A 53,014-nucleotide genomic window follows, 5' to 3' on the forward strand; every position below is an offset into this window, starting at 1 on the left:
TCACGCCGCGCGTCAACCACACCGACGCGATGTTCGCGCAGGTGGACGCGGTGCTGCTCCGCGAGGGCCTCGCCCAGGCGGGCGAGACCGTGGTCGTCGTCTCCGGATCGCCCCCCGGGCGCGCCGGCACGACGAACGACATGCGGGTGCACATCGTCGGCTCGTCCAGCTCGGCCGACAGGGCCGAGAACTGGGACCACTGAGTCCAGCACCCCCGGAGGGCCCGGTCGCGAGAGCGGCCGGGCCCTCCGGCGTTCCCCGGCGGTCCGCGTGGCGGGACGCGCCTCCGCGGGCGGATACCGTGGACCCATGCGACTCGGCGTGCTCGACATCGGCTCCAACACGGTCCACCTGCTCCTCGTCGACGCGCACCCCGGCGCCCGCCCGGTGCCCTACCGCTCGCACAAGCGGAGCCTCGCTCTCGTGGCGCACCTCGACGAGGCGGGGGAGATCACCGAGCGGGGCCAGCGCGAGCTGATCGCGTTCGTGACCGAGGCCGCCGAGGTCGCCCGCGAGCACCGCGCGGAGGACCTGCTGGCGTTCGCGACCTCGGCGATCCGCGAGGCCGGCAACGGCGCGGCGGTCCTCGACCGGGTCCGCGCCGAGACGGGAGTGCACCTCCAGGAGCTCGGCGGCGAGGCGGAGGCGTCGGCCACCTTCCTCGCCGTGCGCCGCTGGTTCGGCTGGGGCGCGGGCTCGATCCTGGACCTCGACATCGGCGGCGGCTCGTTCGAGCTCTCGATGGGCGTGGACGAGGTGCCCGAGCTCGCCGTGTCGGTCCCGCTCGGAGCGGGGCGGGTGACGCGGGACCTGCTGGTCGGCGATCCCGCCTCGGCCACGAGCGTGAAGGCCGCCCGGCGTCACGCCCGCGAGGTGCTCGCGGAGCCCGTCCGCGGCTTCCTCGCCCTGGCGCGCCCCGACCTGGTCGCAGGCACGTCGAAGACCTTCCGCTCGCTGGCGCGGATCACCGGCGCCGCTCCGAGCGCCGCCGGTCCGCTGGTGCGCCGCGAGCTGCACCTGGTCGATCTCCGGCTGTGGTCCGCCCGCCTCGCCGCGATCAGCGCGGCCGACCGCTCAGCGCTGCCCGGCGTCTCCGCTCTGCGGGCTCCGCAGCTGCTCGCGGGCGCTCTCGTCGCGGAGGCGGCCATGGACGCCCTCGGCATCGAGACCCTGGTGATCTGCCCCTGGGCCACCCGCGAGGGGCTGATCATCCGCCGCTTCGAGCTGCTCGACGCGCAGATCCAGCGCGAGGACGTTCAGCTCAGCGCGATGCTGTAGGACAGCGACCGCCGGCCGCCCGGCTCGAGGACGATCTGGCGCGGCTTGTCGACGATGTCGCCGTCCCAGCCCTCGGGGGTCGGGACGCTCCGCCACGGCTCGAGGCAGACGAACGGGGCCCCGACGGGCTTCCACACGCCGACCACGTCGAAGTCCCCGGTGTCGACGACGATCGCGCGGGCGGCGCCGTCGGCCTCGAGCCGGAGGGTCCGCCGGCGCGGCTCGTCGAAGATCATCACGCCCTCCTCGAAGTGCGCGTCGTCCACTGTCAGGACCCCGTCCTCGAGCGGCGCCGGGTGGCGCGCCTCGAGCAGCAGGTTCTCCGGAGCGCGGCGGTACCCTTCCGGCTCGGGCTGCGCGAAGCGGATGCGGTGCTCGCCGCGGCCCTCGGGCAGCGGCAGCGCGAAGGCCGGGTGGTTCCCGAGCGAGAAGCCCAGCGGAGAGGGACCCCTGTTCTCGACGGTCTGGGTGATCCGGAGCGAGGCGCCGGTCACGGCGTAGGCGATGAGGAGCGTCCAGTCGAAGGGGAACACCGCGCGCGTGGCGTCGTCGCTCCGGAGCCGGAACACCGCCTCGTCCGCCGAGACGCCCGCGAGCTCGAAGACCCGGTCCCGCGCGAAGCCGTGCTGCCCCATCCGGTGGTCCGCGCCGTCGTGGTGCAGCGTGTCGCCGGGGAGGCGCCCGATGATCGGGAACAGGACGGGAGCGTGCCGGCGCCACTCCGGGCCTGCCTGCCACAGGTACTCGCGGCCCTCGTCGTCGCGGAGGGACGTCATCTCGGCCCCGGCGGTCGTCAGGGCGAGGCGCAGGCTCTCGCTGCCGAGGGTGAGGACGGTGGGCGCGGGGGAGTCGCTGCTGGTCATCCTCCGATTCTGCCCGTCACGCGGTGCGGGCGGGGGTGTCGGCGGCGCGTGGCAGCATGGGGCGGTGCCTCCCGAGTCGACCCCCTCCTCCTGGCGCGCCCGCGTCGGCGAGCTCAGCGGACCCCCCGAGGCCGAGTCGCCGACCGTCCTCACTCCGATCGGGCTGCAGTTCGAGCTGCGCCGGCTGGTGCGCCGGGCCGACGATCCGTGGCGGGCGCCGGCGAGCGAGCGCGTCACGGCGAAGACCTACGATCCCGACGAGCGCCGCGACCACCGTCTGGCCACCCGCCCCGCCGTCCGTGGGCGCGGGGGCGCCTGGAACCGCACCACCCTCACCTGGAAGTCGCTGAACTTCCAGACCCACCGGCTCTCGCTCGACCCCGCTCACCAGCGCTGGTTCGCCGAGTTCGCGGCTCTGCACCGCGCCACGCGCACCGTCCACCTCGGGCAGGACCCCGACTGGATCCACCTCGACGACTACGAGAGCCCACTGCTCTGGCGGCTGCTCGAGCAGGCGCAGGCCGCCGGGATCCCGCTGCTCGCCCCGGAGAAGGGCGCGGTCCGTCTCGCCGGTCCCGCGCATGTGGCGGTGACGGTCTCGGCGGAGGAGGGAGCGCTCCGGCTGCGGCCCGTCCTGCGGATCGACGGCGCGGAGCACGCGCCCGAGTCGGCGCGTCCGGTCGCCCGGCACGGCGTCTACGTGGTCGAGGGCGGCGATCCGTCCTCGCTCCTGCTCGCGCCCGCGTCCCTGCCCTTCGACGACGAGGAGCTGCGGCTCCTCGATCACCCCGAGGAGACGGAGGTCCCGGCGGAGGACGTGCCCGAGTTCGTCGGCGAGCACCTCCCCGCCCTCCGCGGCCGCGTCGCGGTGCGCGAGGAGGGCGTCGACCTCGTCCTGGACGATCCGGAGCCCCCGCGCCTGGTCTGCACGGTCTCGTTCGAGCCGCGGCGCGCCGTCAGGGTGGGCTGGCACTGGCGCCGCTCGCCCGATCGCGCGGGCGAGCTCGACGGCACGGCCGACGCGGCTCTCGAGCGCGCGGTGCTCCGCCGGGTGCGCTCGGTGCTCGGCGAGGCCGGGTCCGCTCTCGTGCCGGAGCCGGGGACGAGCGCGGTCCTGCGCGGGGCCGAGGCGGCGGTGTTCGTGGTGGAGCAGCTCCCGCAGCTGGAGGGGATCGGCGGGGTCCGGATCGAGCGCGAGGGCGCGGCCCCGGACTACCGCCTGCTGACCGGACCGCTCACGCTCACCATCACCGCGGTCGACACCGAGAGCGCCGACTGGTTCGACCTCGGCGTCGTCGTGAGCATCGGCGACGCGACCGTGCCGTTCCTGCCCCTCTTCCGCGCTCTGGCCGCGGGCGGCGACCGCATCCGCCTGGTCGACCACTCCTACCTCTCGCTCGCGCACCCCGGCCTCGACCGGCTCCGGGAGCTGCTGACCCGGGCGGACGAGCTCGAGGAGTGGGAGACGGGACCGCGGCTCGGCCGGCACCAGGCCGGGCTGTGGAACGAGCTGGAGGAGCTCGCCGACGAGAGCGTCCCCTCCGACGCGTGGCGCGCCGTGCTCGACTCCGCGCTGGCCGCCGGGTCGCCGGAGGACGTGGAGCCGCCGGAGGGCCTGACCGCCCGGCTGCGTCCGTACCAGCGGGCGGGCTACGCCTGGCTCGTGCACCGCCTCCGTCACGGGCTCGGCGGGATCCTGGCCGACGACATGGGCCTCGGCAAGACCCTGCAGGCGCTGGCCATGATGCTCGACGCGGTCGAGGAGGCGGGCCGCGCCGGGATCCGCCGCGCGCCGTTCCTCCTGGTCGCCCCCACCTCGGTCGTGCCGGGCTGGCGCTCGGAGGCCGAGCGCTTCGCGCCCGCCCTGCGCGTCCACGTCGTCGCGAGCTCGCGGGAGGGCGCGCTCGACGCGATCCCGGCCGACGCAGACGTGGTCCTCACCAGCTACGCGGTCCTGCGCCTCGGCGGCGAGCGCTGGGCGTCGAGGACGTGGTCGGCGCTGATCCTCGACGAGGCCCAGTTCGTCAAGAACCCCGCCTCGCAGACGCACCGGGCCGCCCGCGGGGTCGGCGCGCCCGTCACGCTCGCGCTCACCGGCACACCGCTGGAGAACTCGCTCGACGAGCTCTGGGCGGTCCTCGCACTGGTGGCGCCCGGGCTCCTGCCGCCGTTGCGCCGCTTCCGCGAGGAGTACACCCGGCCGATCCTGCACGCGGAGGCGCCCGTCGGCATCGCCTCGCCCGATCTGTCCGAGGGACGGACCGTCAGCCACACCGAGGGCGCGCGCCGCCGCCTCGAGAGACTGCGCCGGCGACTGCGTCCGTTCCTGCTCCGCCGCACCAAGGAGGCGGTGGCGCCGGAGCTCCCCGAGAAGCAGGAGCAGACGATCGAGGTCGCGCTGACGCCCGCCCACAGGGTGCTCTACGACGGCTACCTCCAGCGCGAGCGGCGGAAGCTCCTGGGTCTGGTCGACGACCTCGACCGGCAGCGCTTCACGGTGTTCCGATCGCTCACCCTCCTGCGCCTGCTCGCGCTCGACGCGTCCCTGGTCGACCCGGCCTACCGGCACGTCCCGTCCGCGAAGCTCGACGTGCTCGTCGAGCAGCTCGACGACGTGATCGCGGAAGGCCGTCGGGCCCTCGTCTTCAGCACCTTCACCTCGTACCTGGAGCGGGCGGGGGAGCGGCTGCGTCGGCGCGGCATCCCGTTCGTGCAGCTCGACGGCTCCACGCGGGACCGCGCGGGAGTGATCGAGGAGTTCCGCTCGGGAGCCGCGCCCGTCTTCCTGATCAGCCTGAAGGCGGGCGGCACCGGGCTCACCCTCACCGAGGCCGACCACGTCTTCATCCTCGACCCGTGGTGGAACCCGGCGGCCGAGGCGCAGGCCGTCGACCGCGCGCACCGCATCGGCCAGGAGCGGCGGGTGAACGTGTACCGGCTGGTGGCGACGGACACGATCGAGGAGAAGATCGTGCGCCTCCAGGAGCGCAAGGGCCGCCTCAGCACGGCGGTGCTCGACGAGGGCGAGCTCTTCGCCCGGGCGCTGTCGGCCGACGACGTCCGCGAACTGCTGGCCGAGTGACCACGGCCCCACGAAGGGTGACAGAACGGCCAGCCGCGGCCCAGGATCCGAGCGCACACTGAGCGGATGAGACGCCGACGCCCCCGCCCCCGCGCCGACTGGATCGTCGCCCTCGAGAAGGGCGACGACGCCGGGCTCTTCGGACCGGGCAGCGCGGTCTGGGCGGTCAACGGCGGCCTGCCCACGATGATCGCCGGAGTGCGGGCTCTGCTCATGCAGACCCTCCACGCCGGAGCGATGGCCGGTGTGCACGACCACTCCCGCTACCGCGAGGACCCGATGGGCCGCCTCGACAACACGGTCCGCTGGGTCCTGACCACCAGCTTCGGCGACACCGCCGCGGCGAGCGGAGCGGCGCGCTGGGTGACCGGCGTGCACGAGCGGATCGTCGGCTCCTACGAGGACGCCGGCGGGCGTGAGCGCTCCTACTCGGCGCAGGACCCCCGCCTGCTGCTCTGGGTGCACGACGCCTTCACCGACGCGTTCCTCGGCGCCCACGAGATCTGGGGCGGACGGATCCCCGGCGGCCCCGACGCCTACGTGCGCGAGTGGGCCGCCTCCGGCCGGCTGCTCGGAGTGCAGGATCCGCCCGAGAGCGTCGCGGAGCTCCGCGCGCAGCTCGCCGGATTCGCGGGCGAGCTCAAGCCCGACGCACGCGTGCACGAGGCGGTCGGCTTCCTCCGCGACATCCGGCTGCCGGGCGAGGCGGGCGTGGTCTACCCGCTGCTGTTCGCCGGCGCGGTCGCCTCGCTCAGCCCCGAGGTGCGGAGGCTCCTGGGCCTCCGGCGCCCGTGGTGGCCCGCGATCACGGCGAACCGCCTGCTGTTCGTGTTCCTGGGCCGGTATCTCGGCCGGGTCTCGCCGAGCGAGCAGGCCGCGATCGACCGCATCGCCGGCCTCGACCAGGTGCGCACCGGCGCCTGACGCTCTTCCCGTACACCTGTCCGGGAAGTGGTAGACTGACACCGATGACTCCCGCCCGCCTCGCCTCCGTGCCCGCGGCGGAGTCCCCCTCGGCGCTCGGCTCCGCCGATCCGCGAGCCCGGCGCACCCGCCGCCGCGTGTTCGACGCGGTCGAGCGGCTCGTCATGCAGAGCGACGGCGAGAGGGCCGAGGGCATCGCGGTGAGCGACATCGTGCGCGAGGCCGGGATCAGCCGCAGCTCGTTCTACGCCCACTTCGACGACGCGGCGGGAGTCGCCTCCGCGCTGCTCCGCCAGGACCTCGTGGTCGCCGACGTCGCCGAGGGCGATCCCGCCGACCGCTCCGGAGCCGACGCCCTGCAGCGCGGCTACTCGCGGCTCGTCGAGCGGCTGGTCGACCGCCACGCCTTCCATGCCCGGCTCCGCGCGCGGGCCTCCGCCCGGGTCGCCTCCGACGACGCCGTGCTCGACACGGCGCTCGCCCTGCACCGCGAGGTGCTCGCCCGGGTCGACGTCCCCGCAGCGGTCGACCCCGAGCTCACCGCGGTCTTCGCGGCCGGCGGCGTCCTCTCCGTGGTCGGCGCCTGGCTCGCCGGCTCCCTCGACGGCACCGACGAGGAGCTGGTCGAGCACCTCGTCGCGCTGCTCCCGGCCTGGCTCGCCGCGGCGCCGCTGCGCCCCCTGGACTCCTCACTCCCACCACGCCCCACGACGAAAGGCACGACATGATGACATTCGAGGTCGGCGAGACCCTGGTCTACCCGCACCACGGAGCGGTGACGATCACCGGGCTCGAGAAGCGCTCGGTCAAGGGCGTCGAGAAGACGTTCATGACGATGAACGTGCACACCAGCGAGCTCACCATCACCCTCCCCGTCGAGAACGCCGAGCTCGTCGGCGTCCGCGAGATCATCGACGACGCCGGAGTCCAGGCGGTCTACGACGTCCTGCGCAGCGACGTCGCGGAGGAGGCCAGCAACTGGTCCCGCCGCTTCAAGGCCAACCAGGAGAAGATGGCCAGCGGCAGCGTGTACCGCGTCAGCGAGGTCGTCCGCGACCTGTGGCGCCGCGAGCAGGCGGGCGGCGTCTCGGCCGGCGAGAAGCGGATGCTCCTCAAGGCGCGTCAGATCCTCGTGTCGGAGCTCTCGCTCGCCCTGAAGGGCACCGACGAGGAGGCCTCGGCCAAGCTCGACGAGGTCCTCGCCTCGGCGATCTGACCCCGCGTCGCGGCGGGTCGGCTCACTCGGGCCGGCACGCCGCGATGATCCTCGCGGCGACCTCGTCCTGCGAGGCGGAGCCGTCGATCCGCACCAGGAGCTCGCGCTCGTCGTAGACCTCCGCCAGAGGAGCCGTCTCGCGCTCGTAGACCTCGATCCGGTTCCGCACCACCTCGGGGTCGTCGTCGGCGCGGTCCTGCTCCTGCGCCCGCACGTGCAGCCGTTCGAGCACCACGTCTGCGTCGGCCGTCAGCAGCACGACGCACGAGAGCGGCGTGCCCCGCTCCTCGAGGAGCTCCGCCAGCGCGTCCACCTGGGCGAGCGTGCGCGGGTAGCCGTCGAGGATGAACCCGTCCCGGGCGTCCTCCTCGGCGATGCGCTCGGCGACCAGGGCGTTCGTCAGCTCGTCCGGCACGTACTCGCCGGCCTCCACGAGCGCCCGCAGACGCCGTCCGAGGTCGGTGCCGTCGGCGACGTGCGCGCGGAACAGATCGCCGGTGGAGATCGCCGGCACCCCCAGCTCGCGCGACAGCACGGCCGCCTGGGTGCCCTTGCCCACGCCGGGCGGGCCCATCATGATGACGCGCATCGCTCGTCCTCCTCGGTGTCGTCAGGCGATGCTAGCGGTGCGGAGCGGGGTGGCCGGTGCACACCGCGCCCGTAGGCTGGCGGGACGAGCCGAGGAGGAGCGATGCCCGCAGCACCCGGGGCCGAGCAGGCCGCCGCCGATCTGGCCGCGCTCCTGCGCGAGGTCTCCGCAGAGCTCGACGCCCGCGGCATCGCCGACCAGGCCGTCGCCGAGCTGCGGACGCCGCGCGCGATCCTCGGCTTCCACCGCAAGCCGGTGATGGCGCCGGTGACCCGCGCGTGGCGCCTCGGCGTGCTCCTCCTCGGACGCGAGGGAGAGCTCCTCGCGACGGGCTCTGTCACGCGTGCCGTCGCTCCGCTGCACGCCAACAACCAGTCCGAGTCGCAGGAGGCGCGCCGCGAGATCCGGCGCGCCGCCTTCGACGGTCCGTTCCAGGAGGGCGAGATCGTCAACTACGGCTGCCGGCGCCTCGCACTGGACGCCGCAGCGCTCGAGTCGGGCCAGGAGCCGCTGGCACTGCACGGCTCCGAGGTGCTCGTGCGCTGGGCGCCCGGTCTGGGAGAGCAGGGACTGATGCCGCTGCGCCGGTACCTGGCCGACCGCCTCGACCTCCTCGAGGCCGACTAGCGCCGGGTCACTCCTCCTCGGCCACCGGGTGGAACCACGGCGGGTAGACGGCGACGCGGGGAGAGGCGTCGATGCCCTCGAAGAGAGCCTTGACGCGGTTGCGGGCGGCGACCGACGCCACGCCGACCGTCGCGACGCCCTCGAGCGGGAAGCGCTCGGGCACGAGCGCCTCGGCGCTGCGCAGGGCCGGCTCGTCGACCAGGAGGCGCGCGAAGGTGCGCACGAGCGCGTCGCCCTCGGTGAAGCGCGTGAGGACGTGGGAGGCGTCGCCGTCGCTCAGGACCGGGGCGGAGGCGAGCGAGCCCACCAGGACGACGTACTGCGAAGCGGTGGTCTCGTGGGCGCTCGGCGACCAGTGCGGAGCGACCCGCTCGCCGCGCAGGTCGGCCCAGAGGGCGGCGTCGGGGGAGAGGAAGAAGGGCACGAAGCCGGCGACGCTGACGCCGTCCTTCACCTGCACGGCACGGCGGTGCTCGCGGGTGGTCTCGGCGCTGACGTCGATCGCGGGGCGCTCCTGGAGCTGCTGGTCCGCCAGGATCGCGCCGGCGGCGACGATCGCCTCGAGGTTGTCGAGGTGGGTGACGTGGTAGATCCGCTGCGCGGCGATGTCGACCTTCGGCAGGGGCTTCTCGCGCGCCGTGCCGCGGGCGGCGGCACGGGCGGTGGCCGCACGGGAGGTCCCGGGCACGCGCGCGGGGGCGCGGGTGGCACGGCCGACCTGCTCGGGGAGCTTCTTCGGGGTGCAGACGTCGCAGAGCGCGATGTCGAGGCCGTGGATGCATTCGGTGGGCACTCTGGATTCCTTCTGCGCGCGGGCTCGGGGTTCCGCCGCAGGGACGACGTTACGCGACCGGGGCCCCCGCGCGTCCCGGCGGCGGGGATCTGCGGAGCCGCGGCGTCCGCCCGGGCATCCTCTGGGAGGCGCCGGAGCACCGCTCCCCGCCGCGTAGCGTGAGCGGGATGAAGCGCGTGCCGCCCGCCGAGGGCCAGGAATCCGTCTGGGACTACCCGCGACCCCCGAGGGTCGAGACCACCACCGAGCACGTGGTCGTGCGGCTGGGCGGCGTCGTCGTCGCCGAGTCCCGCGACGCTCTCCGCGTCCTCGAGACGAGCCACCCTCCCGTCTACTACCTCCCCGTGTCCTCGTTCGCGCCCGGGGCGCTCGAGCCCGCGCCCGGCCGCAGCATCTGCGAGTTCAAGGGCGCGGCCTCCTACCTGACCGTGCGCGGGGGAGGAGGAGCGGTCGCGGAGGCGGCGGGCTGGACGTACCCCGAGCCGATGGCCGGCTTCGAGGCCCTCGTCGACACCGTCGCCCTCTACCCCGGCCGGATGGACTCCTGCACGGTCGACGGCGAGGCGGTCCAGCCGCAGCCGGGCGACTTCTACGGCGGCTGGATCACCTCGCGCGTGGTCGGTCCGTTCAAGGGCTCGCCGGGCACGATGTTCTGGTGAATCAGACGGGGGAGGGCGGACCGAGCGGATCCTGGACGAGGACCGCTCGTGCGGCGTCGATCCCCGAGGCCTCCAGCGTCCATTCCGGCCGCACCAGGGTCTCCGGTGTGACGCGGAACCGCAGCTCCTCGACCGGCGCACCGTCCGGACCGACGATCCGGTGCGTCCCGTTCGGCCGGTAGCCGAGGGCCTCCGAGACCCGGATCGAGCGGGTGTTCCAGGCGAGAGCGGCGCTCTCGGCGACCTCGGCTCCGAGGTGGTCGAAGGCGAGGAGGAGCACGGCGGCGCGCATCTCCCGCCCGAGGCCGCGGCCCTGCGCCGAGCGGGTGAGCCACGAGCCCGAGGTCAGGGTGCGGGTGGCGGCGAAGGACTCGGCGACCACGTCCTGGCAGCCGACGACCCGGCCGTCCTCGACCACGGCGAACGCGACGCGCCACGACTCCCGCGTCGTCTGCGCGCGCTGCGACCAGTGGAAGCGGGCGAGCTCGCCGGGCAGGCGCTCCGCCGGCGCCTCGGCCCAGGGGGAGGGGAACGGCGAGCGGCCGCTCTCGTGCACGCCCGCGAGGGCCGCGTCGGCGAGAGGGCCGAGGTCGGCGTCGCGGACCGGATGCAGCTCGAGCCGCGGCGTGCGCAGCTCCAGCGAGAACAGGGGCCAGGGGTCGGTGCTCATCCGACGACGCTAGCGAGCGGAGGCGCGCACCGCGCGACCAGGCGGGTACCGGTGGTGGGACTCGAACCCACAAGCCCTCTCGGACAGAGCATTTTGAGTGCCCCGCGTCTGCCATTCCGCCACACCGGCTCATCACCAGCCCGTCGAGAATACCGTAGGCTCATCGGCGTGACTGACCAGGAACCCTCGTCGACCGCACCCCGTCGGGTCGTCGTCGCCGAAGACGAATCCCTCATCCGCCTCGACATCGTGGAGATCCTCCGCGACAACGGCTTCGAGGTCGTCGGCGAGGCCGGCGACGGCGAGACCGCTGTGGCCCTCGCCACCGAGCTGCGCCCCGATCTCGTCATCATGGACGTCAAGATGCCCCAGCTCGACGGCATCTCGGCGGCCGAGCGCCTCTCGAAGGCGCACATCGCGCCCGTCGTCCTGCTCACCGCCTTCAGCCAGAAGGAGCTCGTCGAGCGCGCCAGCGAGGCCGGAGCGCTCGCCTACGTCGTGAAGCCCTTCACGCCCAACGACCTGCTGCCCGCGATCGAGATCGCCCTCTCGCGGTACGCCCAGATCCTCACCCTCGAGGCCGAGGTCGCCGACATGGTCGAGCGCTTCGAGACCCGCAAGCTCGTCGACCGCGCCAAGGGCCTGCTCAACGAGAAGATGGGACTCACCGAGCCCGAGGCGTTCCGCTGGATCCAGAAGGCCTCCATGGACCGCCGGCTCACCATGCACGACGTCGCGCAGGCGATCATCGAGCAGCTGAGCACGAAGAAGGCCTAGCGCGAGGCCGGGCCCGAGGGCCCACGGCCTCAGGGCCAGAGGCGGGTGCGCTCCCACGGGGAGCCGCCCGCCTCCGTCGTTCCCGGGCGGTACTCGAGACGGGTGTGATCCTGCTCCGGCGCGGTCGAGCCCTGCCAGAACTCGATGCGCTCGGGCACGACGCGGTAGACGGCCCACTCCCGGTCGAGCGTCGCGGGCGAGCAGCCCACGGCGACGCTGGTCTGGAGCGTGACGAGGCCGAAGTCCTGCGCGCTGCGCATCGGCTCGCTCTGGCGTCCGACGAGCAGGGCGGTGCGAGCGGCCTCGGAGCGGCGGCGGAAGTCGTCGGCCGACTCCTGCGCGGAGGCGCGCTCGACCCGGCCCTCGACCCGGACCTGACGGCCCTGGACCGGCCAGAAGAAGGTCAGCGCGGCGTGCGGGTTCTCCTCCATGGCGCGTCCCTTGGGGCTGGTGGCATGGGTGGAGAACGCCCAGCCCGCCTCGTCGATCTCGCGCAGCACGAGCACGCGCGCCGAGACGGTGCCGTCGTCGGAGGCGGTGGAGAGCGTGGCGCCGTGGGGGAGGAGCTGGCCCGCGTCCTTCGCCTCCTCGAGCCACTGCGCGAACAGCTCGAGAGGATCGGCCGGAGCCGCCTCCGCATCGAACGAGGGCAGGTCGGAGGGCATGGACGGGAGGCTCTTGAGGAGATGGCGAAGGCTCATCCGCTCAGTGTCGCCCTTCGGGCACCACCGGGCACAGTCGCGCGCCGTCGCTTGACAGTGCCGCTCGCCGCGGTGCCGGGCCTCCGAGCGGCGCGGCCGACCGGTCGATCCCCGGTCGCGCGCAGGCGCGGGCGGTCCCGACGGCGATCGCGGTCCTCGCCCTCCGCTCCCGCGAGGGGGACCCGTCCGCTCCCCGTCAGCGGGCGTCTCGGATGATGTTGGTGATCCGCACGGTGGAGAGGCGGCGCCCCTCCTGGTCGCGCACGACGATCTCGTGGGTGGTGAGGGTGGAGCCCAGGTGGATCGCGTCGCAGGTGGCGATCACGAAGCCCGAGTGGACCGACCGGCTGTGGCTCGCGTTCAGCTCGATGCCCATCGCCAGGCGGCCCGCGCCGGCGTGCACGTTCGCCGCGATCGAGCCCATCGACTCGGCGAGCACGACGTGCGCGCCGCCGTGCAGGATGCCGACCGGCTGCCGGTTGCCCTCGACGGGCATCGAGGCCACCGAGTGCTGCGGGGTGAGCTCGTGCCAGAGGATCCCCATCCGCTCGGCGAGCTCGCCCATGCCGCGGCCGATCCCGGCGACCAGGTCTAGCGCGGGCGGGCGGATCCAGGCGGTCGTGGTGGGGGTCGGCTCGGTCACGTCGCTCCTCGCGCTGGAGCCTCGGAGCGGCCCTGACCGGCGGGCGCGAGCGGGCCGATCCGGTGTCGGAGGCGCTGTGTAGTCTGGCCCTGTGTCAGATCCGGAACAGCCTACCCTCCTGCTCGTCGACGGCCATTCCCTGGCGTTCCGGGCGTTCTACGCGCTCCCGGTCGACAGCTTCCAGACCCGCGAGGGCCAGCACACCAACGCCATCCACGGCTTCCTCTCGATGCTGATCCTGCTGCTGAAGAACGAGAAGCCGACCCACCTCGGCGTCGCGTTCGACATCTCCCGCTACTCGTTCCGCACCCGCGAGTACCCGGAGTACAAGGGCACCCGCGGCGAGACGCCGCCCGAGTTCAAGGGCCAGGTCCCCCTCCTCGAGGAGGCGCTGCACGCCATGAACATCCGGACCGTCTCGAAGGAGGACTTCGAGGCCGACGACATCCTCGCGACGCTCGCGCGCCAGGGGGCCGAGGCCGGCTTCCGCGTGCTGGTCGTCTCGGGCGATCGCGACACCATACAGCTGGTGACCCCGGACGTCACCCTGCTCTACCCCTCCACCCAGGGCGTCTCGCAGCTCACCCGCTACGACCGCGACAAGGTGTTCGAGAAGTACGGCGTCGAGCCGCACCAGTACCCCGAGATCGCCGCCCTCGTCGGCGAGACGAGCGACAACCTGCCCGGCGTCGACAAGGTCGGCCCCAAGACGGCCGCGAAGTGGGTCAACCAGTACGGAACGGTCGCCGACATCATCGCCCACGCCGACGAGATCAAGGGCGTGGTCGGCGAGAAGCTGCGCGAGCAGAAGGAGAACGCGCTCCGCAACCGCCGCCTCAACCGGCTGGTGACGGACGTCGAGCTCCCCCTCGGCCCGCACGATCTGACGCGCCGCCCGATCGATCCCGACGCGGTCCGCGAGATCTTCAGCCGCCTCGAGTTCAAGACCCTGCAGGAGCGGGTCCTGACGATCGCCGCGGAGGAGGGCGTCGACGGCGCCGCCGCGGCCCTGGCGGGCGACGTGGTCACGACCTCCGCACCCGCCGTCCGCACCCTGGTCGACGAGGAGCTCGCGCACTGGCTCGACCGCGTGTCGGCGAAGGGCACCGCGCCCGTCGCCGTGCAGGTCCTGCTCGGAGCCGGCGGGCTCGAGGGTGTGGGTCTCGCGGTCGAGAAGGAGACGGCGTTCGTCCCGTGGGCCGCCGAGCGACCCGACTACACCGCGCTCGAGCAGTGGCTGGCCGGGCCCGCCCCCAAGTACTTCGCCGACGCGAAGCCCCAGATCAAGGCGCTGCGGAGGGCCGGACTCCCCGTCGCGGGGCTCGCGTTCGACACCCGCGTCGCCTCCTGGCTGGTGCAGCCCACCGGGCACCCGGCCACGCTCGCGGCGCAGGTCGCGCAGCACCTCGACGAGACCATGGCGCAGGGCGACCCGAACCAGCTGGTCCCCACCGTCGAGCCGATGGGGCCCGCCACCGAGGCCTGGTACGCGTACCGGCTCGTCGCTCCGCTGCGCGAGCGGCTGGGCGAGGGGATGCTCTCGGTGCTCGTCGACATCGAGCTGCCGATCGTCCAGGTCCTCGCGACGATGGAGCTCACCGGCGTCGCGATCGACGCCGACGTGCTGGCGCGCCTCCGCGCCGAGCTGACCGTCTCGGCCGCCGACCTCGCGAGCCGCGCGTTCGCGGAGATCGGCCACGAGATGAACCTCGGCTCGCCCAAGCAGCTGCAGCAGGTCCTCTTCGAGGAGCTCGACATGCCGCGCACCCGGGCCACGAAGACGGGCTACACCACCGACGCCTCCGCCCTCGCCGACCTGCAGGAGTCCCACCCGCACCCGTTCCTCGGGCTGCTCCTCGAGCACCGCGACGCGACCAAGCTCAAGCAGATCATCGAGACGCTCGAGAAGTCGGTCACCGCCGACGGCCGGATCCACACCAGCTACGACCAGACCGGCACGGCCACCGGCCGGATCTCCTCCAACGACCCGAACCTGCAGAACATCCCCGTCCGCAGCGAGGTGGGCCGCCGCATCCGCACCGCCTTCGTCCACGGAGCGGACGCGAGCACCCTCCTCACCGCCGACTACTCGCAGATCGAGATGCGGATCATGGCGCACCTCTCCGGGGACGCCGGGCTGATCGAGGCCTTCCACTCCGGCGAGGACCTGCACCGCTTCGTCGGATCGCGGATCTTCGGCGTCGATCCGGGCGACGTCACCTCGGCCATGCGCAACAAGGTCAAGGCGATGTCGTACGGCCTCGCCTACGGCCTGAGCGCCTTCGGCCTGTCGAAGCAGCTGCGCATCTCGAGCGCCGAGGCGAAGCAGCTGATGACCGACTACTTCGTCCGCTTCGGCGCGGTGCGCGACTACCTCCGCAGCGTCGTCGAGCAGGCCCGCGAGACCGGCTACACCGAGACGATCTTCGGTCGCCGGCGTCCCTTCCCCGACCTGCAGAGCGCGAACCGCGTCCTCCGCGACAACGCCGAGCGGGCGGCGCTCAACTCGCCGATCCAGGGCTCGGCCGCCGACATCATGAAGCGCGCGATGATCGGCGTGCAGGCCGACCTCGACGAGCAGGGGCTCGGCTCGCGGATGCTCCTCCAGGTGCACGACGAGCTGATCTTCGACGTCGCCCCCGGCGAGGAGGAGTCGCTCGAGGCGGTCGTCCGCGGCCGGATGGCGGGTGCCGCCGACCTGAGCGTCCCGCTCGAGGTGCAGGTGGGCCACGGATCCGACTGGGACGTCGCCGCGCACTGAGCCGGCCGCAGGGCCTGGCTAGGCTCGGAGGCATGAGCACCGACACCCCCCGCGAGCCCACCGCCGTCGACGCCGTCGCCGAGCGCTGGGTCGACACGCTCGTCGACCTCGACCCCACCCTCGGCACCGCGATCGGACGCAGCGGCGCGAACGGCCGTCTGGGCGACTACTCGCCGGCCGGTCTCGAGCAGGCCCGGGCGGCGACCGCCTCGGCCCTCGCCGAGCTCGAGGCCGCCGACCCCGTGGACGACGTCGACCGCGTCACGGCCGCCGACCTCGGCGCCGAGCTCCGGCTCTCCCTGGAGGGGCACGACGCCGGTCTGCCGCTGCGGGACCTCAACGTGATCGCGTCCCCGGCGCAGGAGCTGCGCGACGCCTTCGACCTGATGCCGACGGACGAGGTCGCCGACTGGGAGGCGGTCGCCGAGCGGCTGCTGGCCGTGCCGGCCGCCCTCGAGGGCTACGCGGAGACCCTGCGCGAGGGGATCCGCACCGGCGTGGTCCCCGCCCGCCGCCAGGTCGAGCTCGTCGCCGAGCAGGCGCGGAAGATCGCCGCTCCCCGCGGGTTCTTCGCCGAGCTGGCCGCGGAGGCCGCTCCCGCCGCCGGATCCCTGCCCGCGTCGCTCGCTCAGCGGCTGGAGGACGGCGCCCGCCGTGCCTCGGCCGCCTACGGGTCGCTCGCGCAGTTCCTCCGGGGCGAGCTCGCCCCCGCCGCGACCGAGCAGGACGCCGTCGGCCGGGAGCTGTACGCGCTGCACTCCCGCCGCTTCCTCGGCGCTGTCGTCGACCTCGACGAGACCTACGAGTGGGGGATCGAGGAGCTGGCCCGCATGACGTCCGAGCAGGAGGCGATCGCGCGCGAGATCCTGCCCGGCGCCTCCGTCGCCGAGGCGATCGCCCACCTCGAGGCGGACCCGGCCCGCACTCTGCACGGCGTCGACGCTCTGCAGGCGTGGATGCAGGAGACCAGCGACCGCTCCGTCCGCGAGCTCGCCGGCACCGCCTTCGACATCCCGGAGGAGGTGCGCCGCCTCGAGTGCAGGATCGCGCCGACCCAGGAGGGCGGCATCTACTACACCGGTCCGAGCGACGACTTCTCGCGCCCAGGGCGGATGTGGTGGTCGGTCCCGGCCGGAGTCACCGAGTTCGCCACCTGGCGGGAGCTGACCACGGTCTACCACGAGGGCGTCCCGGGCCATCACCTGCAGATCGGCCAGGCCGTCCACAACCGCGCCCGCCTCAACACCTGGCGCCGTCAGCTCGCCGGGACCTCCGGCCACGCCGAGGGCTGGGCGCTCTACGCGGAGCGGCTGATGGAGCGCTTCGGCTACCTCGACGACCCGGCCGACCGCCTGGGCATGCTCGACGGCCAGCGGATGCGCGCGGCGCGCGTCGTGCTGGACATCGGCGTGCACCTCCAGAAGCCGATGCCGGGCTCCGGCACCGTCTGGACCGCCGAGTCGGCCCTCGACTTCATGCGGGCCAACGTGAACATGGACGACGCGTTCGTGCGCTTCGAGGTGAACCGGTACCTCGGCTGGCCGGGGCAGGCTCCGTCCTACAAGATCGGGCAGCGGATCTGGGAGCAGCTGCGCGACGAGGCGGAGGCGCGCGAGGGCGCCGCGTTCTCGCTCGCGGCCTTCCACCGGAGGGCGCTCGACCTCGGCGGCGTCGGTCTCGACACCCTCCGCTCCTCCCTCGCCGGCTGACTCCGGAACCCGCGCCTGGACGGGCGCGGCGAGATTGCCGTGCGCCTCCCGGGGCGTCTAAGCTGGGGTGTCACATCTGTGGCGCCGCCGTGCCCGCGGCGCGCGAGGAAGGCCGGTCCTCCGGCCGGCCGAGCGCGGCTCCCGGGCCGGAGGCACATCCCTCACCACCGCAGTGGTCACCACTCCGCCGAGCCGCGAGGCCCGCAGGCGGCCGCCGCCCGAGACCCATCCATCCTGGAGCATCCCTTAATGACAACCGCAACGACCGACAAGGCAACCAAGCAGGTCGCGATCAACGACATCGGGTCTGCTGAAGACTTTCTTGCCGCGGTCGAAAAGACTCTGAAGTTCTTCAACGACGGAGACCTCATCGAAGGCACCGTCGTGAAGATCGACCGCGACGAGGTCCTCCTCGACGTCGGCTACAAGACCGAGGGCGTCATCCCCTCGCGCGAGCTCTCCATCAAGCACGACGTCGACCCCTCCGAGGTCGTCAACGTGGGCGACAGCGTCGAGGCCCTCGTCCTCCAGAAGGAGGACAAGGAGGGTCGCCTGATCCTGTCCAAGAAGCGTGCGCAGTACGAGCGTGCGTGGGGCGACGTCGAGAAGATCAAGGAGTCGGACGGCGTCGTCACCGGCTCGGTCATCGAGGTCGTCAAGGGCGGTCTCATCGTCGACATCGGCCTCCGCGGCTTCCTCCCGGCCTCGCTCATCGAGCTGCGCCGCGTCCGCGACCTCACGCCGTACCTCGGCCAGGAGATCGAGGCGAAGATCCTCGAGCTCGACAAGAACCGCAACAACGTGGTCCTGTCGCGTCGCGCGCTCCTCGAGCAGACCCAGTCCGAGAGCCGCACCACGTTCCTGAACAACCTGCACAAGGGTCAGGTCCGCAAGGGCGTCGTGTCGTCGATCGTCAACTTCGGTGCGTTCGTCGACCTCGGCGGGGTCGACGGTCTCGTCCACGTCTCCGAGCTCTCCTGGAAGCACATCGAGCACGCCTCCGAGGTCGTCGAGGTGGGCCAGGAGGTCACCGTCGAGATCCTCGAGGTCGACCTCGACCGCGAGCGCGTGTCGCTCTCGCTCAAGGCGACCCAGGAGGACCCGTGGCAGGTCTTCGCCCGCACCCACGCGATCGGACAGGTCGCGCCGGGCAAGGTCACGAAGCTGGTCCCGTTCGGTGCCTTCGTCCGCGTCGCGGACGGCATCGAGGGCCTCGTCCACATCTCCGAGCTGTCGGGCAAGCACGTCGAGCTCGCCGAGCAGGTCGTGTCGGTCGGCGAAGAGGTGTTCGTCAAGGTCATCGACATCGACCTCGACCGTCGCCGCATCTCCCTCTCGCTCAAGCAGGCGAACGAGAACGTCGACCCCGAGGGCACCGAGTTCGACCCGGCGCTCTACGGCATGGCCACGGAGTACGACGACCAGGGGAACTACAAGTACCCCGAGGGCTTCGACCCCGAGACCAACGAGTGGCGCGAGGGCTTCGAGTCGCAGCGCGAGGCCTGGGAGCAGGAGTACGCCGCTGCTCAGGCGCGCTGGGAGGCCCACAAGGCCCAGGTGGCCAAGTCGCAGGAGGAGGCGGCCACCGTCTCCGAGGGCGTCTCGGTCGGCGCCGGCTTCACCAGCGAGTCGACCACCGGCGGCACCCTCGCCGACGACGAGTCGCTCGCCGCGCTCCGCGAGAAGCTGTCCTCGAACAACTGATCGCGAGCACATCGCATTGAACGGCCGGTCCCCTCGGGGGCCGGCCGTTCGGCGTTCCGGGCGACGGCGCTGGGTAGGGTGGCCGGGTGCATCTCGTCGCCCTCACCGGAGGCATCGCCTCGGGCAAGTCCACCGTCGCCCGCCGTCTCGCCGAGCACGGAGCGGTGGTGGTCGACGCCGACGTCCTCGCGCGCGAGGTCGTCGAGCCGGGGGAGCCGGCGCTGGCGGCGATCGCCGAGCGCTTCGGCCCGTCCGTGATCCGCGCGGACGGCGCGCTCGACCGCCCGGCGCTCGGCGCGATCGTCTTCTCGGACGCGGCGGCCCGCGCCGACCTCAATGCGATCACCCATCCGGCGGTGACGCTCCGCTCGCAGCGGCTGTTCGCGGAGGCCGCCGAGGCGGACCCGGCCGCGGTGGTCGTCTACGACGTCCCCCTCCTCGCCGAGGGCCGTGGAGCGGGGGAGTTCGACGAGGTGGTCGTCGTGCACGCGCCGCAGCACCTCCGCATCGAGCGTCTCGTCGCCCTCCGGGGACTGACCGAGGAGGAGGCTCGTGCGCGGGTCTCGTCGCAGGCGAGCGACGAGGAGCGCCTCGCCCTCGCCGACGTCGTGATCGACTCCTCCGGCACGCTGGAGGAGACGCTCGCTCGGACCGACGCGCTGTGGGAGCGTCTCGCCCGCTGACGGTCCGTCCCGGCCACCCGCCCTCGTGGCCGAGCGGCCCGGCCGGAGAGCGCACCCCGTTCGCCGCCAGCGCACGCGCCGTCCGGTGTCGGTGGTCGCGGCTACGCTTCGAACCATGGAGCCAACCCGTGCCGTGCACCCGTTCGAGGTCATCAGCGAGTACAAGCCGAGCGGTGACCAGCCCGGCGCGATCGCCGATCTGAGCGCCCGCATCAACGCCGGCGAGACCGATGTCGTCCTGCTGGGCGCCACCGGGACCGGCAAGTCCGCGACCACGGCCTGGCTCGTCGAGGCCGTGCAGCGTCCCACGCTCGTGCTCGCGCACAACAAGACCCTCGCCGCGCAGCTCGCCAACGAGTTCCGCGAGCTGTTCCCCAACAACGCCGTCGAGTACTTCGTCTCGTACTACGACTACTACCAGCCCGAGGCCTACGTCCCGCAGACCGACACCTTCATCGAGAAGGACAGCTCGGTCAACGCCGAGGTCGAGCGGCTGCGCCACTCCACCACGAACTCGCTCCTGAGCCGCCGCGACGTGATCGTGGTGTCGACCGTCTCCTGCATCTACGGCCTCGGCCAGCCCGAGCAGTACCTCGAGGCGATGGTGGCGCTCCAGGTCGGCCAGCGGGTCGACCGGGACCGCCTCATCCGCAAGTTCGTGTCGATGCAGTACGCGCGCAACGACGTCGACTTCGCCCGCGGCACCTTCCGAGTGCGGGGCGACACGATCGAGATCATCCCGATGTACGAGGAGCTCGCGATCCGGATCGAGATGTTCGGCGACGAGATCGAGGCGCTCTACACGCTCCACCCGCTCACCGGCGACATCGTCCGGAAGCTCGACTCCGTGTCGGTCTTCCCCGGCTCGCACTACGTCGCCAGCCAGGACGTCATGCACCGTGCGATCGACACCATCCAGCAGGAGCTCGAGGTGCGCCTGGCCGACCTCGAGAAGCAGAACAAGCTCCTCGAGGCGCAGCGCCTGCGGATGCGCACGACCTTCGATCTCGAGATGATGCAGCAGATCGGATTCTGCTCCGGCATCGAGAACTACTCCCGCCACATCGACGGCCGCGAGTCGGGCGAGGCCCCGCACTGCCTGCTCGACTACTTCCCGGACGACTTCCTCGTCGTGATCGACGAGTCGCACGTGACGGTGCCGCAGATCGGTGCGATGTACGAGGGCGACGCGTCCCGCAAGCGCACGCTGGTCGAGCACGGCTTCCGCCTGCCCTCGGCGATGGACAACCGGCCCCTGAAGTGGGAGGAGTTCAAGTCGCGCGTCGGTCAGACCGTCTACCTCTCGGCGACCCCGGGCCGCTACGAGATGGGCATCGCCGACGGCATCGTCGAGCAGATCATCCGCCCGACCGGCCTGATCGACCCCGAGATCGTCGTCAAGCCGACGAAGGGCCAGATCGACGACCTGCTCGAGGAGATCAAGCGCCGCACCGAGCGCGACGAGCGCGTGCTCGTCACGACGCTGACGAAGCGCATGGCCGAGGAGCTCACCGACTTCCTCACGGAGGCCGGCGTCCGGGTCCGCTACCTGCACTCCGACGTCGACACCCTGAGGCGCGTCGAGCTCCTCTCGGAGCTGCGAGCGGGCGTGTACGACGTCCTGGTCGGCATCAACCTGCTGCGCGAGGGGCTCGACCTGCCCGAGGTCTCGCTCGTGGCGATCCTCGACGCCGACAAGGAGGGCTTCCTCCGCTCGTCCACGTCGCTCATCCAGACGATCGGCCGTGCGGCGCGCAACGTCTCGGGCGAGGTCCACATGTACGCCGACAAGGTGACGGACTCGATGCGGCTCGCGATCGACGAGACCGACCGCCGACGCGAGAAGCAGGTCGCCTACAACCTCGACCACGGCATCGACCCGACGCCGCTGCGGAAGAAGATCGCCGACATCACCGACGCCCTCGCCCGCGAGGGGGCCGACACCGCCAAGCTGCTCGCCGGGCGCGACGCCAAGAAGAAGAGCCCGACGCCGAACCTGCGCCGTCAGGGTCTCGCCGCGAACGGCGGCAACGACCTCGAGGCGATCATCTCCGACCTCAACGGGCAGATGCTCCAGGCGGCGGGCGAGCTCAAGTTCGAGCTCGCGGCCCGGCTGCGGGACGAGGTCCAGGAGCTCAAGCGCGAGCTCCGCCAGATGGAGAAGGCCGGGCACCTGTCCTGATCGGGGGCGCTGATCCGCAAGGGGAGGGGCCCGCGGATCAGCGCCCAGCGAACGCCACGGGCGATGTCGGTGGCTCCGCATACACTTTCGGAGTGTCGATCCTGAACGCCGTTACGGACCCCTCCTCCACCCCCTCTCCCTCCTTCCACCGCTTCGTCTCCTCGCTCGACGAGTCGTCCTCGAAGCTGGTGGTGAGCGGCGCGCGGGTGCACAACCTGCAGAACGTCGACCTCGAGATCCCGCGCGACTCGATGGTGGTGTTCACCGGTCTCTCGGGCTCGGGCAAGTCCTCCCTGGCCTTCGACACGATCTTCGCGGAGGGCCAGCGGCGCTACGTCGAGTCCCTCTCCGCGTACGCCCGCCAGTTCCTCGGGCAGGTGGACCGGCCGGACGTCGACTTCATCGAGGGCCTCAGCCCCGCGGTCTCGATCGACCAGAAGTCGACGAACCGCAACCCGCGCTCGACCGTCGGCACGATCACCGAGATCTTCGACTACATGCGTCTGCTGTGGGCGCGCATCGGCGTCCCGCACTGCCCCATCTGCAGCGAGCGGATCTCCGCGCAGACCGTGCAGCAGATCGCCGACCAGCTGATGGAGCTCGAGACCGGTACCCGCTACCAGATCCTCAGCCCCGTCGTCTCCCAGAAGAAGGGCGAGTTCGTCGACCTCTTCAAGGAGCTGACCGCGGGCGGCTACTCCCGCGCCATGGTGGACGGGAAGCTCGTCCAGCTGAGCGAGCCGCCGGTGCTCAAGAAGCAGTACAAGCACGACATCTCCGTCGTGGTCGACCGGCTCGTGGCCGGCCCCGACATCCTCGGGCGCCTCACCGACTCGCTCGAGACGGCCCTGCGGCTCACCGACGGCATCGTGCAGATCAACTACGTCGACGGCGAGGGCGACGGCGCCTGGACCACCTACTCCGAGAAGCTGTCCTGCCCCAACAACCACCCGATCTCGCTGACCGAGATCGAGCCGCGGACCTTCTCCTTCAACGCGCCGTTCGGCGCCTGCCCGGAGTGCTCGGGCCTCGGCACGCGCATGTCGGTCGACGACGAGCTGCTGCTCGGCGACCCCGACCTGAGCATCGCCGAGGGCGTCATCATCCCCTGGACCACCCAGGGCAAGGGCTTGTTCCAGTACTACGAGAAGCTGCTCGACGGCCTCTCCCGCGACCTCGGCTTCACGCTCACCACCCCGTGGAAGCGCCTCAGCACCGAGGTGCAGCAGGCCGTCCTCCACGGCGACAACTTCGAGGTCAAGGTCAAGTGGAAGAACCGCTACGGCCGCGAGATGAGCTACACCTCGGGCTTCGAGGGCGTCGTGCCCTACATCGAGCGCCAGTTCGTCCAGGCCGAGACCGACGTCCAGCGCACCCGCTGGTCCGAGTTCCTCCGCGAGGTGCCCTGCCCCGTGTGCAAGGGCTCCCGCCTCAAGCCCGAGGTGCTCGCCGTGCTCGTGCACGGGGCGAGCATCGCGGACGTGGCCGACCTCAGCCTCGGCGACGCCCAGGACTTCATGAGCCGGCTCGAGCTGACCGACCGCGAGGCGCACATCGCCGCGCAGGTGCTGCGCGAGATCCGCGCGCGCATCGACTTCCTCATCGAGGTCGGGCTCAACTACCTCAACCTCTCGCGCGCCGCCGCCTCCCTGTCGGGCGGCGAGGCGCAGCGCATCCGCCTGGCGACCCAGATCGGCTCCGGGCTGACCGGCGTGCTCTACGTGCTCGACGAGCCGAGCATCGGCCTCCACCAGCGCGACAACCGCCGCCTGATCGACACCCTCATCAAGCTGCGCGACCTGGGCAACACGCTGATCGTGGTCGAGCACGACGAGGACACCATCCGCACCGCCGACTGGATCGTCGACATCGGCCCGGGCGCCGGGGTCAACGGCGGCAAGGTCGTGCACTCCGGCTCCTACGAGTCGCTGCTCGAGAACACCCACTCGCTCACCGGCGACTACGTCTCGGGCCGCAAGGCGATCGAGGTCCCGAAGAAGCGGCGGAAGATCGACCGCAAGCGGATGATCAAGGTCGTCGGGGCGAACGCCAACAACCTCCGCAAGGTCGACGCGGAGTTCCCGCTCGGCACGTTCGTCGCGGTCACCGGGGTCTCCGGCTCCGGCAAGAGCACCCTCGTGAACGACATCCTCTACCGCGTGCTCGCCAACCAGCTCAACGGCGCCCGCAAGGTGCCGGGCAAGCACACGCGCGTCACCGGCCTCGAGAACCTCGACAAGGTCGTGCACGTCGACCAGAATCCGATCGGCCGCACGCCGCGCTCGAACCCCGCCACCTACACGGGCGTGTTCGACCGCATCCGCAACCTCTTCGCCGAGACCACCGAGGCGAAGGCGCGGGGGTACCTGCCCGGCCGCTTCAGCTTCAACGTCAAGGGCGGCCGCTGCGAGGCCTGCTCGGGCGACGGCACCATCAAGATCGAGATGAACTTCCTGCCCGACGTCTACGTCGCGTGCGAGGTCTGCGGGGGAGCGCGCTACAACCGCGACACCCTGACCGTGCACTACAAGGGCAAGAACATCGCCGAGGTGCTCGACATGCCGATCGCCGAGGCGGCCGACTTCTTCGAGCCGATCACGGCGATCCACCGCTTCCTCCGCACGCTGGTGGAGGTGGGCCTCGGCTACGTCCGCCTCGGGCAGAGCGCGACCACGCTCTCCGGCGGCGAGGCGCAGCGCGTCAAGCTGGCGACCGAGCTCCAGCGCCGCTCCAACGGCCGCAGCGTCTACGTGCTCGACGAGCCGACGACGGGCCTGCACTTCGAGGACGTCCGCAAGCTCCTCCTCGTCCTCAACGGCCTGGTCGACAAGGGCAACACGGTGATCACCATCGAGCACAACCTCGACGTCATCAAGTCGGCCGACTGGCTGATCGACATGGGTCCCGAGGGCGGCGCCGGCGGCGGACAGGTGGTCGCGGTGGGCACCCCCGAGCACGTGGCGAAGGTCGAGGGCAGCCACACCGGCATGTTCCTCGCCGAGATCCTCGGCTGACGCGAGCGAGAGGCATGGCGCAGACAGTCGACTTCCGGCCGAAGCCGGGGGAGATCCCGACCCTCCCGGGCGTGTACCGCTTCACGGACGCCCGGGGGCGGGTGCTCTACGTGGGCAAGGCCAAGAACCTCCGCGCGCGGCTGAGCAACTACTTCGCCCCGCTGCCGAGCCTGCACGAGCGCACCCGGCGGATGGTCACCTCGGCCTCCGGCGTCGAGTGGACCGTCGTCGGCACCGACGTCGAGGCCCTGCAGCTCGAGTTCACCTGGATCAACGAGTTCGATCCACCCTTCAACGTCAAGTTCCGCGACGACAAGTCCTACCCCTACATGGCGGTGACGCTCGGCGACGAGGCCCCGCGGGTGATGGTCACGCGGAACGCCAAGATCAGGAAGGCCCGCTACTTCGGGCCCTACCCCAAGATCTGGGCGATCCACGAGACGATCGACCTGATGATCAAGGCGTTCCCGATCAGGACCTGCAACGACTCCAACTACAAGCGCGCCATGCAGAGCGGCAAGCCCTGCTTCGCGTCGCAGATCGGCCGCTGCGGCGGGCCCTGCTCCCACCGCGTCACCTTCGCCGAGCACCGCGAGATGGTCGACCGCTTCATCGCCTTCATGGGCAGCCACGACCGCCGGATGATCGGCGAGCTCGAGAAGGAGATGCGCGAGGCCGCGGCGGCGATGGAGTACGAGCGCGCGGGGAAGCTGCGCGATCAGGCCGCCGCCCTCGACGCGGTCCTCGCCAAGAGCGCGGTCGTGCTCAAGGACAACGTGGACGTCGACCTCTACGCGATCGTCCACGACGAGCTCGCCGCCTCCGTGCAGCAGTTCCGGGTCCGCGGCGGGCGCATCCGCGGCGAGCGGGGCTGGGTCGTCGACAAGGAGCTCGACATGAGCACGGCGGAGCTCGTCGACACGGCGCTCCAGGCCGCCTACGAGACCGGCGACGTCCCGCCCCGGGAGGTCGTCGTGCCGGAGCTGCCCGAGGACACCGAGGCGCTCGAGGAGTGGCTGAGCGGACTGCGCGGCACGAACGTGCGCCTCCGAGCGGCCCAGCGCGGAGACAAGGCCGCCCTCCTCGAGACGGCGACGCAGAACGCGAAGCACTCGCTGATGCTCTACAAGACCCGCCGCTCCGCCGACTTCACCGCTCGGACGCAGGCTCTGGAGGACATCCGCGACGCCCTCGGCATGAGCGAGGCGCCGCTCCGGATGGAGTGCTACGACGTCTCCCACCTCAGCGGCACCAACATCGTCGCCTCGATGGTGGTCTTCGAGGACGGGCTCGCGCGGAAGGACCAGTACCGTCGGTTCTCCATCGCGGAGTCGACGGACGACACCGAGTCGCTGCACCAGGTGCTCACCCGCCGCCTCGCGTACCTCCGCGAGCCGGTCGAGCCCGCGGCGGTCGACCCCGAGACCGGCGAGGCCAAGCGGCGCAAGTTCTCGTACCCCCCGCAGCTGCTGATCGTCGACGGCGGCCAGCCGCAGGTCGCAGCCGCGCAGCGCGCGCTCGACGAGTCCGGGGTGACCGGCATCACCCTCTGCGGGATCGCCAAGCGCCTCGAGGAGATCTGGCTGCCGGACTCCGACTTCCCCGTCATCCTGCCGCGCAACAGCGATGCGCTCTTCCTCTTCCAGCGCATCCGCGACGAGGCGCACCGCTTCGCGATCACCCACCAGAGGACGCGTCGCAAGCGCGACATCTCGTCGCAGCTGGCCGAGGTGCCCGGGCTCGGAGGGACGCGAGTTCGCGACCTGCTGAAGCACTTCGGATCCGTCGCCCGGCTCCGCGAGGCGGGCGAGGCCGAGATCGCCGAGGTCAAGGGCATCGGCCCGACGCTGGCGGGCGCGATCCACGCGCACCTGCATCCGGACGGGTCCGCCGTCGGGGGCACGCCCTAGGCTGGAGGCCCGCGCTCCGGGGGAGAGCGGCCGGTGCCCGGCACCGAGGACACGAGCAGACACGAGCACGGAGAGCGCATGAGCACGGAGAGCGAGCAGCAGGACGTGCTGATCGTCACGGGGATGTCCGGAGCGGGCCGGTCCACGGCCGCGAACGCGCTGGAGGACCTCGGCTGGTACGTCGTCGACAACCTGCCGCCGCAGATGCTGCGCCCGCTGGTCGACCTGGCGCAGCGTGCGGGGGACACGCTGCCGAAGATCGCGGCGGTCGTCGACGTCCGCGGACGCGACTTCTTCGAGGACCTCGGCGACATCGTCCGCGAGCTGCGCGCCGGGGTCGACCTCCGAGTGGTGTTCCTCGAGGCCACCGACGCCGCGCTCGTCCGTCGCTTCGAGCAGGTGCGCCGTCCGCACCCGCTGCAGGGCCGGGGGACCCTCCTCGACGGCATCTCCGCCGAGCGGACGCGCCTCGCTCAGCTGCGGGAGTCGGCCGACATCGTCATCGACACCTCGGATCTCAACATCCACCAGCTGGCCACCAGCATCACCGAGCGCTTCGCCGAGGCCGGCCGCGCGGGCCTCCAGGTCACGGTGATGAGCTTCGGCTTCAAGTACGGGCTGCCGACGGACGCCGACATGGTGGCCGACGCGCGGTTCCTGCCGAACCCGTACTGGATCCCGGAGCTGCGTCCGCACACGGGTCTCGACGAAGAGGTGAGAGACTACGTGCTGGCCCAGCAGGGCGCCGAGGAGTTCATCGACTCCTACTCCCGGGCCCTGCGCCCCGTGCTCGACGGCTACCAGCGCGAGAACAAGCGCCACGCGACCATCGCGATCGGCTGCACGGGAGGCAAGCACCGCTCCGTCGCGGTCGCGGGCCGTGTCGCGGCCCGTCTGGCCGAGCTGCCGGGCGTCGCCGTCAACGTGGCGCACCGCGACCTCGGCCGAGAATGATCCCCGCGCGCTCAGCCGCGCACCCGACGTAAGGAAGACTCCGTGGCCCTCACCGCAGACGTCAAGGGCGAACTGGTCGCGATCGTCTCGCGCAAGAACACCGTCCGTGCCGCCGAACTGGCGACCATCCTCCGCTTCTCCGGAGGACTGCACATCATCTCCAACCGCCTCGCGGTCGAGGTCGAGCTCGACTCCGCCCCGCTCGCGACCCGCGTGCGCCGCGACCTCGCCGAGCTGTACGGCGTCCGCAGCGAGGGCAGCATCGTCTCGGCCGGCGGATCCCGGAGGACCACGAGCTGGCTGGTGCGCGTCGTCGAGGGCGGGGACACCCTCGCCCGGCAGACCGGCCTCCTCGACCAGCGGGGCCGGCCCGTCCGCGGCCTGCCCAACCGCCTCACGACCGGCTCCCGCGAGGAGCTCGCCGCCCTGTGGCGCGGCGCCTTTCTCGCCCAGGGCTCGCTGACCGACCCGGGCCGCTCCGCGGCGCTCGAGATCATCTGCCCCGGCAACGAGGCGGCCATGGCGATCGTCGGAGCCGCCGGACGCCTGGGAGTCCAGGCCAAGTCCCGCGAGGTGCGCGGCGTCCACCGGGTCGTCATCCGCGACGGCGAGAGCATCAGCGCGATGCTCACCCTGATGGGCGCGACCGCGACCGTCGCGAGCTGGGAGGAGCTGCGCCAGCGCCGCGAGGTGCGGGCGACCGCGAACCGCCTCGTCAACTTCGACGACGCGAACCTCCGCCGCTCCGCCCAGGCCGCCGTCGCGGCGTGCGCCCGCGTCGAGCGCGCGATGGAGATCCTGGGCGACGACATCCCCGAGCACCTCCGCTACGCCGGGCGCCTGCGCCTCGCGCACCGCGACGCGAGCCTCGACGAGCTCGGCCACCACGCCGATCCGCCGATGACGAAGGACGCCGTCGCCGGCCGCATCCGCCGCCTCCTCGCGATGGCCGACAAGCGCGCGTCCGACCTCGACATCCCGGGCACCGACGCGAACCTCCCGGCAGAGCTGCAGGACCTGTAGGCCCGGCCGCACGGCGCGCCCCGCCCGGCGAACGCTGAGTGTCTCCTGGTCGAACAACGCAAGCCCTCCGAACGCGGAGGGGCCCCCTCGCTAGACTGATCGGGTCGCTCAGGACACTCCCGGCCCTCCTCCTCCGCCTCGCGGAGGACGCCGAGACGCCGGCGGGTCGCACGGGAGCGACGACCACGAACAGGAGATCGCACATGGCTGACTACACGCTCGCCGAACTGCCCTACGACTACTCGGCCCTCGAGCCGAACATCAGTGGGCGGATCATGGAGCTCCACCACGACAAGCACCACGCGACGTACGTGGCCGGGGCGAACACCGCCCTCGCCTCGCTGCAGGAGGCTCGCGACAGCGAGAACCTCGCGAACGTGAACAAGCTCCAGAAGGACCTCGCCTTCAACCTCGCCGGTCACGTGAACCACACCGTGTTCTGGAACAACCTCTCGCCGGACGGCGGCGACAAGCCCGTCGGCGAGCTCGCCGCGGCCATCGACGACAACTTCGGGTCGTTCGACAAGTTCCGCGCCCACTTCACCGCCTCGGCCCTCGGCATCCAGGGCTCCGGCTGGTCGATCCTCGCCTGGGACTCGCTCGGCGAGAAGCTCATCATCGAGCAGCTCTACGACCACCAGGGCAACCTCGCCGCGGCGACCGTCCCGGTCCTCCTCCTCGACATGTGGGAGCACGCCTTCTACCTCGACTACGTCAACGTGAAGGCCGACTACGTCAAGGCGTTCTGGAACATCGTGAACTGGGCCGACGTCTCCGCGCGCTTCGAGAAGGCCCGCGAGAAGACTTCGGGCCTGCTGCTACTGTCGTAGCGATCTCGGCGTCCCGGGCCCCGCGTCCGGGACGCCCTGTCGTCGGCTTCCACCCCTCCACTGCACCGTCGAGGTGCCTTTCCTCACCAGGAGATATCTGTGTCCGTCAAGATCGGCATCAACGGCTTCGGCCGTATCGGCCGTAACTTCTTCCGTGCAGCCCTCGCCAAGGGCAGCGACCTCGAGATCGTCGCGGTCAACGACCTCACCGACAACAAGGCCCTCGCGCACCTCCTGAAGTACGACTCCATCACGGGCCGCCTCGACGCGACCGTCGAGCTCGACGGCGACCGCATCGTCGTCAACGGCAAGCCGATCATCGTCCTCGAGGAGCGCGACCCCGCGAACCTCCCCTGGGGCGAGCTGGGAGTCGACGTCGTCATCGAGTCGACCGGCCGCTTCACCAAGTCGGAGGACGCGCGCAAGCACATCACCGCGGGTGCCAAGAAGGTCATCGTCTCCGCTCCCGCCACCGGCAGCGACGTCGCGACCCTGGTCCTCGGCGTGAACGAGAACACCTACGACCCCGCGACGCACGACATCATCTCGAACGCGTCCTGCACCACGAACTGCCTCGCGCCGCTCGCCAAGGTGCTGCTCGACAACTTCGGCATCGAGCGCGGCCTGATGACCACGGTCCACGCGTACACCGCCGACCAGAACCTCCAGGACGGCCCGCACAGCGACCTGCGTCGCGCCCGTGCCGCCGCCGTCAACATCATCCCGACCTCGACCGGTGCCGCCAAGGCGCTCGGCCTGGTCATCCCGGAGCTCGTCGGCAAGCTCGACGGCTACGCCCTCCGCGTCCCGGTCCCGACCGGCTCGATCACCGACCTCACCGTCGAGCTGACCAAGCCCGCCACCGTCGAGGAGATCAACGCGGCGTACAAGGCCGCCTCCGAGGGAGACCTCAAGGGCATCCTCAAGTACACCGAGGACCCGATCGTCTCGAGCGACATCGTGACCGACCCGCACTCGTCGATCTTCGACGCGGGCCTCACGAAGGTCATCGGCAGCCAGGTCAAGGTCGCCTCCTGGTACGACAACGAGTGGGGCTACTCCAACCGCCTCGTCGACGTCACCGAGTTCGTCGCCGGCAAGCTCTAAGGGCTGCGCGCAGTGACGCTCCGCACTCTGGACTCACTGGGCTCCCTCGCAGGCAAGCGCGTCGTCGTCCGCTGCGATCTGAACGTCCCCCTGAAGGACGGAACGATCACGGACGACGGCCGCGTGCGCGCGTCGGTGCCCACGCTCCAGCGTCTGGTCTCCGAGGGCGCCCGAGTCGTGGTCGTGAGCCACCTCGGGCGCCCCGAGGGGAAGCCCGAGGCGAAGTACAGCCTCGCTCCCGTCGCCGCCCGCCTCGGCGAGCTGCTCGACGCTCCGGTGGCCTTCGCCGAGGACACCGTCGGGGAGGCGGCCTCGGCCGCCGTCGACGCCCTCGAGGACGGCCAGGTCGTCGTCCTCGAGAACCTCCGGTTCAACGCCGGCGAGACGAGCAAGGACGAGGCCGAGCGCCGCACCTTCGCCGAGAAGCTGGCCGCCTACGGCGACGCCTTCGTCTCCGACGGGTTCGGCGTCGTGCACCGCAAGCAGGCGAGCGTCTACGAGCTCGCCGAGCTTCTCCCCAGCGCCGCCGGCACGCTGATCGCGGCCGAGCTCGAGGTGCTGGAGCGGCTCACCGAGAAGCCCGAGCGCCCCTACGCGGTCGTCCTCGGCGGCTCGAAGGTCTCGGACAAGCTCGGCGTGATCGAGCACCTGCTCCCGAAGGTCGACTCGATCCTCATCGGCGGCGGAATGCTCTTCACCTTCCTCAAGGCCCAGGGCCACGAGGTCGGCGCCAGCCTGCTGGAGGCCGACCAGGTCGACACCGTGCTCGGCTACCTCGCGACGGCGAAGGAGCTGGGTGTGGAGATCGTCCTGCCGACGGACGTCGTCGTGGCGTCGGAGTTCGGCCCCGACGCCGAGCACCAGGTCGCCTCGGCCGACGCGATCGAGGGCACGCCCTTCGGTGAGAAGGGCCTCGGCCTGGACATCGGACCGGACACCGCCGCGCACTTCGCCGAGATCATCGCGGCGTCCAGGACGGTGTTCTGGAACGGCCCCATGGGCGTCTTCGAGCTCGAGCCGTTCGCGGCGGGCACCAAGACCGTCGCGCAGGCGCTCACCGAGGTCGACGGTCTCAGCGTCGTCGGCGGAGGCGACTCCGCCGCGGCTGTCCGCGCCCTCGGGTTCCGCGACGACCAGTTCGGCCACATCTCGACGGGAGGCGGAGCGAGCCTCGAATTCCTCGAGGGCAAGCGCCTCCCCGGACTGGAGGTCCTCGGATGGTAGACACCGCCGCCCGCACCCCGCTCATCGCCGGCAACTGGAAGATGAACCTGGACCACCTCCAGGCCATCGCCTTCGTGCAGAAGCTGGCGTGGAGCCTCAAGGACGCCGATCACGACTTCGACGGCGTCGAGGTCGCGGTGTTCCCGCCCTTCACGGACCTCCGGCCCGTGCAGATCCTCGTCGACTCGGACAAGCTGCCGCTCAAGTACGGCGCGCAGGACGTCTCGAAGTTCGACAGCGGCGCCTACACCGGTGAGATCTCGGGTCAGTTCCTGAAGCAGCTCGACTGCGACTACGTGATCGTCGGCCACTCGGAGCGTCGCACGCTCCACGGCGAGACGGACGCGGACATCGCCGCCAAGTCGGCCGCGGCCGTCAATCACGGCGTCGCTCCGATCATCTGCGTCGGCGAGACCGCGGAGGACCTCGAGAAGCACGGCCCGTCGGCCGTGCCGGTCGCCCAGCTGAAGGAGGCCCTCACCGGCCTCCCCGCGGACGCCGACCTCGTCGTCGCCTACGAGCCGGTCTGGGCCATCGGCTCCGGACAGGCCGCGACGCCCGAGCAGGCCCAGCAGGTCTGCAAGGCGCTCCGCGGAGTCGTCGCCGACGTCCTCGGCGCCGACACCGCCGCGAAGACCCGCATCCTCTACGGCGGCTCCGTGAAGTCCGGCAACATCGCCGGCTTCATGCGCGAGCCCGACGTCGACGGAGCACTCGTCGGAGGCGCCAGCCTCCAGGTCGACGAGTTCGCGGCGATCGCGCGATTCCGGAACCACGTCGGGGTCTGAGCTGCTGCGACGAGAGGGCGGGCCCATCGGGCCCGCCCTCTCGTCGTCCACGCCGCTCCCTGCGCGGCGTGGCGCGGTCGGCTTCGCGACGGGGCGCGGTTCCGGGAGCGGGATGCGTCCGGCTACGTCGATCCGCTCGGACGCGGATCGCCGGTTCGCCTCGGAGATCCCACACCGGCATCACGCGTTGGCCGGTCCGGTGCCGTCAGCTCCTCGCGGGGTGCCCTCCGAGAGCGTGGCGCGTTCGGCTCGATCGGTCCGCTGGTACGTGGATCACAGGCTCGCGGTCCGGCGACTGAAGAGGTTGTCGAGGGCACCGCGACGAGGCCACCCGCTCCGCCCCTCGACGGACACTCGTATACATCGCCCCGAACACGGGACGACGCATTCCTCGCGGATTCGCAGGCGCCGTTATACTCGTCGGGGCGCGCAACGCGCCAGAACTTCGAAAGGTACCGCGTGGACATCCTCCAGGTCGTGCTCCAGGTCATCCTGGGCATCACGAGCCTCCTGCTCACCATGCTGATCCTGCTCCACAAGGGGCGCGGCGGCGGACTGTCCGACATGTTCGGGGGCGGAGTCACCTCCAACCTCGGCGCGTCGGGCGTCGCCGAGCGCAACCTGAACCGCATCACCGTGATCCTGGGCGTCGTCTGGCTGGCCTGCATCGTGGTGCTCGGACTCATCACCAAGTTCACCACCGGAGCATAGGGGTACTCGCAATGGCATCAGGCGGCAGTGCAATCCGCGGTTCGCGCGTCGGCGCAGGACCCATGGGCGAGCAGGACCGGGGCTTCCACGCGGAGCGCGTCGCGGTCTCCTACTGGGACGCTCTCGGCAACGAGACGGTGCGCCACTTCTCGGCGGCCCTCCCCGAGGACGAGATCCCCGAGGTGATCGACTCGCCGCAGTCCGGTCTCCCCGCTGGCCGCGACCGGGCGAACCCGCCGCAGGTCGCGAAGACCGAGCCCTACAAGACGCACCTCGCCTACGTGAAGGAGCGCCGCACCGAGGCCGAGGCGGCTCAGCTCCTCGAGGAGGCGCTGCAGCAGCTGCGCGCCCGACGAGGCACCGCGACCCCGTCCTGATCCTCACCGGACGACGAACGACGGAAGGCCCGCCCCCTCGGGGGACGGGCCTTCCGTCGTTTCCGGACCGTGCTCAGTAGCTCGGAGCGATGAGCGACTCGGGGACCTCGGCCGCTGCCTCCTGGTCGACGAAGAACACCGTGCGCTTGCGGCCGAACGCGCCCGACGCGGGCACCTCGTTCGTGCTGGCACCCGCGAGCGCGAGGCCCAGGGCCGAGGCCTTGTCGGCGCCGGCGAGCACCATCCAGATGCGGTCCGACTGGTTGATCAGCGGCAGCGTGAGGGTGAGGCGCTCGGGCGGCGGCTTCGGCGAGTTGCGGACAGCGAGGACGCCGGGCGTCGTGGAGCGGATCGCGGAGCGCTCGGGGAACAGCGACGCGATGTGCCCGTCCGGCCCGACGCCGAGGAAGGTGATGTCGAAGCGCGGGTAGTCGCGCCCCTCGGAGGCGTGCTCGCGCAGCTCCGCGTCGTAGGCAGCGGCGGCGCCGTCGAGGTCCAAGCCCTCGTCCGAGGCCGGGTAGGAGTGCACGTTCGCCGCCGGCACATCGAGGACGCTGAAGAGGTCCCCGGCCTGGACGTCGTTGCGGTCCTCGTGGCCGCGGGGCACCCAGCGCTCGTCGCCCCACCAGAAGTGCACGCGCGACCAGTCCACGTTGCCGGCGGCGGAGGAGGAGCCGATCTCCTTGAGCGTGGCGGCTCCCATCGTCCCTCCGGTGAGCACGACGTTCGCCGAACCCAGGTCGTCGAGGACGTCGATCGTCTTGGTGAGGAACCGGGCGGCGACCGAGCCGGCGAGGGTCTGCTTGTCGCGGTGGACCAGCACGCGGCGTTCGGTGGTCATCTCAGGGGACTCCTTCGGGTTCGGGTGCCGATCGGCGGGGTTCGGCTCCGTGTCGGGAAGCTCTGAGGTGTGGGCGCCCTGGACGGGCGCCCACACCTCAGGAGGCGCTGCGGGCCTCGGCCTTCTCAGTGAGCATGTCGACCCCGCGCGAGATCACTTCACCGTACAGGTCATCCGGGTCGAGTCGGCGCAGCTCCTCCGCCAGGCAGTCCCGGAGGCTGCGGCGGGGGAGCGAGATGTCGTGGACCGGCTGATCGGGCTGAGTGAGCGTCGCGACGTTGGGCACCGAGCGCTCGAGCTCGATCACTCCGGAGTCGCGGATGAGCCGCACGCCGTGGATCCCGCTGGACCCGGTGGCGCTGATCGTGAGCTCATGGTCGACGGGGATGTCGAGCTCGAGCTGCAGCCAGGCGGCGAGCAGGATCGTCGAGGGCGAGTCGGCCGCGCCCGAGACCTCGACGGCCGTGATCGGCTCGTAGGGCGGCTGGTCGAGCACGGCGGCGAGCTGCGCGCGCCAGAGGGTGAGGCGGGTCCAGGCGAAGTCGGTGTCGCCGGGGGCGTAGGTGGAGGCGAGGTGGTGCAGCGCCCCCGCCGGGTTCGACTGGGCCGACGCGTCGGTGATCCGCCGGGTGGCGATCCGGCCGATCGGGGACGCGGAGGCGTTGTCCGGAGCGCTGTTCGGCCACCAGGCCACGACGGGGGCGTCGGGGAGGAGCAGGCCCGTGACCAGGCTCTCCTCGTCCTCGGCCGCGTCCCCGTAGGGACGGAGCACGACGACCTCGCTCGCGCCGGCGTCGCCTCCGACCCGGATCTGCGCGTCGACCCGCGCCGTCGCGTCGACCGGGACCGTGGTGGTGCCGTCGTCTTTCGAGACCACGATGACGCGCATCGGGTGCTCGCGGGACGCGTCGTTCGCGGCTTCGATGGCCTCCTCCTCGTGACCCCGGGAGGTCGCGATGATGAGGGTGAGGACGCGGCCGAGGGCGACGGCGCCGCCCTCCTCGCGGATCTTGACGAGGGCCTTCGAGACCTCGCTCGTCGTGGTGTCGGGCAGATCGACGATCATGGACGCCTCCAGGTGCGGCCGTCGCGGGCGAGGAGCTCGTCGGCGGAATCGGGGCCCCAAGTTCCGGGGCGGTACTGCTCGGGCTGGCCCTGCGTGGCCCAGAACTCCTCGATCGGGTCGAGGATCTTCCAGGACAGCTCGACCTCCTCGTGCCGGGGGAAGAGCGGCGGCTCGCCCAGGAGGACGTCGAGGATGAGGCGCTCGTACGCCTCGGGGCTCGCCTCGGTGAACGCGTGGCCGTAGCCGAAGTCCATCGTCACGTCGCGCACCTGCATGCCGGCGCCGGGCACCTTCGAGCCGAATCGCATGGTGACGCCCTCGTCGGGCTGGACCCGGATGACGAGCGCGTTCTGGCCCAGCGACGTGGTCTGGCTCTCGGCGAAGAGCTGCTTCGGTGCCCGCTTGAACACGACCGCGATCTCGGTGACGCGGCGGCCGAGGCGCTTGCCGGCCCGCAGGTAGAACGGCACGCCGGCCCAGCGTCGGGTGCCGATGTCCAGGCGCATGGCGGCATAGGTCTCGGTGGTCGAGGTGGGGCTCATGCCGTCCTCCTCGAGGAAGCCGAGCACCTTCTCGCCGCCCTGCCAGCCGCCGGCGTACTGCCCGCGGGCGGTCGCGGTGGAGAGGTCGGCGGGGAGGCGGACGGCCGCGAGGACCTTCTCCTTCTCCGCACGGAGGTCGGCCGCGTCGAACGAGATCGGCTCCTCCATGGCGGTCAGGGCGAGCAGCTGCAGCAGGTGGTTCTGGATGACGTCGCGCGCCGCTCCGATGCCGTCGTAGTAGCCCGCGCGCCCGCCCACGCCGATGTCCTCGGCCATGGTGATCTGCACGTGGTCGACGTAGTTCGAGTTCCAGAGCGGCTCGTACATCATGTTGGCGAAGCGGAGGGCCAGGATGTTCTGGACCGTCTCCTTGCCGAGGTAGTGGTCGATCCGGAAGACGGAGTCGGGCGGGAAGACCGACTCGACGACGTCGTTCAGCTCGCGAGCCGTCTTCAGGTCGCTGCCGAACGGCTTCTCGATGACGACGCGGCGCCACTGGCCGTCCTTCTGCTCGGCGAGGCCGGAGCTGCGCAGCTGCTCGGTGACCTGCGGGAAGGACTTCGGGGGGATCGAGAGGTAGAAGGCGAAGTTGCCGTTCGTGCCGCGCTCGCGGTCGAGGTCGTCGACGGTCGTCTTCAGGCGGGCGAACGCCTCGGGGTCGTCGAACTCGCCCTGCACGAACCGGATGCCCTGCGCGAGCTGCGCCCAGACCTCCTCGTGGAACTCGGTGCGGGCGTGCTTCTTCACGGAGTCGTGGACGACCTGCTCGAAGTCCTGGTCGTCCCAGTCGCGCCGGGCGAATCCGACGAGGGCGAAGCCGGGAGGCAGGAGGCCGCGGTTGGCGAGATCGTAGACCGCGGGCATGAGCTTCTTGCGGGAGAGGTCGCCGGTCACGCCGAAGATGACGAGGCCGCTGGGCCCGGCGATCCGGTTCAACCGGCGGTCGAAGCTCAACCTCAGCGGGTTGAACTCGGGGGTGATGTCCACAGACATGTGCAGTGTCCTTCTGTGTGCCGGTGGGACCGGCGCACTGCTATCGGTGAGGGAGGGGGAGGAGCGGGCGGGCCCGGCTGCTGCCCCGGGAAGTGGTCGCGGGACGACCGCGGGCACGCCGCCGCGCGCTCGAGAGCGCAGCGGCGGCGTGCCCGTCGGATCAGGTGTTGAGGGCCTCGAAGAGCGCCTCGAGGTCGGCCTCGGGTTCGGTCAGCGTGAGGGTCAGCACCGGCCGGCCGTGCTCGGCGAGCACGCTCGCGTCGCCGGCGGCCTGCGCCAGGATGAGCTGGCCGAAGGTGAACGGGCTGTCCGGGATCTCGAGGTCCACGTCGGAGCGCTCGGTGATCTGGAGGAACACGCCGGTCGGCGCCCCGCCCTTGTGGTACTGCCCGGTCGAGTGCAGGAAGCGCGGGCCCCACCCGAAGGTGACGGGGCGCTGGGCCTGCGCGGCGAGGAGGTCGCGCACGCCCTCGAGCTGCGGGAGCGCGAGGCGGTCGACGTACGCCTGGATCGAGACGTAGCCGCCGTCGCCCAGCTGCGCGAGGAGGCGGTCGACAGCGGCGGCGACGGTCGAGACGCCCTCGGTGACGCTGCTGCTGCCGGTGACCTCGATGCCCGCGTCGGTGAACGCGGGCGCCTCGGGCTCGGGGCGCTTCTCGAGCAGGGCCCGGGTCGCGACCTTCGCCGACTCGACGTCGGGCTGGTCGAACGGGTTGATGCCCAGGAGGCGACCCGCGACGGCGACGGCGTACTCCCACGTCAGCATCTGAGCGCCGAGCGAGCCGGAGAGGAGGATCTCGCCCTCGTGGCGGTCGCGCGGGAACAGGTGCAGCGCCGTGGCGTCCTCGACCAGGCGGACGACCTGCACGTCGGGCAGGTCCTCCGAGAGCTCGGGGGCCAGCGTGCCGAGGACGACGGGGAGGATGCCCGTGCCGTCCTTGCCGGTGGACTCGGCGATGAGCTGCTCCGCCCAGTCGGCGAAGCCGACGATGTCGGTCCCGTCGGCGACGATCGCGAGCTTGTCGCGGCGCGGGCTGGTCGCGGCGATCGCCGCTCCGAGGATCAGGCCCGGGTTCTCGGGGGAGTCCACGGCGAGCCCGAGGGAGGCCTCGGCCGCCTCGTCGAGGAGGGCCTCGATGTCGGCGCCGGCGAGCCCGGACGGCACGAGGCCGAACGCGGAGAGCGCCGAGAAGCGCCCGCCGATGTTCGGGTCGGCGTTGAACACGCGGTAGCCGGCCTCGCGGGAGGAGGTGTCCAGGGGCGAGCCCGGGTCGGTCACGATGACGATGCGGTCGAGCGGATCGATGCCCGCCTCCGTGAACGCCTTCTCGTAGGCCTTCTTCTGGCTCGCGGTCTCGACGGTCGAGCCGGACTTCGAGGAGATGACGACCGCGGTCGACGCGAGCCGGTCGTTCAGGGCCGCGAGCACCTGGCCGGGCGCCGTCGAGTCGAGCACGGTGAGCTCGACGCCGGCGGTGCGGGTGATGACCTCGGGCGCGAGCGAGGAGCCGCCCATGCCGCCGAGGACGATGTGGTCGACGCCCTTGGCCTGGAACTCCTCGCGCAGGGCGAGGATCTGGGGGATCAGGGGGCGGGAGACGGTGGTCGACTCGGTCCACCCGAGGCGCTTGGCCGCCTCCTCCTCCGCCGCGGCGCCCCACAGGGTGGGGACCTGGGCGGTGATGCCGGACGCGACCTCGTCGGCGACGAGCTCCGGGACGACGCGGTCGACGGCCTTCTCGGCGTCTCCGCTGACGTGGATCTGGATGGCCATGATCAGGCCTGCGCCTTCGCGCCCTCGAGCGCCGCGGTGACGGTGTCGAGCAGCTCGTTCCAGGAGACGATGAACTTCTCCACGCCCTCCTTCTCGAGCAGCTCGGTGACGTCGGCGTACGAGACGCCCTGCGCCGCGACGGCGTCGAGGACGGCGTTCGCGTCGGCGTACGAGCCCGTGACGGTGTCGCCGGTGATGACGCCGTGGTCGAAGGTCGCCTCGAGGGTCTTCTCGGGCATCGTGTTGACCACGCCGGCCGCGACGAGCTCAGTCACGTAGAGGGTGTCGGGGAGGTCGGTCGACTTGACGCCGGTCGAGGCCCAGAGGGGGCGCTGGCGGTTGGCGCCGGACTCCTGGAGCAGCAGGGCGCGCTCGGTGGCGAACGCCTCGACGAAGACCTCGTAGGCCAGCTGCGCGTTGGCGACGCCGGACTTGCTCTTGAGGGCGCGGGCCTCGTCGGTGCCGACGGCCTCGAGGCGCTTGTCGATCTCGGTGTCGACGCGCGAGACGAAGAACGAGGCGACGGAGTGGATGGTCGACAGGTCGATGCCGGCGTCCTTGGCCTTCTCGAGGCCGGCCAGGTACGCGTTGATGACGGCGCGGTAGCGGGCGAGCGAGAAGATCAGGGTGACGTTCACCGAGATGCCGGAGCCGATGACCTCCGTGATGGCCTCGAGGCCCTCGACGGTCGCGGGGATCTTGATCATCGCGTTGGGGCGGTCGACCTTGGCCCAGAGGGCCTTGGCCTGCTCGATGGTGCCCTGGGCGTCGTGCGCCAGGCCGGGCTCGACCTCGATCGACACGCGGCCGTCGTAGCCGTTGGTCGCGTCGTAGATCGGGCGGAAGATGTCGGACGCCGCGGCGACGTCGTCGGTGGTGATCTCGAAGACGGCGTCGGTCACCGAGGTGCCGGCGGAGGCGAGCTCGCGCACCTGGGCGTCGTAGGACTCGCCGTTGGTCAGGGCCGCGGCGAAGATCGTGGGGTTCGTGGTGACTCCGACGACGTTCTTCTCCTCGATGAGCTTCTGCAGCCCTCCGGTGGAGATGCGCGAGCGGGAGAGGTCGTCGAGCCAGATGCTGACGCCGGCGGCGGAGAGCTCTGCGGTGGGGGTGTTCTCGGTCATGTCTCTTCTTCTTCTGCGTAGGTGGTGCGTGGTGTGAGGGGGAGCCGCTGCTCCGACGGCGAAGGCCGCGTCCGTGGTGGACGCGGCCTTCGGGTCAGGAGGCTGCGAGCGACTCCTTGGCGGCGGACAGTGCCGCCTCGGTGGTGATCCCGAACTCGCGGAACAGGGTCTTGTAGTCGGCCGAGGCGCCGAAGTGCTCGATCGAGACGGAGCGGCCGGCGTCGCCGACATACTTCTGCCAGCCCAGGCTCAGGCCGGCCTCGATCGAGACGCGCGCCTTCACCGAGGAGGGCAGGACCTTCTCGCGGTACTCGGCGTCCTGCTCCTCGAACCACTCGAGGGACGGAGCCGAGACGACGCGGGCGTTGACGCCCTCGCTCCTCAGGGCCTCGCGCGCCTCGACGGCGATCTGGACCTCGGAGCCGGTCGCGATGAAGATCACGTCCGGGGTGCCGCCCGGCGCCTCGGCCAGGATGTAGGCACCGCGGGCGACGTTCGCGGCGGAGGCGAAGGTCTCGCCCTCCGCGTCGCCCTCGCCGCGCTCGAACACCGGGATGTTCTGACGGGTGAGCGCGAGGCCGGCGGGGCCCTCGCGGCGCTCGAGGATGGTCTTCCAGGCGTAGGCGACCTCGTTCGCGTCGCCGGGGCGGACGACGTCCAGGCCCGGGATCGCGCGGAGGGTCGACAGCTGCTCGACCGGCTGGTGCGTCGGGCCGTCCTCGCCGAGCGCCACGGAGTCGTGGGTCCAGACGTAGATGGCCGGCGCCTTCATGAGCGCGGCGAGACGGACCGCCGGGCGCATGTAGTCGGAGAAGATCAGGAAGGTGCCGCCGAAGGGGCGGGTGTTGCCGTGCAGGACGATCCCGTTGAGGATCGCGCCCATGGCGTGCTCGCGGATGCCGAAGTGCAGCACGCGGCCGCCCTTCTTCCCGGTCCACTCGTGGGTCGAGAACTCCGTCGGGACGAAGGAGCCGGCTCCCTCGATCGTCGTGTTGTTCGACTCGGCGAGGTCGGCGGAGCCGCCCCACAGCTCGGGGATCACGCCGGCGAGGGCGTTGATGACCTTGCCGGACGCGGCGCGGGTCGAGACCTCCTTGCCGGGCTCGAAGACGGGGAGCGCCTCCTGGACGCCCTCGGGCAGCTCGCCCGAGAGGACCCGGTCGAGCAGCTCCTTCTTCTCGGGGTTCGCGGACGCCCAGGCGGCGAGCTGCTCGTCCCACTCGGCGTGCTGGGCCTGGCCGCGCTCGACGGCCTTGCGGGTGTGCTCGATGACCTCGTCGGCGACGTCGAAGGTCTTCTCGGGGTCGAAGCCGAGCACCTCCTTGAGTCCGCGGAGCTCGTCGGCGCCCAGGGCGGAGCCGTGGATCTTGCCGGTGTTCTGCTTCTTCGGCGACGGCCAGCCGATGATGGTGCGCAGGATGATGAGCGACGGCTTGTCGGTCTCGCCCTTCGCGGCCTCGATCGCGGCGTGCAGCTCGGCGACGTCCTCGTGGTACTCGCCGGTCTTCTTCCAGTCGACGACCTGGACCTGCCAGTCGTAGGCCTCGTAGCGCGCCTTGACGTCCTCGGTGAAGGCGATGTTGGTGTCGTCCTCGATCGAGATCTGGTTGGAGTCGTAGATGACGACCAGGTTGCCGAGCTTCTGGTGGCCGGCCAGCGAGGAGGCCTCGCTGGTGACGCCCTCCTGCAGGTCGCCGTCGCCGGCGATCACGTAGACGAAGTGGTCGAACGGGGAGGTGCCCGCGGCGGCCTCCGGGTCGAACAGGTCGCGCTCGAAGCGCGAGGCGTAGGCGAAGCCCACGGCGGAGGCGAGGCCCTGGCCGAGCGGCCCGGTGGTGATCTCGACGCCGTCGGTGTGGCCGTACTCCGGGTGGCCCGGGGTCTTCGAGCCCCAGGTGCGCAGCGCCTTGAGGTCGTCGAGCTCGAGTCCGTAGCCGCCCAGGTAGAACTGGACGTACTGGGTCAGCGAGGAGTGGCCGACCGACAGGATGAACCGGTCGCGGCCGATCCAGGTCGCGTCGGACGGATCGCGGCGCATGACCTTCTGGAACAGGAGGTAGGCGGCGGGCGCGAGGCTCATGGCGGTTCCGGGATGGCCGTTGCCGACCTTCTCGACCGCATCCGCGGCGAGAACCCTCGCCGTGTCGACTGCCTTCTCGTCAATGGATTCCCATTGCAGTTCTGACACTTGGTACTGACCCTTCTCGAGACGTGGGGCAGACGGGGACCGTCCGCCCTCTCGCATGGTGGAGCACGCCGCATGACGACTTCGACACGATGCTCCGGCGACGGCCCTCTCGGCCCCGTGCCGACGATCGTCGGGCGGGCTCGGGTGCGTGCCGGGCGCTCTGGCGAGCAGTCCCGAGTATACGGAGGGGGGTGCGCCGCTGACCGGGGGTTGCGTGGTCGCATATGTCTGCGTCCGATTGGACAAGCGTGCACGCCGGGCCCGGCTCCCGGACGGGCGCATTACACTCGTTCGGGACCATCGAATCGTTAGAGGAGCAATGGACGCAGTCGTGGAGACCACCGCCGTCGAGCGGGACGGGGCGTCGCCGACGACCCTCTCGCGCAAGGTGAAGGCCTTCGTCGCTCTGACGAAGCCGCGCGTGATCGAGCTGCTCCTCGTGGTGACCGCTCCGACGATGATCCTGGCGCAGGGCGGGATCCCCAATCTGTTGCTGGTCCTCAACGTCCTGATCGGCGGCGCCCTGAGCGCCGGGTCCGCGGGCGCGTTCAACTGCTATTTCGACCGCGACATCGACCGGATCATGAACCGGACGAAGAACCGGCCGCTCGTGACCGGGGAGATCTCGGACCGGTCCGCGCTCGTCTTCGCGACCACGATCGGCGTCCTGTCGATCGTCTGGCTCGGCCTCACGGCCAACTGGCTCTCCGCGGGCCTCTCGCTCGCCGCGATCCTGATCTACGTCGTGTTCTACACGCTCTTCCTCAAGCGCCGGACGCCGCAGAACATCGTGTGGGGCGGCATCGCGGGCTGCATGCCGGTGCTGATCGGCTGGGCGGCGGTCACCGGCTCGCTCGACTGGGCCCCCGTCATCCTCTTCTCCGTCATCTTCCTCTGGACGCCGCCGCACTACTGGCCGCTGTCGATGAAGTACCGGGACGACTACCAGGCCGCCGGCGTGCCGATGCTGGCCGTCGTGCGCGGGCGCACGATCGTCGGGCTCCAGGTCATCCTCTACGCCTGGGCCACCGTCGCCTGCTCGCTCCTGCTGATCCCCGTCGCCGGCATGGGGGTGCTCTACACGGTGGTCGCGCTCGGCAGCGGAGTCTGGTTCATCGCCGAGACGCACCGCCTCTACAGCCTCGCGATCCGCCACGAGCACGTCTCGCCGATGCGGGTGTTCCACGGGTCCATCGGATACCTCACCCTCCTCTTCCTCGCCGTCGGCATCGACCCGCTGCTGCCCTTCTGATGGTGACGCCGTTCTCCTTGCTCGCCGAGCGGGTGACCCTCGGTCCGCGCGCACTGCGCTGGGGGACCACCGCGGCGCTCGTCGCGAGCATCCTGATCATCTTCTTCGGGGGCGTCGTCCGGCTGACCGGCTCTGGCCTCGGCTGCCCCACCTGGCCGGCGTGCGAGCCGGGCTCGCTCACCTCGACCCCCGAGCTCGGGATCCACGGCTTCATCGAGTTCACGAACCGCGCGTTCACCGGCGTCCTCGTGGTCGCGGTGGGCTGGGCGATCACGGCCGCGCGCCTGCAGAAGCCGCGCGACCGCACCATGACCCGGCTCGCTTGGTCGCAGTTCTGGCTCGTCGTCGCGAACGCCCTCGCGGGCGGCGCGACCGTCCACTCGGGCCTCAACCCGTACATCGTGGCCGGGCACTTCGTTCTCGCCATCGCCCTCCTCACCACCACCGCACTGACGTGGCACCGCGCCCACCGCTCGCAGTCCGTGGCCTTCGAGCCGGACCGCCCGACGCGGGCGCTCAGCATCGGGCTCGTCGGCCTGACGCTCCTCGTGATCCTCGTGGGGACCCTCGTGACGGGGACCGGCCCGCACGCCGGCGACTCCGCGGAGGTGCCCCGCATGCAGTTCCACTGGGAGAGCGTGACCGTCGTCCACGGCGTGCTCGGCACGGCGGTGCTCGTCGTGGGCGCCGCGCTGCTCCTGCGCCTGTCGCGGGCGGCGGGCTCGGAGCTCGCCCGGCGGCGCGTGGTCGCCTTCCTCGTGGTCGTCGTGCTGCAGGCGCTGGTCGGGGTCGCGCAGTCGCTCACCGCGCTGCCCGAGACGCTCGTCGCGGTGCACCTGCTCGGCTCGGCGCTCATCTGGGTCGGCGCGGTCCGCGTGCTGCTCGACGTCAACCCGAGGCTGTTCACCGTGCGCGCCCAGCGCCGGGACGCCGCCCAGGAGCTCCAGCCCGCCGCCTGACCGCGGGCTCCGGCTCGGCGGAGAGCAGGTGCCGCCGGAGGCGCAGGAGCACGCGGGGGAGCGCCCGCAGCGGGAGGTCGGCCGCGATCGCGCGGGCGAGAGGGCCGAACGCCCGTGCGGGTCCGGTCGGCAGGCCGGCGCCCACCAGTGCGGTCACGAGTCGTGCGGGGATCGGGGTCGATGCGTCGTTCGTCATGGCGGAACCGAATCACGGACCACCGACACCGGTATGGCCATGCGCGTCTGGAGGCACGTCACCGGTGCCCGGCCGACACCCAGGTGCGGAGGTTCCGCTGAACGGCGGACGCCGGTAGAATGAGAAGCTGGTCACGGTTCGACGCACCCTGCGCACGTGATCCGCACACGGCCCGATGGAGCGCCGACGCACACCTCCGGAATCCAGGGACGCACATCATCCGCTCCGCGCATCAGATCGATCGCGCGACCGGCCGGAGAGCACCCGCGGGCCACCCCCGGGGGAATGACTCCGGGACCCGACCGGTTAGCAGTGGGTAGGAAACGAGGTACACATGTCAGACATCCTGATCGACCGCCCCGAGCTCGAGAGCCTGGGCGTCTACGAGTTCGGCTGGTCCGACTCGGACTCCGCCGGAGCCTCCGCGCGACGCGGCATCTCGCCCGAGGTCGTCTCCGACATCTCCGCGCTCAAGAACGAGCCCGCCTGGATGCGCGACCGCCGCATGAAGGCCCTGAAGCTCTTCGAGCGCAAGCCCATGCCGACGTGGGGCGCCGACCTGTCGGACATCGACTTCGACAACATCAAGTACTTCGTCCGCTCCACCGAGAAGCAGGCGCAGACCTGGGACGACCTCCCGGACGACATCAAGAACACGTACGAGAAGCTCGGCATCCCGGAGGCGGAGCGCCAGCGCCTCGTCGGCGGCGTCGCGGCCCAGTACGAGTCCGAGGTCGTCTACCACCAGATCCGCGAGGACCTGGAGGAGCAGGGCGTCATCTTCATGGACACCGACACGGCGCTGCGCGAGCACCCCGAGATCTTCGAGGAGTACTTCGGCACCGTCATCCCCGCGGGCGACAACAAGTTCGCGGCGCTGAACACCGCGGTCTGGTCCGGCGGCTCCTTCGTGTACGTCCCCAAGGGCGTCCACGTGGACATCCCGCTGCAGGCCTACTTCCGGATCAACACCGAGAACATGGGCCAGTTCGAGCGGACCCTGATCATCGCGGACGAGGACAGCTACGTCCACTACATCGAGGGCTGCACGGCTCCGATCTACAAGTCGGACTCGCTGCACTCGGCCGTGGTCGAGATCATCGTGAAGAAGAACGCCCGCGTGCGCTACACGACGATCCAGAACTGGTCGAACAACGTCTACAACCTCGTCACCAAGCGCGCGATCGCGCACGAGGGCGCGACGATGGAGTGGATCGACGGCAACATCGGCTCCAAGGTCACGATGAAGTACCCGTCGATCTTCCTGGTCGGCGAGCACGCCAAGGGCGAGACCCTCTCCGTCGCGTTCGCGGGCCCCGGCCAGCACCAGGACGCCGGCGCGAAGATGGTCCACATGGCGCCGTACACGCAGTCGTCGATCGTCTCGAAGTCGATCGCCCGCGGCGGCGGTCGCGCCGGATACCGAGGCGAGGTCCGGGTGGACGCGAACGCGCACCACTCGGCGAACACCGTGCGCTGCGACGCCCTCCTGGTCGACACCATCTCGCGCTCCGACACCTACCCGGCGATCGACATCCGTGTCGACGACGTGCAGCTCGGCCACGAGGCGACGGTGTCGAAGGTCAGCGAGGAGCAGCTCTTCTACCTGATGTCGCGCGGCCTGCCGGAGGACGAGGCGATGGCCATGATCGTCCGCGGCTTCATCGAGCCGATCGCGCGCGAGCTGCCCATGGAGTACGCCCTCGAGCTGAACAAGCTCATCGAGATGGGGATGGAGGGCAGCGTCGGTTGACGCCCGCCTCCCCCCTCGAAGGGGCGCCCGGACGGGGCGCCCCGCACCCATCGAAAGGAACCACCGCCAGATGACGGTCCCCACGAGCGCCGCGACCCCCGAGATCGACGGCGCGGCCGCCGCTGAGCGCCTGGGCATCAGCGCCCACTCCGACGGGGCGTTCACGCCCGTGCAGACGCGCTCCGAGCGCTTCGCGTCGGCCGACGTCGAGGCCTTCGAGGCCGTCACCGGCCGCGAGATCGCCTGGAAGCTGACGCCCGTCTCCCGCCTCGGCGATCTGATCGACGGCGCGCTCGACGGCTCGCCCGCCCCCCTCGAGCACGCGGCGGTGGACGGTGTGGACGTCTCGTGGGTCGGCCGCGACGACCAGCGGATCGGCACCGCCGGCCTCCCCGAGGACCGCGCCGCCGCGAACGCCTGGTCGAGCTTCGAGAGGGCCCTCGCCGTCCGCGTGACGGGCGAGGACGAGAAGGTCGCCACCCTCGTCCGCTCGGGCCTCGGCTCCGCACCCCGCGCCGCGCACACGATCATCGAGGCGGCGCCCTACGCCCGCGCCGTCGTCGTGCTGCAGAACGAGGGGGAGGCCTCCCTCGCGGAGAACGTGGAGATCCTCGTCGGCGAGGGCGCGCAGCTCACCGTCGTCACCGTGCAGGAGTGGGCGGATGACGCCCGGCACCTGGCCAACCACTTCGTGCGGGTCGGACGCGACGCGAAGGTGAAGCACATCGTGGTCACCCTCGGCGGCTCCATCGTCCGGGTGAACCCCTCGGCGCACCTCGTCGAGCGCGGAGCGGACGGCGAGCTCTTCGGCCTGTACTTCGCCGACGGCGGCCAGCACCTCGAGCAGCAGGTGTACGTCGACCACGACGCCCCCGACACCCGCAGCCGCGTGACCTACAAGGGCGCGCTGCAGGGCGAGGGCGCGCGCACCGTCTGGATCGGCGACGTCCTGATCCGCAACAGCGCCACCGGCACCGACAGCTACGAGCAGAACCGCAACCTGGTCCTCTCGGACGGCACGCGCGCCGACTCCATCCCGAACCTCGAGATCGAGACCGGTGACATCGCCGGAGCGGGGCACGCCTCGGCGACCGGCCGCTTCGACGACGAGCAGCTCTTCTACCTGCAGTCCCGCGGGATCCGCGAGGACGAGGCGCGACGCCTGGTCGTGCGCGGGTTCCTCAGCGAGATCGTGCAGCAGATCAAGGTCGCCGAGCTCGAGGACCGCCTGCAGCTCGCGATCGAGGCGGAGCTCGCCGGGAGCGCCGGCCAGACCGGCTCCTCCCGCGGAGCGGCGGTCAGCGCATGAGCAACGCCGCGATGATCTGCTCGGTCTCCGAGCTGATCCCCAATCAGGCCATGCGGGTCGAGGTCGACGGAGTCGCGATCGCGGTCGTGCAGGACTCCGCCGGCGAGATCCACGCCATCGGCGACACCTGCACCCACGGCGAGATCTCGCTCTCCGAGGGCTTCGTCGAGGGCGACAGCCTCGAGTGCTGGGCGCACGGCTCCCAGTTCTCCCTCCGCACCGGCACCCCCCTGAACCTCCCGGCCTACGAGCCGGTCCCCGTCTTCGTCGTCGAGATCATCGACGGCGACGTCTACATCGACCCGACCGTCACGAAGGAAGTCTGAATGTCCGTTCTCCAGATCAGCGATCTCCACGTCAGTGTCGAGACCGAGCAGGGGACCAAGCAGATCCTCCGCGGTGTCGATCTCACCATCAACCAGGGTGAGATCCACGCGATCATGGGCCCCAACGGGTCCGGCAAGTCCACCCTCGCGTACACGATCGCGGGACACCCCAAGTACCACGTCGACGGCGGCTCGATCACCCTCGACGGCGTCGAGGTCCTCGACATGTCCGTCGACGAGCGCGCCCGCGCGGGCCTCTTCCTCGCCATGCAGTACCCGGTCGAGATCCCCGGTGTGACCAACACCAACTTCCTCCGCACTGCCAAGACCGCGATCGCCGGCGAGGCGCCCGCCATCCGCACGTGGACGAAGGACGTCAAGTCGGCGATGGCGAACCTCCGCATGGACTCGTCCTTCGCGGCGCGCAACGTCAACGAGGGCTTCTCGGGCGGCGAGAAGAAGCGCAACGAGATCCTCCAGCTCGAGCTGCTCGCCCCGCAGTTCGCCGTCCTCGACGAGACCGACTCCGGCCTCGACGTCGACGCGCTCAAGATCGTGTCGGAGGGCGTCAACCGCGCCCACCAGAGCACCGGTCTCGGCGTGCTGCTGATCACGCACTACACGCGGATCCTCCGCTACATCCAGCCCGACTTCGTCCACGTCTTCGTCGCCGGCCGCGTCGCCGAGCAGGGCGGCAAGGAGCTCGCCACCCGGCTCGAGGACGAGGGCTACGACCGCTTCCTGACCTCGGCGACGGTCTGATCATGGCGGTCACCACTCTCGAGCCGAAGCTCTTCGACCAGGTCGAGGAAGCCCTCAAGGACGTCATGGACCCCGAGCTCGGGGTCAACGTGGTCGACCTGGGACTCATCTACGACCTGGGCTGGGACGACGAGAACGACGCCCTCGTCATCCATATGACCCTCACCTCGGCGGGCTGCCCGCTGACCGACGTGCTCGAGGAGCAGACCGCCGAGTCGCTCGACGGCATCGTCGAGGCGTTCCGGATCAACTGGGTCTGGATGCCGCCGTGGGGTCCCGACCGGATCACCGAGGACGGGCGCGACATGATGCGCGCACTCGGCTTCTCGATCTAGCCGCTGCACACCGACGCCGAAGGGCCGGGAGGAGTCGTCCTCCCGGCCCTTCGGCGTTCCTGTCGTCTTCAGCCGGTCGCAGTCCGTCGTGGAGTCGGAACGGCCGGGCGGGACGGCTCCGGCGTCGAGGGCCGTCGTCGTCCCCGCCGGTCGAGTCGGTGGAGGTGCCCACCGAGGTCGAGCAGGAGGACCGGGCGGCTCGACCTCTGCCGGACGCCCGAAGGGCCGGGAGGAATCGTCCTCCCGGCCCTTCGGCGTCCGTGCGACCGCTCAGCGCGAGCGTCGCGAGAGCATCGCCCAGGTGGTGGGGAGCAGCGCGGCAGCGACCAGCGCCTTGAGCGCGTCGCCGACCAGGAAGGGCACGAGTCCCGCGAAGAGGACGGAGCCGAGGTCGGCTGGCAGCCCCAGCGAGGCGAGGGCGGCGGCCAGCCAGGGCAAGCCGACGAGGTAGATGGTGGCGGTGCCGGCGAGGAAGGTCACCAGCGTGCCGAGGACGCGACGGTCCCACTGCCGCTGGGCGAGCCACCCGGTGACGATCGACGCGAGGACGAAGCCGACGATGTAGCCGCCGGTGGGACCCGCGAGGACCGCCCAGCCGTGCGAGCCCTCGGTGAAGACCGGGGCGCCGAGAGCGCCGACGAGCGCGTACACGAGCATGGACAGCGCGCCGCGGAGTGCGCCGAGCGTCGTGCCGACCAGGAGGACCGCGAAGGTCTGGCCCGTGAAGGGGACCGGCCACATCGGGATGAACAGCTGCGCCATCGCTGCGGTGAGACCTGCACCCGCGAGCACCAGCAGGGCGTCGGTCGCGACGGAGCGGGTGACGAGCCGGTCGGCGAGGACCGGGCGCGGGAGGGCGGAAGAGGAAGGGGACATGGGTGATCTCCGAGAGTCCTGGTCGCCCGAGAGCGAGGAGCGAGCGCGTCCGCGGTGAGCGGACGTGGATCCGCCCCGCGGCTCAGGAAATATACTAGGGGGCTGCCGCATCGCGGCCCCTTGCCCCACTCCTCCCGAACCGAACGCCATTTCTTGGCGGGAACGGACAGCACTGTGCTCAGCGTGCACGACCTCGAACTCCGAGTCGGCGCCCGACTCCTGATGGAGAACGTCTCCTTCCGGGTGGGCGACGGCGACAAGGTCGGCCTCGTCGGCCGCAACGGGGCGGGGAAGACGACGCTGACCAAGGTCCTCGCGGGCGACCTCATCGCCTCGAAGGGCACGGTCGACCGCGGCGGCGAGATCGGCTACCTCCCCCAGGACCCGCGCTCCGGCGACCCGGAGGAGCTCGCGCGCACCCGCATCCTCGACGCCCGCGGGCTGGGGCAGCTGGTGCTCGGCATGCAGGAGGCGACGGTCGCGATGTCGAGCAGCGACACCTCCGTGAGCGAGGCCGGCATGAAGAAATACGGCAACCTCACGGACCGCTTCCTCTCCCTCGGCGGATACGCGGCTGAGGCGGAGGCCGCGTCGATCGCGAGCAACCTCAACCTCCCCGACCGGATCCTCGACCAGCCGCTCAAGACGCTCTCCGGTGGCCAGCGGCGCCGCATCGAGCTCGCGCGCATCCTCTTCTCCGACGCGAGCACGCTGATCCTCGACGAGCCGACGAACCACCTCGACGCCGACTCCGTCGTCTGGCTCCGCGAGTTCCTCAAGAACTACCGCGGCGGCTTCATCGTGATCAGCCACGACATCGAGCTGGTCGGCGAGACCGTGAACCGCGTCTTCTACCTCGACGCCAATCGCCAGGTCATCGACGTCTACAACATGAACTGGAAGAACTACCAGCGCCAGCGCGCCGCCGACGAGGAGCGCCGCAAGAAGGAGCGGGTCAACGTCGAGAAGAAGGCCGGCGCCCTCCAGCTGCAGGCCGCGAAGTTCGGCGCGAAGGCCTCGAAGGCCGCAGCGGCGCACCAGATGGTCGCGCGTGCCGAGCGCATGCTCAGCGGGCTCGAGGAGGTCCGCGCGGTCGACCGCGTCGCGAAGCTCCGGTTCCCGACCCCGTCCGCCTGCGGTCGCACCCCTCTGCAGGCTCAGAACCTGTCGAAGAGCTACGGCTCGCTCGAGATCTTCACCGCCGTCGACCTCGCGATCGACCGCGGCTCCAAGGTCGTCATCCTGGGGCTCAACGGAGCGGGCAAGACGACGCTCCTGCGAATCCTGGGCGGCGTGGACCAGCCCGACACCGGAGTGATCGAGGCCGGGCACGGCCTCCGGATCGGCTACTACGCGCAGGAGCACGAGACGATCGACGTCAAGCGCTCGGTGCTCGAGAACATGGTCTCCTCCAGCCCGAACCTCACCGAGACCGAGGCGCGCCGGGTCCTGGGCTCGTTCCTGTTCACCGGGGACGACTCGCACAAGCCGGCCGGGGTCCTCTCCGGCGGAGAGAAGACCCGTCTCGCCCTGGCGATGATCGTGGTCTCGGGCGCGAACGTGCTCCTGCTCGACGAGCCCACCAACAACCTCGACCCCGCGAGCCGCGAGGAGATCCTCGACGCGCTCGCGCACTACGAGGGCGCGGTCGTCCTGGTCAGCCACGACGAGGGAGCCGTCGAGGCGCTGAACCCCGAGCGCGTCCTGATCATGCCGGAGGGCACCGAGGACCACTGGGCGGCCGACTACCTCGACCTGATCACGCTCGCCTAGCGGGCGTCGAGCAGCTCGTCCTCGACCTCGGAGTCGCTGCGGCCGCGGCGTCGGCGGCGCTCCTCGCGCCGCTCCTCGGCCGCGACGACCTCGGGGTCGTCGGCGTTGCGGATGCGGTACTCGTGGCGGATCGCCCAGCCGAGCCCGCCGAAGCCCATGACGGCGAACAGCACCCACTGGACGGCGTAGCTGATGTGCAGGCCCTCGTCGGCGACCGGCTTGATCGCGGCCAGCGGGGGAGCGTCGACCGGCGCCGGCGCCTCGGCGACCAGCAGGCCGTACGCCGAGGTCCGCAGGGGCTCGTCCAGCTGCGCCGACAGGTCGTCGAGCTGGATCGTGGCGATCTGTCCGGCCGGTGCGGAGCGTCCGTCGATCCGTCCCTCCGCGGGCTTCAGGCGGGCGACGACGGTCACCTCCCCCTCGGGCGGCGCGGGGATCGCGTCGGGGGAGTCCTGGGTCGAGCCGACGGGGACCCAGCCGCGGTCGACGACGAACACGCTGCCGTCGTCGAGCCGCAGCGGCGTCAGGATCTCGAAGCCGGGGTTGCCGTTGTAGGGCCTGTTGCGGACGAGGGTCTGCCCCTGCGTCTCGTAGACGCCGGTGATCTCGACCGGGCGGTACTCGAGGGCGTCGTCCCACGTGGAGTCGGCGGGGAGCAGCCCGTCGAGCGCCACCGGGTCGGCGGTCCAGTTCGCGGTGACCAGCCGGTTGGTCGAGGCGGCCTGGTCGAGCCGCGCGACCTGCCAGCGCGAGAGCAGCACGCAGGCGACGGCGAAGACGATCGCGAGAGCGAGGTAGCCGAACCAGCGTCGCGAGAAGACGAAGCGCCAGGAGGGACGGGGCGCGTCGCCGCTCATCGTTCCGCTCCGCGATCGACCGTGTAGAGCGGCTTCACCTCGAGCGGGAAGTCGCGGGCGAGGAGGAACTCGCGCAGGAACTCCCGGTGCTCGCCGCAGGCCAGCCAGGTCTTCCGACGGTCCTCCGCGTGGATCCTCGGGTTCCGCCACGCGATCGCGAACGTCGCCGTCCGCGGGCAGCCCGCTCGGGAGCAGGCGTGCGCGTCGGGGACCCGGCCGAGCGGGATCACGGCCGGCCTCCTCGCGGGTCGCCGCCCTCGGGGCCGGTCGGCGCCTCGGAGTCGGGGGC

General features: G+C 71.3%; 47 protein-coding genes and 1 tRNA gene (1 of these 48 running past the window's edge). 32 read left to right on the plus strand and 16 right to left on the minus strand.

Translation table 11 applies throughout. The features are described 5' to 3' along the window. Positions 1-203, plus strand: partial view of a pyruvate kinase gene (pyk, locus tag C5C29_RS11345; RefSeq protein WP_104221869.1) — the 3' end only. Its footprint begins 1,243 nt before the window's first position; 203 of the gene's 1,446 nt are visible here — the last part of the coding sequence; its start codon lies beyond the left edge, outside the window; the stop codon is at positions 201-203. A 106-nt stretch (positions 204-309) separates the two neighbouring features. Then, positions 310-1,278, plus strand: a complete 969-nt coding sequence (locus C5C29_RS11350; RefSeq protein WP_104221871.1) for an exopolyphosphatase — start codon at positions 310-312, stop codon at positions 1,276-1,278. Here C5C29_RS11350 and C5C29_RS11355 read toward each other — a convergent pair. Continuing rightward, the gene (locus C5C29_RS11355; RefSeq protein ID WP_104221873.1) at positions 1,257-2,141 is read right to left on the minus strand and encodes an aldose 1-epimerase family protein; all 885 of its coding nucleotides are present in this window, start codon (positions 2,139-2,141) and stop codon (positions 1,257-1,259) included. The genes C5C29_RS11350 and C5C29_RS11355 overlap by 22 nt on opposite strands. A 64-nt stretch (positions 2,142-2,205) precedes the next feature. Between C5C29_RS11355 and C5C29_RS11360 the strand changes: the two genes are divergently transcribed. From C5C29_RS11360 to C5C29_RS11375, 4 genes are all read left to right on the plus strand, one after another. After that, the gene (locus tag C5C29_RS11360) at positions 2,206-5,223 is read left to right on the plus strand and encodes a DEAD/DEAH box helicase (RefSeq protein WP_104222130.1); all 3,018 of its coding nucleotides are present in this window, start codon (positions 2,206-2,208) and stop codon (positions 5,221-5,223) included. A gap of 66 nt (positions 5,224-5,289) precedes the next feature. Continuing rightward, entirely contained in the window at positions 5,290-6,147 is an 858-nt protein-coding gene (locus C5C29_RS11365) for an oxygenase MpaB family protein (protein ID WP_104221875.1), read from the plus strand. Between the two features lie 44 nt (positions 6,148-6,191). Further along, positions 6,192-6,875, plus strand: coding sequence for a TetR/AcrR family transcriptional regulator (locus tag C5C29_RS11370; protein ID WP_104221877.1), 684 nt, complete (start codon positions 6,192-6,194; stop codon positions 6,873-6,875). Then, positions 6,875-7,363, plus strand: coding sequence for a CarD family transcriptional regulator (locus tag C5C29_RS11375; protein ID WP_068257183.1), 489 nt, complete (start codon positions 6,875-6,877; stop codon positions 7,361-7,363). The genes C5C29_RS11370 and C5C29_RS11375 overlap by 1 nt, the downstream gene beginning before the upstream one ends. Positions 7,364-7,385: 22 nt before the next feature. Here C5C29_RS11375 and C5C29_RS11380 read toward each other — a convergent pair whose 3' ends face one another. Further along, positions 7,386-7,952: an adenylate kinase gene (locus C5C29_RS11380; protein ID WP_104221879.1), complete on the minus strand. Its 567-nt coding sequence runs from the start codon at positions 7,950-7,952 to the stop codon at positions 7,386-7,388. Positions 7,953-8,054: 102 nt separating this feature from the next. Between C5C29_RS11380 and C5C29_RS11385 the strand changes: the two genes are divergently transcribed. Beyond that, on the plus strand, positions 8,055-8,579 hold the full coding sequence (locus C5C29_RS11385; RefSeq protein WP_104221881.1) for a hypothetical protein: 525 nt from the start codon (positions 8,055-8,057) through the stop codon (positions 8,577-8,579). A gap of 7 nt (positions 8,580-8,586) precedes the next feature. Here C5C29_RS11385 and C5C29_RS11390 read toward each other — a convergent pair whose 3' ends face one another. Then, complete coding sequence (locus C5C29_RS11390; RefSeq protein WP_104221883.1) at positions 8,587-9,372, minus strand: DarT ssDNA thymidine ADP-ribosyltransferase family protein; 786 nt, start codon at positions 9,370-9,372, stop codon at positions 8,587-8,589. A 167-nt stretch (positions 9,373-9,539) separates the two neighbouring features. Here C5C29_RS11390 and C5C29_RS11395 point away from each other — a divergent pair, with 167 nt between their 5' ends. Further along, complete coding sequence (locus C5C29_RS11395; RefSeq protein ID WP_104221885.1) at positions 9,540-10,031, plus strand: DUF427 domain-containing protein; 492 nt, start codon at positions 9,540-9,542, stop codon at positions 10,029-10,031. Between the two features lies 1 nt (position 10,032). On the opposite strand, the gene C5C29_RS11400 is transcribed toward C5C29_RS11395, so the two are convergent. Both C5C29_RS11400 and C5C29_RS11405 read right to left on the minus strand, forming a co-directional pair. Further along, positions 10,033-10,701, minus strand: coding sequence for a GNAT family N-acetyltransferase (locus C5C29_RS11400; RefSeq protein WP_104221887.1), 669 nt, complete (start codon positions 10,699-10,701; stop codon positions 10,033-10,035). Positions 10,702-10,747: 46 nt separating this feature from the next. Next, positions 10,748-10,830 (minus strand) — tRNA-Leu (locus tag C5C29_RS11405). A gap of 39 nt (positions 10,831-10,869) precedes the next feature. Between C5C29_RS11405 and C5C29_RS11410 the strand changes: the two genes are divergently transcribed. After that, positions 10,870-11,478 (plus strand): ANTAR domain-containing response regulator, encoded by a 609-nt coding sequence (locus C5C29_RS11410; RefSeq protein WP_104221889.1) that lies wholly within the window; start codon positions 10,870-10,872, stop codon positions 11,476-11,478. Between the two features lie 29 nt (positions 11,479-11,507). Here C5C29_RS11410 and C5C29_RS11415 read toward each other — a convergent pair whose 3' ends face one another. Together C5C29_RS11415 and C5C29_RS11420 are read right to left on the minus strand one after the other, a co-directional pair. Then, positions 11,508-12,179 carry a pyridoxal 5'-phosphate synthase gene (locus C5C29_RS11415; protein ID WP_104221891.1) on the minus strand — a complete coding sequence of 224 codons (672 nt, stop codon included), beginning with the start codon at positions 12,177-12,179 and terminating at the stop codon, positions 11,508-11,510. A gap of 196 nt (positions 12,180-12,375) precedes the next feature. Continuing rightward, a complete protein-coding gene (locus tag C5C29_RS11420; protein WP_374953047.1) occupies positions 12,376-12,822 on the minus strand; it encodes a PaaI family thioesterase in 447 nt (148 codons plus the stop codon). Positions 12,823-12,913: 91 nt separating this feature from the next. Here C5C29_RS11420 and polA point away from each other — a divergent pair, with 91 nt between their 5' ends. From polA to C5C29_RS11495, 15 genes are all read left to right on the plus strand, one after another. Further along, on the plus strand, positions 12,914-15,583 hold the full coding sequence (polA, locus tag C5C29_RS11425; RefSeq protein ID WP_104221893.1) for a DNA polymerase I: 2,670 nt from the start codon (positions 12,914-12,916) through the stop codon (positions 15,581-15,583). A gap of 32 nt (positions 15,584-15,615) precedes the next feature. Beyond that, positions 15,616-17,292 (plus strand): DUF885 domain-containing protein, encoded by a 1,677-nt coding sequence (locus tag C5C29_RS11430; RefSeq protein WP_104221895.1) that lies wholly within the window; start codon positions 15,616-15,618, stop codon positions 17,290-17,292. 249 nt (positions 17,293-17,541) lie between these two features. Then, positions 17,542-18,996: a 30S ribosomal protein S1 gene (gene rpsA / locus C5C29_RS11435; RefSeq protein ID WP_104221897.1), complete on the plus strand. Its 1,455-nt coding sequence runs from the start codon at positions 17,542-17,544 to the stop codon at positions 18,994-18,996. Positions 18,997-19,082: 86 nt separating this feature from the next. Beyond that, the gene (coaE, locus tag C5C29_RS11440; RefSeq protein WP_104221899.1) at positions 19,083-19,679 is read left to right on the plus strand and encodes a dephospho-CoA kinase; all 597 of its coding nucleotides are present in this window, start codon (positions 19,083-19,085) and stop codon (positions 19,677-19,679) included. Between the two features lie 115 nt (positions 19,680-19,794). Further along, entirely contained in the window at positions 19,795-21,861 is a 2,067-nt protein-coding gene (gene uvrB, locus C5C29_RS11445; RefSeq protein ID WP_104221901.1) for an excinuclease ABC subunit UvrB, read from the plus strand. Between the two features lie 188 nt (positions 21,862-22,049). Next, positions 22,050-24,875 (plus strand): excinuclease ABC subunit UvrA, encoded by a 2,826-nt coding sequence (uvrA, locus tag C5C29_RS11450; protein WP_244229661.1) that lies wholly within the window; start codon positions 22,050-22,052, stop codon positions 24,873-24,875. 14 nt (positions 24,876-24,889) lie between these two features. Continuing rightward, positions 24,890-26,785 carry an excinuclease ABC subunit UvrC gene (gene uvrC / locus C5C29_RS11455; RefSeq protein ID WP_104221903.1) on the plus strand — a complete coding sequence of 632 codons (1,896 nt, stop codon included), beginning with the start codon at positions 24,890-24,892 and terminating at the stop codon, positions 26,783-26,785. A 78-nt stretch (positions 26,786-26,863) separates the two neighbouring features. Further along, a complete protein-coding gene (gene rapZ, locus C5C29_RS11460; RefSeq protein WP_097166020.1) occupies positions 26,864-27,739 on the plus strand; it encodes an RNase adapter RapZ in 876 nt (291 codons plus the stop codon). Between the two features lie 42 nt (positions 27,740-27,781). After that, positions 27,782-28,762, plus strand: coding sequence for a DNA-binding protein WhiA (whiA, locus tag C5C29_RS11465; protein ID WP_104221905.1), 981 nt, complete (start codon positions 27,782-27,784; stop codon positions 28,760-28,762). A 203-nt stretch (positions 28,763-28,965) separates the two neighbouring features. Continuing rightward, positions 28,966-29,592, plus strand: coding sequence for a superoxide dismutase (locus tag C5C29_RS11470; RefSeq protein WP_104221907.1), 627 nt, complete (start codon positions 28,966-28,968; stop codon positions 29,590-29,592). 99 nt (positions 29,593-29,691) lie between these two features. Further along, the gene (gap, locus tag C5C29_RS11475; protein ID WP_104221909.1) at positions 29,692-30,699 is read left to right on the plus strand and encodes a type I glyceraldehyde-3-phosphate dehydrogenase; all 1,008 of its coding nucleotides are present in this window, start codon (positions 29,692-29,694) and stop codon (positions 30,697-30,699) included. A gap of 12 nt (positions 30,700-30,711) precedes the next feature. Then, complete coding sequence (locus C5C29_RS11480; RefSeq protein WP_104221911.1) at positions 30,712-31,923, plus strand: phosphoglycerate kinase; 1,212 nt, start codon at positions 30,712-30,714, stop codon at positions 31,921-31,923. Then, positions 31,917-32,711, plus strand: a complete 795-nt coding sequence (gene tpiA, locus C5C29_RS11485; RefSeq protein ID WP_104221913.1) for a triose-phosphate isomerase — start codon at positions 31,917-31,919, stop codon at positions 32,709-32,711. The genes C5C29_RS11480 and tpiA overlap by 7 nt, the downstream gene beginning before the upstream one ends. Before the next feature lie 459 nt (positions 32,712-33,170). After that, complete coding sequence (secG, locus tag C5C29_RS11490) at positions 33,171-33,422, plus strand: preprotein translocase subunit SecG (RefSeq protein WP_104221915.1); 252 nt, start codon at positions 33,171-33,173, stop codon at positions 33,420-33,422. An 11-nt stretch (positions 33,423-33,433) separates the two neighbouring features. After that, the gene (locus C5C29_RS11495; RefSeq protein ID WP_055791968.1) at positions 33,434-33,799 is read left to right on the plus strand and encodes an RNA polymerase-binding protein RbpA; all 366 of its coding nucleotides are present in this window, start codon (positions 33,434-33,436) and stop codon (positions 33,797-33,799) included. Positions 33,800-33,872: 73 nt separating this feature from the next. Here C5C29_RS11495 and pgl read toward each other — a convergent pair whose 3' ends face one another. The 6 genes from pgl to tkt all read right to left on the minus strand — a co-directional run bounded on the left by pgl (position 33,873) and on the right by tkt (position 42,327). Then, positions 33,873-34,640, minus strand: coding sequence for a 6-phosphogluconolactonase (gene pgl, locus C5C29_RS11500; protein ID WP_104221917.1), 768 nt, complete (start codon positions 34,638-34,640; stop codon positions 33,873-33,875). A 97-nt stretch (positions 34,641-34,737) separates the two neighbouring features. Next, positions 34,738-35,706 carry a glucose-6-phosphate dehydrogenase assembly protein OpcA gene (locus C5C29_RS11505; RefSeq protein WP_104308402.1) on the minus strand — a complete coding sequence of 323 codons (969 nt, stop codon included), beginning with the start codon at positions 35,704-35,706 and terminating at the stop codon, positions 34,738-34,740. Then, positions 35,703-37,241 carry a glucose-6-phosphate dehydrogenase gene (gene zwf, locus C5C29_RS11510; RefSeq protein WP_104246802.1) on the minus strand — a complete coding sequence of 513 codons (1,539 nt, stop codon included), beginning with the start codon at positions 37,239-37,241 and terminating at the stop codon, positions 35,703-35,705. Before zwf ends, C5C29_RS11505 begins: the two co-directional genes overlap by 4 nt. A gap of 160 nt (positions 37,242-37,401) precedes the next feature. Next, complete coding sequence (locus C5C29_RS11515; RefSeq protein WP_104273121.1) at positions 37,402-39,015, minus strand: glucose-6-phosphate isomerase; 1,614 nt, start codon at positions 39,013-39,015, stop codon at positions 37,402-37,404. 2 nt (positions 39,016-39,017) lie between these two features. Beyond that, complete coding sequence (gene tal / locus C5C29_RS11520; protein WP_104221924.1) at positions 39,018-40,139, minus strand: transaldolase; 1,122 nt, start codon at positions 40,137-40,139, stop codon at positions 39,018-39,020. A gap of 94 nt (positions 40,140-40,233) precedes the next feature. Then, positions 40,234-42,327: a transketolase gene (gene tkt / locus C5C29_RS11525; protein ID WP_104255364.1), complete on the minus strand. Its 2,094-nt coding sequence runs from the start codon at positions 42,325-42,327 to the stop codon at positions 40,234-40,236. A gap of 319 nt (positions 42,328-42,646) precedes the next feature. On the opposite strand from tkt, the gene C5C29_RS11530 reads away from it, so the two are divergent. The 7 genes from C5C29_RS11530 to C5C29_RS11560 all read left to right on the plus strand — a co-directional run bounded on the left by C5C29_RS11530 (position 42,647) and on the right by C5C29_RS11560 (position 49,219). Next, complete coding sequence (locus C5C29_RS11530) at positions 42,647-43,579, plus strand: heme o synthase (protein WP_104232635.1); 933 nt, start codon at positions 42,647-42,649, stop codon at positions 43,577-43,579. Further along, on the plus strand, positions 43,579-44,538 hold the full coding sequence (locus C5C29_RS11535) for a heme A synthase (RefSeq protein WP_104246804.1): 960 nt from the start codon (positions 43,579-43,581) through the stop codon (positions 44,536-44,538). The genes C5C29_RS11530 and C5C29_RS11535 overlap by 1 nt, the downstream gene beginning before the upstream one ends. Before the next feature lie 530 nt (positions 44,539-45,068). After that, on the plus strand, positions 45,069-46,487 hold the full coding sequence (gene sufB, locus C5C29_RS11540) for a Fe-S cluster assembly protein SufB (protein ID WP_104221933.1): 1,419 nt from the start codon (positions 45,069-45,071) through the stop codon (positions 46,485-46,487). Positions 46,488-46,557: 70 nt separating this feature from the next. Next, positions 46,558-47,796 carry a Fe-S cluster assembly protein SufD gene (gene sufD, locus C5C29_RS11545; RefSeq protein ID WP_104308403.1) on the plus strand — a complete coding sequence of 413 codons (1,239 nt, stop codon included), beginning with the start codon at positions 46,558-46,560 and terminating at the stop codon, positions 47,794-47,796. Continuing rightward, positions 47,793-48,122, plus strand: a complete 330-nt coding sequence (locus tag C5C29_RS11550) for a non-heme iron oxygenase ferredoxin subunit (RefSeq protein WP_077222834.1) — start codon at positions 47,793-47,795, stop codon at positions 48,120-48,122. Before sufD ends, C5C29_RS11550 begins: the two co-directional genes overlap by 4 nt. Further along, positions 48,123-48,884, plus strand: a complete 762-nt coding sequence (gene sufC, locus C5C29_RS11555) for a Fe-S cluster assembly ATPase SufC (RefSeq protein ID WP_104221937.1) — start codon at positions 48,123-48,125, stop codon at positions 48,882-48,884. A 2-nt stretch (positions 48,885-48,886) separates the two neighbouring features. Then, positions 48,887-49,219 carry a metal-sulfur cluster assembly factor gene (locus tag C5C29_RS11560; RefSeq protein ID WP_104221939.1) on the plus strand — a complete coding sequence of 111 codons (333 nt, stop codon included), beginning with the start codon at positions 48,887-48,889 and terminating at the stop codon, positions 49,217-49,219. Positions 49,220-49,489: 270 nt separating this feature from the next. On the opposite strand, the gene C5C29_RS11565 is transcribed toward C5C29_RS11560, so the two are convergent. Continuing rightward, positions 49,490-50,095 carry a biotin transporter BioY gene (locus C5C29_RS11565; RefSeq protein WP_104267323.1) on the minus strand — a complete coding sequence of 202 codons (606 nt, stop codon included), beginning with the start codon at positions 50,093-50,095 and terminating at the stop codon, positions 49,490-49,492. A 174-nt stretch (positions 50,096-50,269) separates the two neighbouring features. Between C5C29_RS11565 and C5C29_RS11570 the strand changes: the two genes are divergently transcribed. Further along, positions 50,270-51,868: an ABC-F family ATP-binding cassette domain-containing protein gene (locus C5C29_RS11570; RefSeq protein WP_104221943.1), complete on the plus strand. Its 1,599-nt coding sequence runs from the start codon at positions 50,270-50,272 to the stop codon at positions 51,866-51,868. On the opposite strand, the gene C5C29_RS11575 is transcribed toward C5C29_RS11570, so the two are convergent. Together C5C29_RS11575 and C5C29_RS11580 are read right to left on the minus strand one after the other, a co-directional pair. Then, entirely contained in the window at positions 51,865-52,725 is an 861-nt protein-coding gene (locus tag C5C29_RS11575) for an SURF1 family protein (RefSeq protein WP_104308404.1), read from the minus strand. The genes C5C29_RS11570 and C5C29_RS11575 overlap by 4 nt on opposite strands. Then, on the minus strand, positions 52,722-52,955 hold the full coding sequence (locus C5C29_RS11580; RefSeq protein WP_104308405.1) for a hypothetical protein: 234 nt from the start codon (positions 52,953-52,955) through the stop codon (positions 52,722-52,724). Before C5C29_RS11580 ends, C5C29_RS11575 begins: the two co-directional genes overlap by 4 nt. Positions 52,956-53,014 lie beyond the last annotated feature (59 nt).

This window comes from Rathayibacter sp. AY1H2, assembly GCF_002931985.1.
Taxonomy (GTDB): Bacteria; Actinomycetota; Actinomycetes; order Actinomycetales; family Microbacteriaceae; genus Rathayibacter.

Excerpts from the sequence above, each read along its gene's own strand:
- rapZ (WP_097166020.1), top strand. The coding sequence starts at position 26,864 with ATGAGCACGGAGAGCGAGCAGCAGGACGTGCTGATCGTCACGGGGATG.
- C5C29_RS11385 (WP_104221881.1), top strand. The coding sequence starts at position 8,055 with ATGCCCGCAGCACCCGGGGCCGAGCAGGCCGCCGCCGATCTGGCCGCG.
- C5C29_RS11370 (WP_104221877.1), top strand. The coding sequence starts at position 6,192 with ATGACTCCCGCCCGCCTCGCCTCCGTGCCCGCGGCGGAGTCCCCCTCG.
- sufD (WP_104308403.1), top strand. The coding sequence starts at position 46,558 with ATGACGGTCCCCACGAGCGCCGCGACCCCCGAGATCGACGGCGCGGCC.
- C5C29_RS11515 (WP_104273121.1), bottom strand. The coding sequence starts at position 39,015 with ATGGCCATCCAGATCCACGTCAGCGGAGACGCCGAGAAGGCCGTCGAC.
- C5C29_RS11575 (WP_104308404.1), bottom strand. The coding sequence starts at position 52,725 with ATGAGCGGCGACGCGCCCCGTCCCTCCTGGCGCTTCGTCTTCTCGCGA.
- C5C29_RS11470 (WP_104221907.1), top strand. The coding sequence starts at position 28,966 with ATGGCTGACTACACGCTCGCCGAACTGCCCTACGACTACTCGGCCCTC.
- C5C29_RS11535 (WP_104246804.1), top strand. The coding sequence starts at position 43,579 with ATGGTGACGCCGTTCTCCTTGCTCGCCGAGCGGGTGACCCTCGGTCCG.
- C5C29_RS11530 (WP_104232635.1), top strand. The coding sequence starts at position 42,647 with ATGGACGCAGTCGTGGAGACCACCGCCGTCGAGCGGGACGGGGCGTCG.
- sufC (WP_104221937.1), top strand. The coding sequence starts at position 48,123 with ATGTCCGTTCTCCAGATCAGCGATCTCCACGTCAGTGTCGAGACCGAG.
- C5C29_RS11495 (WP_055791968.1), top strand. The coding sequence starts at position 33,434 with ATGGCATCAGGCGGCAGTGCAATCCGCGGTTCGCGCGTCGGCGCAGGA.
- sufB (WP_104221933.1), top strand. The coding sequence starts at position 45,069 with ATGTCAGACATCCTGATCGACCGCCCCGAGCTCGAGAGCCTGGGCGTC.
- C5C29_RS11350 (WP_104221871.1), top strand. The coding sequence starts at position 310 with ATGCGACTCGGCGTGCTCGACATCGGCTCCAACACGGTCCACCTGCTC.
- rpsA (WP_104221897.1), top strand. The coding sequence starts at position 17,542 with ATGACAACCGCAACGACCGACAAGGCAACCAAGCAGGTCGCGATCAAC.
- C5C29_RS11355 (WP_104221873.1), bottom strand. The coding sequence starts at position 2,141 with ATGACCAGCAGCGACTCCCCCGCGCCCACCGTCCTCACCCTCGGCAGC.
- C5C29_RS11380 (WP_104221879.1), bottom strand. The coding sequence starts at position 7,952 with ATGCGCGTCATCATGATGGGCCCGCCCGGCGTGGGCAAGGGCACCCAG.
- uvrC (WP_104221903.1), top strand. The coding sequence starts at position 24,890 with ATGGCGCAGACAGTCGACTTCCGGCCGAAGCCGGGGGAGATCCCGACC.
- C5C29_RS11395 (WP_104221885.1), top strand. The coding sequence starts at position 9,540 with ATGAAGCGCGTGCCGCCCGCCGAGGGCCAGGAATCCGTCTGGGACTAC.
- C5C29_RS11505 (WP_104308402.1), bottom strand. The coding sequence starts at position 35,706 with ATGATCGTCGATCTGCCCGACACCACGACGAGCGAGGTCTCGAAGGCC.
- tal (WP_104221924.1), bottom strand. The coding sequence starts at position 40,139 with ATGACCGAGAACACCCCCACCGCAGAGCTCTCCGCCGCCGGCGTCAGC.
- C5C29_RS11365 (WP_104221875.1), top strand. The coding sequence starts at position 5,290 with ATGAGACGCCGACGCCCCCGCCCCCGCGCCGACTGGATCGTCGCCCTC.
- tpiA (WP_104221913.1), top strand. The coding sequence starts at position 31,917 with ATGGTAGACACCGCCGCCCGCACCCCGCTCATCGCCGGCAACTGGAAG.
- uvrB (WP_104221901.1), top strand. The coding sequence starts at position 19,795 with ATGGAGCCAACCCGTGCCGTGCACCCGTTCGAGGTCATCAGCGAGTAC.
- C5C29_RS11430 (WP_104221895.1), top strand. The coding sequence starts at position 15,616 with ATGAGCACCGACACCCCCCGCGAGCCCACCGCCGTCGACGCCGTCGCC.
- C5C29_RS11375 (WP_068257183.1), top strand. The coding sequence starts at position 6,875 with ATGACATTCGAGGTCGGCGAGACCCTGGTCTACCCGCACCACGGAGCG.
- C5C29_RS11400 (WP_104221887.1), bottom strand. The coding sequence starts at position 10,701 with ATGAGCACCGACCCCTGGCCCCTGTTCTCGCTGGAGCTGCGCACGCCG.
- C5C29_RS11550 (WP_077222834.1), top strand. The coding sequence starts at position 47,793 with ATGAGCAACGCCGCGATGATCTGCTCGGTCTCCGAGCTGATCCCCAAT.
- zwf (WP_104246802.1), bottom strand. The coding sequence starts at position 37,241 with ATGTCTGTGGACATCACCCCCGAGTTCAACCCGCTGAGGTTGAGCTTC.
- C5C29_RS11415 (WP_104221891.1), bottom strand. The coding sequence starts at position 12,179 with ATGAGCCTTCGCCATCTCCTCAAGAGCCTCCCGTCCATGCCCTCCGAC.
- C5C29_RS11560 (WP_104221939.1), top strand. The coding sequence starts at position 48,887 with ATGGCGGTCACCACTCTCGAGCCGAAGCTCTTCGACCAGGTCGAGGAA.
- pgl (WP_104221917.1), bottom strand. The coding sequence starts at position 34,640 with ATGACCACCGAACGCCGCGTGCTGGTCCACCGCGACAAGCAGACCCTC.
- C5C29_RS11565 (WP_104267323.1), bottom strand. The coding sequence starts at position 50,095 with ATGTCCCCTTCCTCTTCCGCCCTCCCGCGCCCGGTCCTCGCCGACCGG.